This is a genomic window from Mesorhizobium sp. 131-3-5 (genome assembly GCF_016756575.1).
Taxonomy (GTDB): Bacteria; Pseudomonadota; Alphaproteobacteria; order Rhizobiales; family Rhizobiaceae; genus Mesorhizobium; species Mesorhizobium jarvisii.
Genome location: NZ_AP023254.1, coordinates 3,686,255 through 3,741,362 on the forward strand (window position 1 = coordinate 3,686,255; position 55,108 = coordinate 3,741,362).

The 55,108-nt window shown below is 63.6% G+C and carries 56 protein-coding genes, 1 tRNA gene and 1 riboswitch (2 of these 58 cut by a window edge); of the genes, 29 read left to right on the forward strand and 28 right to left on the reverse strand.

Annotated features, from left to right (window positions below; genetic code table 11):
• On the forward strand, positions 1-344 hold the 3' end of the coding sequence (locus JG747_RS18005) for a biotin--[acetyl-CoA-carboxylase] ligase (protein ID WP_202362309.1). Its footprint begins 478 nt before the window's first position; only the last 344 of its 822 coding nucleotides appear in the window; its start codon lies off the left edge, out of view; it ends in the stop codon at positions 342-344.
• Positions 345-437: 93 nt separating this feature from the next.
• A complete protein-coding gene (locus JG747_RS18010) occupies positions 438-2,108 on the forward strand; it encodes a ribonuclease J (protein ID WP_019858925.1) in 1,671 nt (556 codons plus the stop codon).
• 21 nt (positions 2,109-2,129) lie between these two features.
• Here JG747_RS18010 and JG747_RS18015 read toward each other — a convergent pair whose 3' ends face one another.
• Positions 2,130-2,993, reverse strand: coding sequence for an MBL fold metallo-hydrolase (locus JG747_RS18015; protein ID WP_202359735.1), 864 nt, complete (start codon positions 2,991-2,993; stop codon positions 2,130-2,132).
• A 158-nt stretch (positions 2,994-3,151) separates the two neighbouring features.
• On the opposite strand from JG747_RS18015, the gene mce reads away from it, so the two are divergent.
• The 6 genes from mce (at position 3,152) to JG747_RS18045 (ending at position 9,497) form a co-directional block, all read left to right on the forward strand.
• Positions 3,152-3,556: a methylmalonyl-CoA epimerase gene (gene mce, locus JG747_RS18020; RefSeq protein ID WP_064983957.1), complete on the forward strand. Its 405-nt coding sequence runs from the start codon at positions 3,152-3,154 to the stop codon at positions 3,554-3,556.
• On the forward strand, positions 3,553-3,837 hold the full coding sequence (locus tag JG747_RS18025; protein WP_010910093.1) for a DUF1467 family protein: 285 nt from the start codon (positions 3,553-3,555) through the stop codon (positions 3,835-3,837). The genes mce and JG747_RS18025 overlap by 4 nt, the downstream gene beginning before the upstream one ends.
• 654 nt (positions 3,838-4,491) lie before the next feature.
• Positions 4,492-5,820: a proline--tRNA ligase gene (proS, locus tag JG747_RS18030; RefSeq protein WP_064983959.1), complete on the forward strand. Its 1,329-nt coding sequence runs from the start codon at positions 4,492-4,494 to the stop codon at positions 5,818-5,820.
• Positions 5,817-7,103, forward strand: a complete 1,287-nt coding sequence (locus tag JG747_RS18035; RefSeq protein ID WP_019858920.1) for a lipoprotein-releasing ABC transporter permease subunit — start codon at positions 5,817-5,819, stop codon at positions 7,101-7,103. Before proS ends, JG747_RS18035 begins: the two co-directional genes overlap by 4 nt.
• Entirely contained in the window at positions 7,055-7,783 is a 729-nt protein-coding gene (locus JG747_RS18040) for an ABC transporter ATP-binding protein (protein WP_171880380.1), read from the forward strand. The genes JG747_RS18035 and JG747_RS18040 overlap by 49 nt, the downstream gene beginning before the upstream one ends.
• 463 nt (positions 7,784-8,246) lie before the next feature.
• Positions 8,247-9,497, forward strand: a complete 1,251-nt coding sequence (locus JG747_RS18045; RefSeq protein WP_019858917.1) for a peptidase M50 — start codon at positions 8,247-8,249, stop codon at positions 9,495-9,497.
• Between the two features lie 11 nt (positions 9,498-9,508).
• On the opposite strand, the gene lipB is transcribed toward JG747_RS18045, so the two are convergent.
• A complete protein-coding gene (lipB, locus tag JG747_RS18050) occupies positions 9,509-10,252 on the reverse strand; it encodes a lipoyl(octanoyl) transferase LipB (protein ID WP_202359736.1) in 744 nt (247 codons plus the stop codon).
• 235 nt (positions 10,253-10,487) lie between these two features.
• On the opposite strand from lipB, the gene JG747_RS18055 reads away from it, so the two are divergent.
• Positions 10,488-10,572, forward strand: a tRNA-Leu gene (locus JG747_RS18055).
• An 86-nt stretch (positions 10,573-10,658) separates the two neighbouring features.
• Here JG747_RS18055 and JG747_RS18060 read toward each other — a convergent pair.
• The 4 genes from JG747_RS18060 to JG747_RS18075 all read right to left on the reverse strand — a co-directional run bounded on the left by JG747_RS18060 (position 10,659) and on the right by JG747_RS18075 (position 14,752).
• On the reverse strand, positions 10,659-11,984 hold the full coding sequence (locus JG747_RS18060; protein WP_202359737.1) for a sensor histidine kinase: 1,326 nt from the start codon (positions 11,982-11,984) through the stop codon (positions 10,659-10,661).
• Positions 11,981-12,748, reverse strand: a complete 768-nt coding sequence (locus tag JG747_RS18065; protein ID WP_019858780.1) for a response regulator — start codon at positions 12,746-12,748, stop codon at positions 11,981-11,983. The genes JG747_RS18060 and JG747_RS18065 overlap by 4 nt, the downstream gene beginning before the upstream one ends.
• Positions 12,749-12,765: 17 nt before the next feature.
• A complete protein-coding gene (locus JG747_RS18070) occupies positions 12,766-13,635 on the reverse strand; it encodes a MipA/OmpV family protein (RefSeq protein WP_202359738.1) in 870 nt (289 codons plus the stop codon).
• Positions 13,636-13,789: 154 nt separating this feature from the next.
• The gene (locus JG747_RS18075; protein WP_019858778.1) at positions 13,790-14,752 is read right to left on the reverse strand and encodes an AraC family transcriptional regulator; all 963 of its coding nucleotides are present in this window, start codon (positions 14,750-14,752) and stop codon (positions 13,790-13,792) included.
• Positions 14,753-14,964: 212 nt separating this feature from the next.
• On the opposite strand from JG747_RS18075, the gene JG747_RS18080 reads away from it, so the two are divergent.
• From JG747_RS18080 to JG747_RS18090, 3 genes are all read left to right on the forward strand, one after another.
• On the forward strand, positions 14,965-15,735 hold the full coding sequence (locus tag JG747_RS18080) for an alpha/beta fold hydrolase (RefSeq protein ID WP_019858777.1): 771 nt from the start codon (positions 14,965-14,967) through the stop codon (positions 15,733-15,735).
• 148 nt (positions 15,736-15,883) lie between these two features.
• On the forward strand, positions 15,884-16,744 hold the full coding sequence (locus JG747_RS18085) for an alpha/beta fold hydrolase (RefSeq protein WP_202359739.1): 861 nt from the start codon (positions 15,884-15,886) through the stop codon (positions 16,742-16,744).
• 68 nt (positions 16,745-16,812) lie between these two features.
• Positions 16,813-17,307 (forward strand): DUF302 domain-containing protein, encoded by a 495-nt coding sequence (locus tag JG747_RS18090; RefSeq protein WP_038647466.1) that lies wholly within the window; start codon positions 16,813-16,815, stop codon positions 17,305-17,307.
• 210 nt (positions 17,308-17,517) lie between these two features.
• Here the strand turns inward: JG747_RS18090 and sucD are convergent, their stop codons facing one another.
• The 5 genes from sucD to JG747_RS18115 all read right to left on the reverse strand — a co-directional run bounded on the left by sucD (position 17,518) and on the right by JG747_RS18115 (position 22,539).
• Positions 17,518-18,417: a succinate--CoA ligase subunit alpha gene (gene sucD, locus JG747_RS18095; protein ID WP_019858772.1), complete on the reverse strand. Its 900-nt coding sequence runs from the start codon at positions 18,415-18,417 to the stop codon at positions 17,518-17,520.
• 14 nt (positions 18,418-18,431) lie between these two features.
• Positions 18,432-19,616, reverse strand: coding sequence for a malate--CoA ligase subunit beta (locus tag JG747_RS18100; protein WP_064983969.1), 1,185 nt, complete (start codon positions 19,614-19,616; stop codon positions 18,432-18,434).
• A gap of 19 nt (positions 19,617-19,635) precedes the next feature.
• On the reverse strand, positions 19,636-20,592 hold the full coding sequence (locus tag JG747_RS18105) for an HpcH/HpaI aldolase/citrate lyase family protein (protein WP_202359740.1): 957 nt from the start codon (positions 20,590-20,592) through the stop codon (positions 19,636-19,638).
• A 12-nt stretch (positions 20,593-20,604) separates the two neighbouring features.
• Positions 20,605-21,795: an aminotransferase class V-fold PLP-dependent enzyme gene (locus tag JG747_RS18110; RefSeq protein ID WP_202359741.1), complete on the reverse strand. Its 1,191-nt coding sequence runs from the start codon at positions 21,793-21,795 to the stop codon at positions 20,605-20,607.
• Between the two features lie 123 nt (positions 21,796-21,918).
• Entirely contained in the window at positions 21,919-22,539 is a 621-nt protein-coding gene (locus tag JG747_RS18115; protein WP_202359742.1) for a response regulator transcription factor, read from the reverse strand.
• Between the two features lie 424 nt (positions 22,540-22,963).
• On the opposite strand from JG747_RS18115, the gene mgtE reads away from it, so the two are divergent.
• Together mgtE and JG747_RS18125 are read left to right on the forward strand one after the other, a co-directional pair.
• On the forward strand, positions 22,964-24,376 hold the full coding sequence (mgtE, locus tag JG747_RS18120) for a magnesium transporter (protein ID WP_202359743.1): 1,413 nt from the start codon (positions 22,964-22,966) through the stop codon (positions 24,374-24,376).
• Positions 24,377-24,509: 133 nt separating this feature from the next.
• A complete protein-coding gene (locus JG747_RS18125) occupies positions 24,510-24,896 on the forward strand; it encodes a MerR family transcriptional regulator (protein WP_006203215.1) in 387 nt (128 codons plus the stop codon).
• 6 nt (positions 24,897-24,902) lie between these two features.
• Here the strand turns inward: JG747_RS18125 and JG747_RS18130 are convergent, their stop codons facing one another.
• Both JG747_RS18130 and JG747_RS18135 read right to left on the reverse strand, forming a co-directional pair.
• Complete coding sequence (locus tag JG747_RS18130) at positions 24,903-25,379, reverse strand: methyltransferase family protein (protein WP_064983976.1); 477 nt, start codon at positions 25,377-25,379, stop codon at positions 24,903-24,905.
• Positions 25,376-26,374, reverse strand: a complete 999-nt coding sequence (locus tag JG747_RS18135) for a heparan-alpha-glucosaminide N-acetyltransferase (RefSeq protein ID WP_019858765.1) — start codon at positions 26,372-26,374, stop codon at positions 25,376-25,378. Before JG747_RS18135 ends, JG747_RS18130 begins: the two co-directional genes overlap by 4 nt.
• Before the next feature lie 354 nt (positions 26,375-26,728).
• On the opposite strand from JG747_RS18135, the gene JG747_RS18140 reads away from it, so the two are divergent.
• Complete coding sequence (locus tag JG747_RS18140; RefSeq protein WP_019858762.1) at positions 26,729-27,928, forward strand: MFS transporter; 1,200 nt, start codon at positions 26,729-26,731, stop codon at positions 27,926-27,928.
• 3 nt (positions 27,929-27,931) lie between these two features.
• Here JG747_RS18140 and JG747_RS37555 read toward each other — a convergent pair whose 3' ends face one another.
• Positions 27,932-28,423, reverse strand: a complete 492-nt coding sequence (locus JG747_RS37555) for an SRPBCC family protein (RefSeq protein WP_274609642.1) — start codon at positions 28,421-28,423, stop codon at positions 27,932-27,934.
• Entirely contained in the window at positions 28,371-29,093 is a 723-nt protein-coding gene (locus JG747_RS37560; protein ID WP_274609643.1) for an aromatic ring-hydroxylating oxygenase subunit alpha, read from the reverse strand. The genes JG747_RS37555 and JG747_RS37560 overlap by 53 nt, the downstream gene beginning before the upstream one ends.
• 131 nt (positions 29,094-29,224) lie before the next feature.
• Positions 29,225-29,422, forward strand: a riboswitch (cobalamin riboswitch).
• Positions 29,423-29,455: 33 nt separating this feature from the next.
• Here JG747_RS37560 and JG747_RS18150 point away from each other — a divergent pair.
• The 4 genes from JG747_RS18150 to cobO are packed head-to-tail and all read left to right on the forward strand — an operon-like array spanning position 29,456 to position 31,596.
• Positions 29,456-29,635, forward strand: a complete 180-nt coding sequence (locus JG747_RS18150; RefSeq protein ID WP_027046966.1) for a CbtB domain-containing protein — start codon at positions 29,456-29,458, stop codon at positions 29,633-29,635.
• A gap of 15 nt (positions 29,636-29,650) precedes the next feature.
• Positions 29,651-30,457, forward strand: coding sequence for a CbtA family protein (locus JG747_RS18155; RefSeq protein WP_202359744.1), 807 nt, complete (start codon positions 29,651-29,653; stop codon positions 30,455-30,457).
• Positions 30,450-30,965, forward strand: coding sequence for a bifunctional adenosylcobinamide kinase/adenosylcobinamide-phosphate guanylyltransferase (gene cobU, locus JG747_RS18160; RefSeq protein ID WP_202359745.1), 516 nt, complete (start codon positions 30,450-30,452; stop codon positions 30,963-30,965). The genes JG747_RS18155 and cobU overlap by 8 nt, the downstream gene beginning before the upstream one ends.
• Position 30,966: 1 nt before the next feature.
• The gene (gene cobO, locus JG747_RS18165) at positions 30,967-31,596 is read left to right on the forward strand and encodes a cob(I)yrinic acid a,c-diamide adenosyltransferase (protein WP_019858756.1); all 630 of its coding nucleotides are present in this window, start codon (positions 30,967-30,969) and stop codon (positions 31,594-31,596) included.
• Here the strand turns inward: cobO and cbiB are convergent.
• Positions 31,593-32,567 (reverse strand): adenosylcobinamide-phosphate synthase CbiB, encoded by a 975-nt coding sequence (gene cbiB, locus JG747_RS18170; RefSeq protein WP_202359746.1) that lies wholly within the window; start codon positions 32,565-32,567, stop codon positions 31,593-31,595. The two genes, cobO and cbiB, sit on opposite strands and share 4 nt — an antisense overlap.
• Between cbiB and cobD the strand changes: the two genes are divergently transcribed.
• Complete coding sequence (gene cobD, locus JG747_RS18175) at positions 32,566-33,612, forward strand: threonine-phosphate decarboxylase CobD (protein WP_202359747.1); 1,047 nt, start codon at positions 32,566-32,568, stop codon at positions 33,610-33,612. The two genes, cbiB and cobD, sit on opposite strands and share 2 nt — an antisense overlap.
• A complete protein-coding gene (locus JG747_RS18180; protein WP_202359748.1) occupies positions 33,609-34,118 on the forward strand; it encodes a tyrosine phosphatase family protein in 510 nt (169 codons plus the stop codon). Before cobD ends, JG747_RS18180 begins: the two co-directional genes overlap by 4 nt.
• A gap of 24 nt (positions 34,119-34,142) precedes the next feature.
• Here JG747_RS18180 and JG747_RS18185 read toward each other — a convergent pair whose 3' ends face one another.
• From JG747_RS18185 to JG747_RS18200, 4 genes are all read right to left on the reverse strand, one after another.
• Positions 34,143-34,439: a type II toxin-antitoxin system RelE/ParE family toxin gene (locus JG747_RS18185; RefSeq protein ID WP_202359749.1), complete on the reverse strand. Its 297-nt coding sequence runs from the start codon at positions 34,437-34,439 to the stop codon at positions 34,143-34,145.
• Positions 34,439-34,693, reverse strand: coding sequence for a type II toxin-antitoxin system ParD family antitoxin (locus JG747_RS18190; protein WP_027046965.1), 255 nt, complete (start codon positions 34,691-34,693; stop codon positions 34,439-34,441). The genes JG747_RS18185 and JG747_RS18190 overlap by 1 nt, the downstream gene beginning before the upstream one ends.
• A 181-nt stretch (positions 34,694-34,874) precedes the next feature.
• Positions 34,875-35,678, reverse strand: a complete 804-nt coding sequence (locus JG747_RS18195) for a creatininase family protein (protein ID WP_202359750.1) — start codon at positions 35,676-35,678, stop codon at positions 34,875-34,877.
• A gap of 54 nt (positions 35,679-35,732) precedes the next feature.
• A complete protein-coding gene (locus tag JG747_RS18200; protein WP_019858748.1) occupies positions 35,733-36,116 on the reverse strand; it encodes a RidA family protein in 384 nt (127 codons plus the stop codon).
• Between the two features lie 265 nt (positions 36,117-36,381).
• On the opposite strand from JG747_RS18200, the gene JG747_RS18205 reads away from it, so the two are divergent.
• Genes JG747_RS18205 through JG747_RS18235 form a run of 7 tightly spaced genes read left to right on the forward strand, consistent with a single transcriptional unit; the run spans position 36,382 to position 42,984 of the window.
• Positions 36,382-37,386, forward strand: coding sequence for an ABC transporter substrate-binding protein (locus JG747_RS18205; protein ID WP_202359751.1), 1,005 nt, complete (start codon positions 36,382-36,384; stop codon positions 37,384-37,386).
• Positions 37,387-37,398: 12 nt separating this feature from the next.
• A complete protein-coding gene (locus tag JG747_RS18210; RefSeq protein ID WP_202359752.1) occupies positions 37,399-38,223 on the forward strand; it encodes an ABC transporter ATP-binding protein in 825 nt (274 codons plus the stop codon).
• Entirely contained in the window at positions 38,210-39,058 is an 849-nt protein-coding gene (locus tag JG747_RS18215; protein ID WP_038647435.1) for an ABC transporter permease, read from the forward strand. Before JG747_RS18210 ends, JG747_RS18215 begins: the two co-directional genes overlap by 14 nt.
• A gap of 4 nt (positions 39,059-39,062) precedes the next feature.
• Complete coding sequence (locus tag JG747_RS18220; protein ID WP_064983995.1) at positions 39,063-40,364, forward strand: cytosine deaminase; 1,302 nt, start codon at positions 39,063-39,065, stop codon at positions 40,362-40,364.
• Positions 40,364-41,767 carry an FAD-binding oxidoreductase gene (locus JG747_RS18225; RefSeq protein WP_064983996.1) on the forward strand — a complete coding sequence of 468 codons (1,404 nt, stop codon included), beginning with the start codon at positions 40,364-40,366 and terminating at the stop codon, positions 41,765-41,767. Before JG747_RS18220 ends, JG747_RS18225 begins: the two co-directional genes overlap by 1 nt.
• Positions 41,768-41,815: 48 nt before the next feature.
• A complete protein-coding gene (locus JG747_RS18230; RefSeq protein WP_202359753.1) occupies positions 41,816-42,397 on the forward strand; it encodes an NAD(P)H-dependent oxidoreductase in 582 nt (193 codons plus the stop codon).
• Positions 42,397-42,984, forward strand: a complete 588-nt coding sequence (locus JG747_RS18235; RefSeq protein WP_019858741.1) for an NAD(P)H-dependent oxidoreductase — start codon at positions 42,397-42,399, stop codon at positions 42,982-42,984. Before JG747_RS18230 ends, JG747_RS18235 begins: the two co-directional genes overlap by 1 nt.
• A gap of 159 nt (positions 42,985-43,143) precedes the next feature.
• Here JG747_RS18235 and JG747_RS18240 read toward each other — a convergent pair whose 3' ends face one another.
• Genes JG747_RS18240 through JG747_RS18260 form a run of 5 tightly spaced genes read right to left on the reverse strand, consistent with a single transcriptional unit; the run spans position 43,144 to position 50,696 of the window.
• A complete protein-coding gene (locus JG747_RS18240) occupies positions 43,144-45,606 on the reverse strand; it encodes a GcvT family protein (RefSeq protein ID WP_019858740.1) in 2,463 nt (820 codons plus the stop codon).
• A complete protein-coding gene (locus JG747_RS18245; RefSeq protein WP_202359754.1) occupies positions 45,603-46,784 on the reverse strand; it encodes a pyridoxal phosphate-dependent aminotransferase in 1,182 nt (393 codons plus the stop codon). Before JG747_RS18245 ends, JG747_RS18240 begins: the two co-directional genes overlap by 4 nt.
• Positions 46,777-47,682 (reverse strand): homocysteine S-methyltransferase family protein, encoded by a 906-nt coding sequence (locus tag JG747_RS18250; protein ID WP_038647422.1) that lies wholly within the window; start codon positions 47,680-47,682, stop codon positions 46,777-46,779. The genes JG747_RS18245 and JG747_RS18250 overlap by 8 nt, the downstream gene beginning before the upstream one ends.
• Complete coding sequence (locus JG747_RS18255; RefSeq protein WP_202359755.1) at positions 47,679-50,132, reverse strand: GcvT family protein; 2,454 nt, start codon at positions 50,130-50,132, stop codon at positions 47,679-47,681. The genes JG747_RS18250 and JG747_RS18255 overlap by 4 nt, the downstream gene beginning before the upstream one ends.
• Before the next feature lie 21 nt (positions 50,133-50,153).
• A complete protein-coding gene (locus JG747_RS18260; RefSeq protein ID WP_010910045.1) occupies positions 50,154-50,696 on the reverse strand; it encodes a helix-turn-helix domain-containing protein in 543 nt (180 codons plus the stop codon).
• Between the two features lie 225 nt (positions 50,697-50,921).
• Here JG747_RS18260 and JG747_RS18265 point away from each other — a divergent pair, with 225 nt between their 5' ends.
• Positions 50,922-51,626, forward strand: a complete 705-nt coding sequence (locus tag JG747_RS18265; protein ID WP_069093446.1) for a nitroreductase — start codon at positions 50,922-50,924, stop codon at positions 51,624-51,626.
• An 18-nt stretch (positions 51,627-51,644) separates the two neighbouring features.
• On the opposite strand, the gene JG747_RS18270 is transcribed toward JG747_RS18265, so the two are convergent.
• The 3 genes from JG747_RS18270 to JG747_RS18280 form a co-directional block, all read right to left on the reverse strand.
• Positions 51,645-53,087, reverse strand: coding sequence for an MFS transporter (locus JG747_RS18270; RefSeq protein WP_202359756.1), 1,443 nt, complete (start codon positions 53,085-53,087; stop codon positions 51,645-51,647).
• A 173-nt stretch (positions 53,088-53,260) separates the two neighbouring features.
• Positions 53,261-53,848, reverse strand: a complete 588-nt coding sequence (locus tag JG747_RS18275) for a sarcosine oxidase subunit gamma (RefSeq protein ID WP_202359757.1) — start codon at positions 53,846-53,848, stop codon at positions 53,261-53,263.
• Positions 53,841-55,108 carry the 3' portion of a sarcosine oxidase subunit alpha gene (locus tag JG747_RS18280; RefSeq protein WP_202359758.1) on the reverse strand. The gene runs 1,741 nt beyond the window's last position, so only the last 1,268 of its 3,009 coding nucleotides appear in the window; the start codon falls outside the window, past its right edge; its stop codon occupies positions 53,841-53,843. The genes JG747_RS18275 and JG747_RS18280 overlap by 8 nt, the downstream gene beginning before the upstream one ends.

Consider the following 55,108-nt stretch of genomic DNA (forward strand, 5'->3'; position numbering starts at 1 on the left):
TGGCGCACCCCAGGGATTTGCCTTATCCCGCGACATCGCTGCAAGCTCTCGGCGCGACATGCGATGCCGAAACGCTGTTCCTGGCGCTGTCGGATGCATGGAGCGAAAACGCCCGGCTGTGGGATGAAGGCCGCGGCCTTGCCGCCGTCAGGCGGCGCTGGCTGGCGCGCGCGGCGGGGCTCGGCGGCGAGGTAGCCGTCAGAATTGACGGTAATGTGGTGCGTGGGGTGTTCGAGACCATTGACGAGGACTGCCGTTTCGTGATCCGCGACGATGAGGGGTCGGTGCTGACAATCGCGGCCGGCGACGTGCATTTCGGCGCGGTCGCGTCCGCTCAAGTATAGTTTGTTTCTGCGCAATTCCGGACGGAAAACCGTTAGACACTTTTCCTGGAATTGCTTTAACGGCTTGGCCCGAGGGTCAGGAAGGGAAAAATCATGGCGAAAGCGGAAAACGCCGAACTCGTCTTCGTGCCGCTCGGCGGCGTCGGCGAGATCGGCATGAACTTCGCCCTCTACGGCTACGGCCCGCCGAGCGCGCGCGAATGGATCGTCATCGATGTCGGCGTCACCTTTCCCGACGCGGCGCATCCGGGCGTCGACCTGATCCTGCCCGACACGCGCTTCATCGAGGAGAACCTCGCCAATCTGCGCGGCATCATCATCACCCACGCGCATGAGGACCATTATGGCGCGCTGCTCGACATCTGGCCGAGGCTGAAGGCCCCCGTGTGGATGACGCCGTTCAGTGCCGGGCTGCTGGAAGCCAAGCGGCAGGGCGAGCAGGGGGCGCCGAAGATTCCGCTGACGATCTACCGGGCCGGGGAGAAATTCACCGTCGGTCCGTTCGAGATCGAAGCCATTCCGGTGGCGCACTCCATCCCCGAGCCGATGTCGCTGGCCATCACCACGCCAGCCGGCACGGTCATCCACACCGGCGACTGGAAGATCGACCCAGAACCGACGATCGGGCCGAAGACCGACGAGGCGCGCTTCCGTGCCTATGGCGACAAGGGCGTGCTGGCGCTGATCTGCGATTCGACCAATGCGCTGCGCGAAGGGGAATCGCCGTCGGAAGTGGCGGTTGGCGAGGGGCTCAAGGGCGTCATCCAGAGCGCCGTCGGCCGTGTCGCCGTGACGACCTTCTCCTCCAATGTCGGGCGTATCGTCTCCATCGCCAAGGCGGCGCGCGATGCCGGCCGCCAGTGCCTGGTGCTCGGCCGCTCGTTGAAGCGCGTTATCGACGTTGCCGACGAGCTTGGCTATATGGACGGCCTGCCGGAATTCATTGCCGAGGAGGATTTCGGCTTCATCCCGCGCGAAAACCTGGTCATCATCTGCACCGGCAGCCAGGGCGAGCCGCTGGCAGCACTTGCGAAACTGTCGCGCGACGAGATGAAATCGGTGTCGCTGACGGCGGGCGACACGGTGGTGTTCTCCTCACGCACCATCCCCGGCAATGAGAAGGCGATCCTCGAGATCAAGAACCGCCTCATCGATCTCGGCATCAAGATCATCGAGGACGGCGACGCGCTGGTGCACGTCTCCGGCCATCCCCGGCGCAGCGAGTTGCGCAAGATGTATGAGTGGGTGCGCCCAAAGATCGGCGTTCCCGTGCATGGCGAGGCGGCGCATCTTGTGGCGCAGGGCTCGCTGATGTCGACCTCCGGCATCGGCCAGGTGGCGCAGGTGCGCGACGGCGACATGCTGCGGCTCGCTCCCGGCCCCGCCACCATCATCGACCAGGTGCCGTTCGGCCGCATCTACAAGGACGGCAATCTGATCGGCACCGACCAGGCGATGGGCATTCGCGACCGGCGCAAACTGTCCTTTGCCGGCCATGTCGCGGTCAATGTCGTGCTCGACGACAAATACGAGCTCGCCGGCGATCCCGATCTGGTCGCCATCGGGGTCGCCGAGGCCGACGCCAGCGGCGAGACGCTGGAGGATTTGATGATCGATGCGGCCGTCGGTGCGGTCGATTCGATTCCCCGCCAGCGGCGCAAGGACCTCGACCTGGTACAGGAAGCGGTGCGGCGCGCGGTGCGCGGCGCCGCCAACGAAGCCTGGGGCAAGAAGCCGCTGGTGACGGTGTTCGTCACCAGATGAGGGTAGCGCTGGTTCGCGGCTCTAGACGTTCAGCTGATAGCTGACCGGGAGCCAGCGAAAAGAGCCGTTCACCGCTTCGATGTAGCCCAGGCCCGGAAACGGCATGTGATGGCCGGCGACCAGCAGGCGCTGGTCCGCCGCCATCTTCAGCAAACGCTTGCGGGTCTCGATCGCCCGTTCCTTGTCATCATCGAAATCCGCATGCCATTCCGGATGCTGGATGGACACGACATAGTGCAGGAACGCATCCGACCAGATCAGCAATCGCTGGCCGCCGCTTTCGACGAGAAATGCCAGCAGGCCGGGGGAATGGCCTGACGCGTCGATGGCGGTAATGCCCGGCAGCACCTCATCTCCAGGCGCTATGAACGTTGCCCGGTCGGCCAGCCCGGTGCAAATCCGCCGGAACAGATCACGGTTGGCCAACCTGGCCGGGCGCACCGCTGTTGCCTCGGTCCAGAAAGCGAATTCAGCCGCGCCAAAAACATAGCGGGCCTGGCCGAAGACGGGTTTGCCGTTGCTGACAAGCCCACCGATGTGGTCCGGATGGCCGTGGGTGATGACCACCACGTCGATATCGTCAGGATCAAGCCCAAGGTCCTGCAAGCACTCCAAGAGTGAACTGCCCTCATCGCCGCATCCGGTGTCGAACAGGATCCTTTCGGATCCGGTGTCGATCAGCGTCGGGATGAAGCAGTGCTCGAATCGATCCCGGTCGATGAAGTTCGAGACCGCGAGTTGCTGCACCGCGGTTGGCGGCTGTCCGGCCGCGAAGGCTGCTGCAAGATTGTCTCTGATATCGACAGCGTCGAGCAAGGCGGCAATCTTGAATGAGCCGAGATCGAAGGTGAAAACGCGGGCGCGGGCAGGGCGGATGTAAGACATTGCCGTTTGTACTTTGCGGTTGTGGGCCGGAATAGCCTCGATCGTGATTCGGCCGAATGTTCACCAAAGTGCGACAGTGCGCGCCTCGTGAATGGCTGTTGATCTCAGCTGATTTGACGTATGACGCCAGCCAGTGACAGAAGAGAGATAGCTCGTACATGCTCGGACGGCTGAACCATGTCGCGCTTGCGGTGCCGGATCTGGCTGCCGCCGTTGCCGCCTACCGCAACACGCTTGGCGCCGAAGTGACGGAGCCGCAGGCTTTGCCGGAGCATGGCGTCACGGTGGTGTTCGTCAATGTCGGCAACACCAAGATCGAATTGCTGGAACCACTGGGCGAGGGCTCGCCGATCGCCGCGTTCCTGGCGAAGAACCCGTCAGGCGGCATGCATCATCTCTGCTACGAGGTCGACGACATCCTGGCCGCGCGGGACCAGCTCAAGGGCGCCGGCGCGCGCGTGCTGGGCGACGGCAATCCGAAGACCGGCGCGCATGGCAAGCCGGTGCTGTTCCTGCATCCGAAGGATTTCTTCGGCACGCTGATCGAACTGGAGCAATCATGAGCTGGGTTTCGTTCACCGCCCTTTTTTTCGCGACCTGGTGGGTGGTGCTGTTCGCCGTACTGCCGTTTAGCGTCAGGACGCAGGACGACGATCATGACGTGACACTGGGCACGGTTCCAAGCGCGCCGCGCGGGCCGCACATGCTGCGCGCGGTGATCCGCACCACCATCGCCACGGCGATCCTCATGGGCATTTTCTATGGGCTGACGCACGGGCTGGGCTACAGCCTCAACGACATCCCGCATATCGTGCCGGATTTCGGCCAGACCCCGGCGAAATAGATCGCCCGGTGAGAGTGCGACGACGACGTCGATGCGCCGCGGATGAGGGTCGAGACGCTGCCATGCTTCACGGCTGACCGCTTGCTGACGCTAAGTCATGTGTTCTGACAGCACGCCACGCTAACCAGATGATTGCACAAAAAAAATGCAAGGCACGAGGCCTTGCAATTAAACGCGTCCGATCTGTTTCCGGTTTCCGGCGGCAGCGAGTAACCGCGCCTAGATCGCATCCTCCCAAGACTTTGACCGCGTAGGAGAGCAGATTTTTCTCCGCCCTCTCGGTTATCGCGGCACACTAGCCTAAGCCGAATGAAAATGTCACGAAGAATTTTGCCTCGAAACAGGCATTCTCGTGCTGCACTGCACAATAGTATGGCATGCTTTGCTTGGGAAACGACCAGCAAGGCTCGGCGGAGCCTTTGCGGCATGTTCTGGATTGACGCGCGCAAAGAATTGGCGGCCAAAACCGAAGAGGTTCGGCATGCCCGATGCCGGCACGTCCTGGTCCGGAAACCGGAGGATTCCGGGCCGTGGCGCGCTAATGTGCCGCCATGCCCGGGTTTCCATTCCGTCATGAAATGGCTATGAAGCCGGGGCAAGCAAGCCTGCGTCGCGCCGATTCTGGCGTGGCCGTTCTCATTCACGGACCAGTCCATGCGTTTGTCGCGCTATTTCCTGCCTATCCTCAAAGAAAATCCGCGCGAGGCCGAGATCGTCTCGCATCGGCTGATGCTGCGTGCCGGCATGATCCGCCAGCAGGGGCAGGGCAGTTTTTCCTGGTTGCCACTTGGCAAGCGGGTGTTGGACAAGGTCTGCCAGATCATCCGCGAGGAGCAGAACCGCGCCGGCGCGCTGGAAATCCTGATGCCGACCATCCAGTCGGCCGATCTGTGGCGCGAAAGCGGCCGCTACAACGACTATGGCAAGGAGATGCTGCGCATCAAGGACCGCCAGGACCGCGACATGCTCTACGGCCCGACCAACGAGGAAATGGTCACCGAGATCTTCCGCGCCTATGTGAAGTCCTACAAGGATTTGCCGCTCAACCTCTACCACATCCAGTGGAAGTTCCGCGACGAGGTGCGGCCACGCTTCGGCGTCATGCGCTCGCGCGAGTTCCTGATGAAGGACGCCTATTCCTTCGACCTCGACTTCGAGGGCGCGAGGGCTGCCTACAACAGGATGTTCGTCTCCTACCTCAGGACGTTTACGCGCATGGGCCTGCAGGCGATTCCGATGCGCGCCGACACCGGGCCGATCGGCGGCGACCTCAGCCACGAATTCATCATCCTGGCCGATACCGGCGAAAGCCAGGTTTTCTGCCATCGCGACTATCTTTCGCTTGCCGTGCCGGGCGCCGAAACCGACTTCGCCAATGACGGCGAGATATCAGATATCGTCAAGACATGGACGACGCCCTACGCCGCCACCGACGAGATGCATGACGAAGCAGCTTGGGAAAGGGTGCCCGAGAGCGACAAGGTTTCGGCGCGCGGCATCGAGGTTGGTCACATCTTCCATTTCGGCGAGAAGTATTCCAAGCCGATGGGCGCCAAGGTGACCGGACCGGACGGCAAGGACCATTTCGCCTCCGGCGGTTCCTACGGCATCGGCCCGTCGCGCCTGGTCGCGGCGATCATCGAAGCCAGCCATGACGAGAACGGCATCATCTGGCCCGACGCCGTGGCGCCGTTCGACATCGGCCTGATCAACATGAAAGTGGGCGACGCCGATTGCGACCGTGTCAGCGAAGAGCTGAATGCCGCCTTCACCGCCGCCGGCAAGGACGTGCTCTATGACGACACCGACCAGCGGCCGGGCGGCAAGTTCGCCACCGCCGACCTGATCGGTCTACCCTGGCAAGTGATCGTCGGACCGCGCGGCGTGGCCGCCGGCGAGGTCGAGATCAAGAATCGCAGGACCGGCGAGCGCGAAACGCTGCCGATCGCCGATGCGAAAAAACGCTTCGGTGCCGCCGCATGAGCGAGGCGGCGGCGGCAAGATCAGCGGGCGCCGGCCCGTTCTCCTTCTTCGAGCGCACGGTTGCCTGGCGCTATTTGCGCTCGCGGCGCAAGGAGACGGTGATCTCGGTCATCGCCTCGATCTCCTTCCTCGGCATCATGCTGGGGGTGGCGACGCTGATCGTCGTCATGGCTGTGATGAACGGGTTCCGCGCCGAGCTTTTGACGCGCATCCTTGGCGTCAACGGCCATCTGATCGTGCAGCCGCTCGACTCGCCGCTTGAGGACTACGCCCAGGTTGCCGGCCGCATCAACGGCGTGCCCGGCGTCAAATACGCCATTCCGCTGATCGACGGCCAGGTGCTGGCGCAAGGCAATGTCGGCGGCGGCACGGGCGCACTGGTGCGCGGTATCAGGGGCGAAGATCTCGGCAAGATCGCCATCGTCGCCAACAACATCAAGCAGGGTTCGCTCGCCGGTTTCGATTCGGGCGAGGGCGTCGCCATCGGCAAGCGCATGGCCGAGAATCTCGGCCTGACGCTGGGCGACACCATCACGCTCATCTCGCCCGATGGCGACGTAACGCCGATCGGCACGACGCCGCGCATGAAAGGCTACAAGATCGCGGCGATCTTCGAAGTCGGCATGTCGGAATATGACACGTCCATCGTCTACATGCCGTTCTCCGAAGCGCAGCTCTATTTCAACATGGATGGCCGTGCGCAGACGATTGAGATCTATGTCGACAATCCCGACAATGTCGACGCGCTGAAACCGAAGGTGGAAGAGGCGGCGCAGCGGCCGATCGACATGGTCGACTGGCGCCAGCGCAACGAGACCTTCTTTTCCGCCCTGCAGGTCGAGCGCAACGTCATGTTCATGATCCTGACGCTGATCGTGCTGGTGGCGGCGCTCAACATCATTTCGGGACTGATCATGCTGGTGAAGGACAAGGGGCACGACATCGCCATCCTGCGCACCATGGGCGCCTCGCGCGGCGCCATCCTGCGCATCTTCCTGATGACGGGGGCGGCGATCGGCGTCACCGGTACGCTCGCCGGCGTGCTGCTCGGCGTCGTCATCTGCACCAACATCGAATCGATCCGCCAGTTCTTCTCCTGGATGACCGGCAAGGTGCTGTTCAACCCGGAGCTCTATTTCCTCAGCCAGCTGCCGGCGAAGATGGATCCGCGCGAGACGACCTATGTCATCATCATGGCGCTTGGGCTGTCCTTCCTGGCAACGGTGTTTCCGGCATGGCGGGCCGCCCGCCTCGATCCGGTCGAAGCCTTGAGGTACGAGTAGTGGCCGAGATCATTATCGAGCTGAAGAGCGTCGAGCGGCACTATGTCCAGGGGCCGCGCAAGCTCACCATTTTGAACGGCGCCGATTTCTCGCTGAAGCGCGGCGAGATGGTGGCGCTGGTGGCGCCATCCGGCACCGGCAAGTCGACGCTGCTGCATACGGCCGGCCTGCTGGAACGCCCCGACGCAGGCGACGTGATCCTGGCCGGCCGGGCCTGCGGGCGGCTCTCCGACGACGAACGCACGTCAATCCGCCGCAACGATGTCGGCTTCGTCTACCAGTTCCATCATCTGCTGCCGGAGTTTTCCGCGCTGGAAAACATCATGATGCCGCAGCTGATCAAGGGCCTGCCGCGCAAGGAAGCGGCCGAGCGCGCCGCGCAACTGCTCGACTATATGCAGATCGGCAAGCGCGCCTCGCACCGGCCGTCCGAACTCTCCGGCGGCGAGCAGCAGCGCGTCGCCATTGCCCGCGCCGTCGCCAATGCTCCGCTGGTGCTGCTGGCCGACGAGCCGACCGGTAATCTCGACCCGGTCACCGCCTCCTATGTCTTCGAGGCGCTGGGCGCGCTGGTCAAGCAATCGGGCCTGGCGGCGCTGATCGCCACCCACAATCACGAGCTGGCATCGCGCATGGACCGGCGCGTCACGCTCGCCGACGGCAAGGTCGTGCCGCTTTAGGCTGTGCCGATATCAGGCGAATTGAAGGAATATCGACACATCCGCGAAGATGGGTTTGGCCGAATCTTCATATGGCTTTCTAGACCTCGCCGAGGGCCTGTCGCGACTCACTATCGTGACCTGTTGATAGGCGTCTCGCCATCAACCTTTCCTTAACCCTGCCGATCTGATCGCCCGGAGATTCTTGGCGGGACCGGATTCTGCGCGTTGACATTGAAACAAAATTAGAACAAATTGCGAACATATCAACAACAGGAGAGAGTTATGACCGATCTGGTTCAGGATGTCATCTCACTGGTTTGCATGAGCACTTTCCTCATTTCCATGGCGATCTGGATCGGCGCCATGTGATCTGGCGGCTCTCGCCGCCGTCGTTCCTGGCGGATGAAGTCCGCTTCCCCGTTAAGCCTTTCTTGCCGCCGCGGCGCTAGGGTGCGCCTCTCAGGCAGGGAGCAACATTCAGGTGTCGCCCATCGTCACGGCCATTCTGGTGGCCAGCAATCTCGGGCTGATCTTTCTCTTGATGACCGTGCCGCTTGGTTCGCGCACGGTCAGGGTCAGCCGGGTGATTGCGATGGACCGCCAGCGACTCTGGCAGGCGCTATGGCCGCTTGGCAGCGATGCCGGCTGGTCCGGCGAGATCCTGTCGGCCGAGCCGCTGGACGGGGAGGGTGTGTCCCGCATCATGCTGTCGTGGGAAGGCCGCGACGGCAAGCCGATCGAGCGCAGGGCGCGGTTTGACGATGTCGTCGAGGGCAGCCGCTTCTCGATGCGCGTGCTTGAGGATACGGCGCTCGATGCCTCGTTCTGGAAAGACTATCGCGAAACCGCCGAGCTCGTCTCCGAAGGCAGCGGCACGCGGGTAACGCTCGGCCGGACGGATCGTTACCGCGGTGTTGCCTTTCTGGTGTTCCGTTATTTCGCCATGCGCCGCGAACTGTCCAAGCTGCAGCGTTGGGCGATGACCGGGCAGTACCGCAAGGGCGGTTGGTTCGAGCATCCGCTGAGCCAGGTCGGCTTTGCCGTGCTGTCGGCATTGATCTTGTGGCCGTTCTTCGGCCTTCACCTCGGGGGGCTGGCGCTGGCCGCCATCCTGACGTCGGTCGTTGCCCTGCACGAGCTTGGCCACATGGCGGCATTCCGGCTGATGGGCCACCGCAAGGCGCGGATGATCTTCATCCCGCTGCTCGGCGGCATCGCCATTGGCGGCCGGCCCTACAACAGCCGTTTCGAAGTGGCCTTCGTGGCGCTGATGGGGGCGGGTTTTTCCGCCTTCCTGGTGCCGATCGTCATCGCCGCCAGTGCGCTGGCCGGCAGCGAGGGGCATAAGGGCGCGGCCGCGCTGCTGGCGGCGCTGGCAGGCTGTGCGGCCCTGTTCAACATCGCCAATCTGGTGCCGGTGTGGAAGTTCGATGGCGGCCAGGTGCTGCGCCAGATCTGCCCGGGGCCGGTCGCGCTGGCGCTGGCCTCGTTCTTCCTGCTCTCGGCATTTTTGGCGGTGGGCTGGCGGGCCGGCTTTTCCTCCGGCTTTCTGCTGGCGACGGGAGCGGTCTTTTCAATCCTAAGCCTGCTGACGATGGGCAGCGGGGTGAAGCCGCGTTACGAGCTGAAGCCTATCCGTACCGTCGACCGCTTCGCCATCGCCGGCGCACTGCTGGCGGTGTTCGTCATCCATGGCTGCGGCGTTCTGTGGGCGTCGGCGCAATTGCTTTGAGCTGGAAAGGATCAACCCGTCTTGCGGGCAGCCTCGGCCGACAAGGCCGCCGCGGGACCAAAAACATCCTCGAAGGCTGATTTCAGCGCCAGATCCAGATCGGCCATGCCGACGGGCAGGCCGAGGTCGACGAGGCTGGTGACGCCATGGTCCTGGACGCCGCAGGGAACGATGCCGCCGAAATGCTCGAGCTCCGGTTCGACATTGATGGCGATGCCGTGAAAGCTCACCCAGCGCCGCAGCCGGATACCGATCGCGGCGATCTTATCCTCCGCCGGCGAGCCGTCCGGCAGGGCAGGGCGATCAGGCCGCACCACCCACACGCCTACCCGGTCCTCGCGGCGTTCGCCGCGCACGTTGAAGGCGGCGAGCGTGCCGATGATCCATTGTTCGAGCGCGGCGACGAAAGCGCGCACATCCTCGCGCCGCCGTTTCAGGTCGAGCATGACATAGGCGACCCGCTGGCCCGGCCCATGATAGGTGTATTCGCCGCCACGTCCGGCGGCAAAGACGGGAAAGCGATCAGGCTCGATCAGGTCCTCGATGCGGGCGCTGGTGCCGGCAGTGTAGAGCGGGGGATGCTCGACCAGCCAGACCATTTCGCCGGCGGCCCCGCTGCGGATCGCCTCGGCCCGCGCTTCCATGAAGGCCAGTGCCTCGGGGTAGGCGGTAAGGCCGGGCTCGATGCGCCACTCCACCGGTGCCGAACCGGGGAGCGGCAGGAACGACGTGGCGATCTGGCTGCGTTCTGTCATGGTTCTTCGTTTTTGTTCATGCATGCCGCGATCCCAAAACCGCCTCGCGCTTTCGGGCAACATGCATCCGCCTCCCATATGGCGATATCGGACGCAAACGTCCAGTTCCGCATGCTCATTCCGATCCTGTGGACCGATATGCCAATCGGTTGAGATTATTGCGCATCGCGCACTTGTTTCGCCGGAAACGATTTGCTACACGCCGCGAGCCGGTCGGTTCCGGCTCCTACCACGTGCGGTCGTGGCGGAATTGGTAGACGCGCAGCGTTGAGGTCGCTGTGGGGCAACCCGTGGAAGTTCGAGTCTTCTCGACCGCACCAAATTTCCTGAAGCAAGCCTTCGGACGCCTTGCAATAACCTCCGGCAATCTGGCGATCATCAGACCCTGAGCACGGTGCCGGCCGCTCTATAAGGGCCGGACCTCGGGTCCATTCGGCAGATCGACGGTCACGACAAGGCCGCTTGGCTGGTTGTCGTGCAACTCGATCTTGCCGCCGTGACCCTGGATGATATCTGCCACGATCGAGAGGCCGAGACCGAAACCGTGTTTCGACGCAACGCCGCGCGACATATCCTCCTTGAAGAAGGGTTCGAAAACGCGCGAGCGCGCCGTCATCGAAATTCCCGGCCCATCGTCGCCCACCGCGATACGCGCCGCCGAGTCGGTCTGCGTCAAGGCGACGGTGACGTTGCCGGCAAATTTGACCCCGTTGTCGCATAAATTGGTGATGGCGCGCGCCAGCGCATTGGGTTTGCACCAGCCCAGAAGCCTGTCCGGTCCGGAATAGGAAACCGAAAACCCGACATCGGAGAATTCGGCACAGACGGTCTGCAGCACGCTGGCAATGTCGGCCCGCTGCAGCTTTTCGGTCGAGACGTCGTTGCGCAGATAGGTCAGGGTCTCGTCGATCAGATCCTCGATGTGCCGGACGTCGGACAATATGGCGGCTCGAACGGGGCCGTCATCCATGCGCTCGGCGCGAAGGCGCAGCCGCGTCAACGGCGTGCGCAGATCATGACTGACGCTGCGCAGCATGCGGGTGCGGTTCTCGATCATGGTGCGGATACGCGTTCTCATCCTGTTCAGCGCGCGCGCCAGGCCGACCATTTCGATGGAGCCGCGTTCGGCGAAAAGTTCGTTGCCATTCTCGATCTCGGCTTCCCCCACTGCGTTCGAGATGCGCTTCAATGGCTCCGTCACGGCCCAGACCGCAAATAGCCAGATCAACACAGGCAGGGCGACGAAAGCCATGAACCTGTAGAACGAGACACGGACGAAGCCTGATGTCAGCCAGGAATCGGGCATGCCGAAATGCGCCAGGACGCTCTGCTGGTCCAGGTCGATGACAAACGCATATTGGCGGCCGATCCTTATCCAGCGCCCAGGGATCGAGCCGCTCTCGATCTGAAGAAGCCATCCGGTGCTTCGCCATTGCAGATAGGAATCTGGAATAGTGCTGATCTGCTCCCTGGGCAGGATCTTGAAATCAAAGCCGGCGCGTGTCGCCGCAGCCAGAACAGCGCCGCGGGCTTCGGTTGGCGTTTCGCGCAACAAGGCAGCGACAACGCCAGCCCGCCTGGCGCTGTCTTCCACCACGGGAAGGTCGACATTCGCTATCAAACCCTCGACGACCGATCCGACGGACATGATCGCGATCACCGCCATGAAAATAATTGCCGCGAACTGCCCACGCACCGACTGGGGCAGGAAGCGGCGGACCAAGCGCCTCACGCTTCCTCCACCGTGGCGGTGAAGATGTAGCCACCCAGCCGGACAGTCTTGAGGAGAACGGGATCGCGCGCATCCTTTTCGATCTTCTGGCGAATCCGGCTGACATGGACATCGACGCTTCGCTCGATCGGGCCGGCAAGCCCGGCATGGGTGACGCTGAGAAGCTCCTCGCGCGACAGAACCCGGCCTGCATTGCGGCAGAACGCCAGCAAAAGATCGAATTCATGCGTCGTGGTCGCAACCCGCGCATTGCTGGGATCATGCAATTGCCGGCGAACGGGATCGAGGCGCCAGCCGTTGAAGCGAAGCACCCTTGTGCGGTCCCGTTCGTCGGGAGCGTAAGCCGTGCGGCGCAGCAACGCCCTTATCCTTGCGGTCAGTTCGCGCGCGCTGAACGGTTTGGTCACGTAATCGTCGGCGCCGATCTCCAGTCCGAAGATGCGGTCGATTTCCTCGCCAAGCGCCGTCAGCATCAGGATCGGAACGTTCGTTTGCGCGCGAAGCCGGCGGCATATGCTGAGGCCGTTCTCGCCAGGCAGCATGATATCGAGCACGATGAGATCGAATTTCTGGTTGCGAAGCGCGGCGTTCATGCGGACGCCGTTGCCGGCGATTTCGACGATCATGCCGTTTTCCGTCAGCGTCTCGCCCAGCATGCGGGCGATCTCGATGTCGTCTTCGACAATGAGGATCTGCGGGCCTTGCCTCGGCGATTTGAACTCGGCGTTCAGATCGATCCGGCTGGAGCTTACCGCGGCCTGCATTGCATTATGTGTGGGCATCAAAACCGATATCCGACGAGAAGCATCCCCGAGGGCTGGACCTTGTCGACGACAACAGGGCTGTCGGCAGCGTCCCCCATGAGAATGCCCACCCCCGCCTGGCCACGCACCATCCAGTTGTGATTGAGCGTATATGTGGCGGAAATCGAAAAATCGGCGCGCTTCAACCCGGCGCGGGCATCATACTGGGTCAATCCCGAGCGAGCCGATTGCTCCGGCGTGACGCCGAAATAGGCCTGCATGTATTTTTCGTCAGCGAAGACGACCGATGCGCCCGCGCCGACCATCCATGACTGGGACAGAGGCTGGGTCACCTCGATGCCAAGCGTGCCCTGCATGCCGTCGCTGCCGCCGATGGTCTTGTCCAATCGCGCGTAGATTTTCGCCGGGCCGAACTTCACCGCCGCCTTGGCCCCGACGACCGCGCCCATGTCGACATCCCCCAGGCCGCGCAGACGATCGGCATCGTCCTCCTTGCGGCCCATGTCATAGCCAAGCCGCGCGCTGAGTTCGAACGGCCCGTGTTCATAGACGGCGATGTTGGCGCCCGTCGGATCTACCCTCACCGTGTCGAGGAATGTCGCCGATACGAAAGGGACCGGCATGACCTTGAACTCGTTGCTGCCCTCATATTTGGGAACGATGATGGCGCCGCCGCCCAGGACGACATGCCAGTCGGCCAGTTTCTGTTCGAAGCGCCCGAAACGCGAAGGATCGGGCGGCGGGGTCAGATCCCCGGTATCGTCGGCATCGGTGTCGACGGCAATGGCGTCCGCCGCCTGCACGATCTCAGAATGCGTTGAAAACACGATTGCCATCGCCGCGAGAGAGGCCCGGCCGGCGAAGGTCCCAGAAACCAATTTGAACATGCATGCTCCAGAGCAGGGAGGCAGTAAGAGCCCCCGATGCTCCGGACTATTTCAGGTGAAAATGGCTGCATGCGTGAAGTGATGTTAAGTTTTGTTGCGCAATCTTGGCCTGATCTTGGCTCCTGTAGAAGCGCGCTACCACAAGCGCGGGAGGTCAATCGACGACTTCTGCTTCCAGAACGTCCTCTTGCCTCCGGCCACCGTCAGAGCGGCGAGCTGCTCGATAACGGCCAGGCGAAAGGCCGTGATGTCGATGGAATAGCTTCGAAAACGCGGCCGCGGTCTCATAGCCGACACGGGCCGCAATCCGTGCAATCCCCTCGTCGCTCGTTTCGAGCAGAAATGCGGCCTCCGACATCCGGCGTGAGATCAGATAACGGTACATGGACTCGCCGACGAGCTTGGTGAAGCGAGCCGAAAACGCCGAACGACCAAGTCCCACGCTTTGCCCGAGCTCGCCAAGCGTCCAGGGTCGATCCGGTCGTTCGTGGATCAACTGAAGTGCCGGTCCTATGTGCGGGTCCGCCATCGCCCCCAGCCAACCGCCTTCCCCGGGGTCGAGCGACTTGATCCAGCTTCGCAGCACCTCGACGAAGAGCACTTCTGTCAGTCGTGAGAGTGCAACGCCTTGGCCCGGACGCGCGTGCGCTGCCTCGCTCACCATGCGTTGCAGAATCGCATCGAGCCATCCGCCGTCTTCCGTCGGCTTCAGGAGAAGCAGGGGCGGAAGCAATTCCAACACGCTGCCGCGCGAGGGCCGCGCCACGGTGAAATTGCCACAGATCATCGTCGCGAGCGGCTGCTCGCCGCCTCCGTGACGAATGAGGCCAAGACGCCCAGCCAGTCGATCGATGTCGAGAATCGGTAACGGCTCTGTCCGACGATCCGAGTAGATCACATGGGGCTCGCCGCGCGTGACGACAACAAAGTCGCCCTCGGTCATGTGAAGTTCTCGTCCATTTTCGAGCGCGAGGGTAGCCGAGCCACGGCTGAGATAATGGAACAGGGCGTATGGGCGCGCTGGCAGTGCCAGATTCCAGGGATGGCCGAGCTCGAAGTGGAACAGCAAGGTTCCGCCAAGGCGAACGCGGTCGAGCACTTCAGCGAGGATGTCCATCTTCCGATGTTAATACGACGGACGGTCGGACACAATATTCGGACGATTGAGGCCTAACGTCCAAGTGCTCCACGTATTAGTTGATCGCAAGTCGAGCCAACAGGTCGCGCCGCAACCATCACCCGAGCGGCAGATGGGAGAACCGCGACTGTTGCCGGCACGCCTGCCTTTCCTCGGACCCGCGTCGTCCGTTATCTCAACAGGAGCAACCAATGCGAAATCTTCTACTCTCAGTCGCTACCGTCCTCATGGCCGGAGCAACAGTCGCCGCCCCCGCCCAATCAGCTCAACTGCCCAAGGGGGCGGCCCACAATATCGTGCTCGTCCATGGCGCTTTCGTCGACCAGACGAGTTGGAAGCCGGTCGCCGATATCCTCACGAAGAAGGGCTACAATGTAACGCTCGTCGAAAACCCGCTCACCTCCCTCGCGGCGGACGTCGATGCCACCAAACAGGCGCTTGCGAAACAGAACGGCAAGACCGTCCTCGTTGGCCACTCCTGGGGCGGTGTGGTCATCACGCAGGCAGGTGACGATCCCAACGTCTCGGCGCTCGTCTACGTCTCCGCATTCGCGCCCGACGTGGGAGAATCTCTGGCGGGCTTATCCAAGAGCGGTCCGGCAACCGAAGGCGCCGCGGCGATTCATCCCGACGAAAAGGGCAACCTCTACATCGATCCCAAAGTGTTTCCCTCTGCAGTCGCGGCTGACCTTCCCGCGGAGATCGCCGAATCCTTGGCAAACCATCAGCTCCCGTTGAACCACACGGCGTTCGAGGCTCCCGTCGATAAGGCGGCCTGGCACGACAAGCCGACATTCTATGTGATCAGCACGAAGGACAAGGTCATCGCACCCGAGGTCCAGAAGCTGTTCGCCGAAAGGATGAAGGCCCAGACGACGGATGTCGCCGGCAGCCATGCATCCCTGGTCGTCCACGCGAAGGAAGTCGCCGCGGTGATTGAAAAGGCCGCGCTCGTGAAGTGACGATTGTGCTCCCGGCGCCTTCGTGCCGGGAGCACCATGCGTGCTCGGCGGACTACGGAATGCCTTGGTCCGCGAGCGGCTCAAACCTAGCCAAAACCGCACCAGCTACTCCCACTCGATTATCTGTGCCAAGCATCCGGAGGATGACATGACTGAGTTCGACACCTCGAGCCAGGACGCCGCAACGCTAGAAACAGCGCCCACCCGTTACATCGAAGGCGGCGGAATCCGCTTCGCCTATCGCCGCCTCGGCCCATCGACCGGAACTGCGCTGATTCTCCTGCAGCATTTCTCGGGCAACATCGACGCGTGGGACCCCGCCGTCGTGAATGTCCTGGCCACCGATCGACCGGTGATCGCTTTCGATAACGCCGGGGTCGGCCGCTCGACAGGCCAAACGCCCGACAATATCGCGGCGATGGCCCAAGACGCGGTCGCTTTTATCAAACTGCTCGGCCTCTCCGAAGTCGACCTTCTTGGCTTTTCCCTCGGCGGCTGTGTCGCCCAGCAGATCGCTGCCGAGCACGGACGGCTGGTGCGCAAGCTCATCCTCGTCGGCACGGCTCCGAGAGGCGGAGAAGAGCATCTGTTGACGGTTCTCCAGGACGCGTTTTCCCAAACCGACGCGCCGGACGTCCGCCTGCCACTATTCTTCACGAAGTCGTCCGCCAGCCAGTCGGCCGGCCTGGCGTTCCTGAAGCGGGCGAAGGCGCGTAAGGAGGATCGGGACACCGACAACGGCGGCGCGGTGACGGATCCACAGGCCAAGGCGCTTATTACCTGGTGCGCCACACCTGATCCCGAGCACGCCATTCTGCGCGCCATCCGCCAGCCCGCCCTTGTGGTCAGCGGCAGCCACGACACCATGCTGCCGGCGGACAACGCCTATGCAATGTTCAAGGCTCTAAGCAACGCCCAGCTGGTCCTCTATCCCGATTCCGGCCACGGCGCCCTGTTTCAGCACCACGAATTGTTCGTCAGCCACGTCCGGACCTACCTGGAAGCGTAATCGGCCGCTGCATAATCCCGGCGCGATCGGTCGCACCTTTATTCTTGAGAGCTGTTACGGAGAAAGAAATGACAATCGCAAAGGTCGAGGTTGAGCGTTTCAGCCTGACGTGTTCCAAACCATTCGACGCCGTTGTGGCCGCGCTCAAGTCAGCGGTCGGGCAACCTGACATTGTCGAATTTTTCAAGGCGACGGGGGCTGCAAATTCCTTCTCGGATTTGGAGCGCGTTGTGCAAAGCGGCCTGGGCCGCACAGGTCTCATGCTTTTCGCGGAATTCGACTTGGGCGCCATTCTGCGCCGCGAAACTGGAACCGAGACTCCCAAGAGCATGCGGTTCCTGGTGGGCAATCCACTCATCATGAAAGAAATGGTCAAGCACGTTCCCGATGCTGGATCTTACGCTCCAGTCACAATCCTTGTTGATGAACGTCCCGATGGCGTGCACGTCTCCTACGACAAAATGGAGAGTTGTCTGCTCCCTTATGGTAGTTTGGAGGCTCTTGCCGTCGCTCGCGATCTTGATGCGAAAATCACAACCTTGCTACGCGAATGCGCAAACTAACCTCATGGTGACGCTTCCGGCGGCAGATTACTCCCACGCGTTTGGCCATGACATGGCGTTGGCGCTGCTGCCGCTGGGGCTTGGCACGCCCGGCACGGCGCTGGAGGTTTCAATTCTCGGCGGGCGGTGCCTGGCAAGGGTGATCGCCGACTCTCCGGGAGGCTCGCGCGGGCTTATGTGAGAGCCCCCCAGCGTGGAGAGGCGCGGAAATCACGCCGCCTTCTTCATCCGCGCCAGTGTATCCGCAACCACCTCGCCAAACGACGACGGCGTCGGAACGATGATCACGCCTGCCTCCTTCAGGATCTCGACCTTCTCCTGCGCCGACTCGCCGAAGGCCGAGATGATGGCGCCGGCGTGGCCCATGCGGCGGCCTTTCGGGGCGGAGAGGCCGGCAATGTAGGCGATCAGCGGCTTGCGCATGTTGTCACGCGCCCAGATCGCGGCTTCCGCCTCCTGCGGTCCGCCGATCTCGCCGATCATCACCACGGCGTCGGTCTCGTCGTCCTGCTCGAACAGTTTCAGCATGTCCTTGAAGGAGGAGCCGTTGATCGGGTCGCCGCCGATGCCGACGCTGGTCGACACGCCGATGCCGAGCGCCTTCATCTGCGAGGCTGCCTCGTAGCCGAGCGTGCCGGAGCGGCCGACAATGCCGACGCGGCCGGGCAGGTAGATGTTGCCGGGCATGATGCCCATCAGCGCCTGTCCCGGCGTGATCATGCCGGCGCAGTTCGGGCCGATCAGCCGCATGCGGTCCTCGAAGCGGTAGCGGCGCATATAGCGCTTGACCTGCATCATGTCCTGCGAGGGGATGCCGTCGGTGATGCAGACGCAGAGTTTGATGCCGGCGTCCGCGGCTTCCATGATCGAATCGGCGGCGAAGGGCGGCGGCACGAAGACGATGCTTGCCTCCGCGCGGGTCTCGCGCACGGCGCCCTTGACCGTGTTAAAGACGGGCAGGCCGAGATGCGTCTGGCCGCCCTTGCCGGGGGTGACGCCGCCGACCAGCTTGGTGCCGTAGCGTTTCATGTCCTCGGCATGGAAGCTGCCGATCTTGCCGGTGAAACCCTGGACGATGACGCGGGTGCTGCGGTTGAGCAGGATTGCCATTTTCTCGACCTCCCTCAGGCTGCTTTTTTCTTGGCGGCCGCGCGCCAGGCGGCGACGGCTTTTTCGGCGGCTTCTGCCAGCGTGTCGGCGACGATCACCGCCTCACCGGAATCGGCCAGGATGCGGCGGCCTTCCTCGGCTTTGGTGCCGGAGAGCCGCACCACCAGCGGCACGGTGACGCCGACCTCGCGGATCGCCTTGATGACGCCCTCGGCGACCCAGTCGCAGCGGTTGATGCCGGCGAAGATGTTGACCAGGATGGTCTCGACATTCTTGTCGCCGAGCACGGCGCGGAAGGATTTCGCCACCCGCTCGGGCGAGGCGCCGCCGCCAATGTCGAGGAAGTTGGCCGGCTCGCCGCCGGCGATCTTGATCATGTCCATCGTCGCCATGGCCAGGCCCGCGCCATTGATGATGCAGCCGATATTGCCGTCGAGGCCGACATAGGAGAGGCCGCGGTCGCTGGCGAAGGTTTCGCGCGGGTCTTCCTGGCTCTTGTCGCGCAGTTCGGAGATTTCAGGCCGCCGGAACAGCGCGTTCTCGTCGAACGACATCTTGGCGTCGAGCGCGATCAGATTGCCGTCGCGCGTCACCACCAGCGGATTGATCTCCAGCATCGAGGCGTCGTAGTCGCGGAACACCTGGTAGCAGCTGAAGATGGTTTCGGTCGCCTTGCCGATCAGATTGTGATCGAGGCCGAGCCCGAAGGCGATCTCGCGTGCCTGAAAGCGCTGCATGCCGACGCCGGGGTCGACCGATGTGCGCAGGATGGAATTGGGTTCTTTCTCGACAATATCCTCGATCTCCATGCCGCCGGCTGCCGAGGCCACGATCATGACGCGCTCTTCCTTGCGGTCGAGCACGAAGCCGACATAGAGCTCCTGGGCGATGTCGACGGCTTCCTCGAGATACAGCCGGGAGATCAGCTTGCCACGCGGTCCGGTCTGCTGGGTCACCAGCTTGCGCCCGAGCATGGCTTCGGCGGCGCTCGAGATCTCCTCGTCATTGGCGCACAATTTTATGCCGCCGGCCTTGCCGCGCGCGCCGGAATGAACCTGCGCCTTCAAGACCCATTTGCCGCCGCCGATCTCGCGCGCCCTGTAGGTCGCCTGTTCGGGGCTGTAGGCCAGCCCGCCGCGCGGCACATGCACGCCGTGCCGGGCGAGCAGTTCCTTGGCCTGGTATTCGTGGATGTCCATTGTTGTCCTCCCTGAACAGTCAATGCGTGGCGGTTTGGCCGGCGCGTTCGATGGCCTCGTTGACCACCAGAACGTTCCTCGCCATGCGTTCCGACGCGGCGTCGATCATCTTGCCGTCGAGGGCGGCGGCTCCCTTGCCCTGAGCCTCGGCTTCCTTGAGCACCTCAAGGATGCGCCTGGCGCGCGTGACCTCTTTTTCGGGCGGGGAGAAGACGTCGTTGGCGAGCGCGATCTGCGAGGGATGGATCGCCCATTTGCCTTCGATGCCCAGCGCCGCGGCGCGCCTGGCGCCGGCGATGTAACCTTCCGGATCGGAGAAATCGCCGAACGGCCCGTCAATGGCGCGCAGGCCATAGGCGCGGCAGGCAACCGTCATGCGCGACAGCGCGAAATGCCACTGGTCGCCGGGATAGTCGGGGTTGAGGCCGCCAATGTTGACGGTGCGCGCCTTGCAGCTCGCCGCATAGTCGGCGACGCCGAAATGCATCGCTTCCAGCCGGCCTGGCGTCGCGGCGATCGCCTCGACATTGGCCATGCCGAGCGCGGTCTCGATCAGCGCTTCGAGGCCGACCCGGGTCTTGTAACCCTTGGCCATCTCGATCTGGTTGACCATGGCTTCGACCATATAGAGGTCGGCCGGCACGCCGACCTTCGGCACCAGGATCGTGTCGAGCCGGTCGCCGGCCTGTTCCATGACGTCGATCACGTCGCGGTACATGTAGTGGGTGTCCAGCCCGTTGATGCGCACCGAGACGGTCTTGCCCTTGGCGCGCCAGTCGATGTCGTTGAGTGCCTGGATGATGTTCTTGCGGGCGCGTTCCTTGTCGGGCGGGGCGACCGCATCCTCGATGTCGAGGAAGACGAAGTCGGCGGCGCTGTTGGCCGCCTTGTCGATCATTTCCGGGCTGGAGCCGGGAACCGCCAGCTCGCTGCGCTGCAGCCGCAGCTTCTTCAAATGGTTGATGGTGTGGCTCATCGTCGGTTTCCCTCAGGCGGCTTCGGCGACCGGCACGGCGGCCGAGGCGCGGAAATGCTGGATGGCGGCGCCGACGCCGGAGCCCGGCGCCAGCCGCACGCCGCAGTCGAGCAGCGCCATTTCGGCCGCCGACAGCGAGGCGAGCACCATCACCTCGTTCAGCCAGCCGAGATGGCCGATGCGGAAGACCTTGCCCATCACCTTGTTGAGGCCGCCGCCGAGCGACGTCTGGTAGGTGCGGTAGGCGCGCTTGACGATGTCGGCGCTGTCGATGCCTTCCGGCACCAGAATGGCGCTGACCGTATCGGAATACCATTTCGGCGCCTTGGCGCAGAGTTTCAGGCCCCAGGCGTCGACCGCCTTGCGCACGCCTTCGGCGAGGCGATGATGGCGGGCGAAGATGTTGTCCAGCCCTTCCTCGGCGATCAGGTCGAGCGAGGCGCGCAGGCCGCGCAGCAGCTGCGTCGCCGGTGTGTAGGGGAAATAGCCGGCATCGTTGGCGCGGATCATGTCCTCGAATGAGAAGAAGCAGCGCCGGTGGGTGGCGGTCCGCGAAGCGACGAGCGCCTTCTTGCTCACGGAGAGGAAACCGAGGCCGGCGGGCAGCATGAAACCTTTCTGTGAGCCGCTGACGGCGCAGTCGACGCCCCATTCGTCCTGGCGGAAATCGATCGAGCCGATCGACGACACACCGTCGACGAAGAGCAGGGCAGGGTGGTTGGCATCGTCGAGCGCGGCGCGGCAGCCAGCGACATCGCTGGTCACGCCGGTCGCCGTCTCGTTCTGCGTGCAGAAGAGGGCCTTGATGCGGTGCGCCTTGTCCGCTTTCAGCCGCTCGGCATAGAGTTCGAGCGGCACGCCGGTGCCCCATTCGCAGTCGATGGCATCGACCTCGAGGCCGAGGCGCTCGGCCATGTCGACCCACAGATGCGAGAACTGGCCGAAGCGCGACATCAGCACGCGGTCGCCGGGGCTGAGCACATTGGTCATCGCCGCTTCCCAGGCGCCGGTGCCCGAGGACGGGTAGATGAAGACGCGGCCGGTCTCGTTCTTGAAGACTTTTTTGATGTCCTCGAACAGCGGCAGAGTGAGATCGGGGAAGGACGCGGCGCGCATATCCTCCATCGGCAGGTTCATCGCCTGCCGGACCTGTTCGGGGATGTTGGTCGGTCCGGGAATGAAAAGATGGGTGAAACCGGCCATGGTGCGAACTCCTCCTGATCCAGCAAAGCGGTGGGGGGAGTTTCGTTTCGACGGCTAAAGCCAACAACACCTCAGCGGGTAAGATCTCGCCGCGCGCGGGTGGGGAAAGCCTACCCTGTTGGCCTACCCGAGAGGCTGCTTCTGGGTACGTCTCTCGCGCGCATAGAGCGCGACGGCCATCGCCCGGTTGCGGACGTCGAGCTTGTCGTAGAGATTCTTGAGGTGGTACTTCACCGTGTTCTCGGAAATGCCGGTGCGCGTGGCGATTTGCAGATTGGTCCAGCCGTCGGAAAGCACCGCCAGCAGCTCGCGCTCACGCACCGTGAGCTGCGCGAGCGGCGTGTCGTTGACCTTGTTGATGTCGATATAGGGGATGCAGATGCGGCCATGCGCGACCGCCAGGATCGTGTCGAAGATAATCGCCGGATCGTCGAACTGGAAACAGTAGCCCTGCGCTCCCAGCCGCACGCATTGCTTCAGGATGCCGATGTCATGGTCGTTGGAAAAGACGGTGATGCGCACGTCGAGCTTGCGGCTCTGGACCTCGGCCAGCACATCCGCGCCGTCCATGTCGGCGAGCTTCCAGCCGATGATTGCGACGTCGAACCCGCCCGTCGTCGCCAGATCCAGGAATTGCCTGCCGCTCTGAACGCTGCTCAGCAATTCGAAACGGCCGTCGCATTCGAGCATTTCACGCAGCGCCGATATGACGAATGGGTTGCGCTCGGCGACGACAATGCGCATGCGCCGGTCGCCAATTGCCTTGCTCGTTTTCCCGGGCTTGCTGTTCAAGGGCCGTTTTTGTCCTGGGCTGGTCGTGTCGCAACTCAAAGGCCAGGCTTCAGGCCTGGACCCGTATCATGACAATTCTGCCCCAATCGCGCCGGGGTGCTCTTTCCCCAGCGACATCGGCTGTCGCGCCGTCTGAAGCCGGGATTGGCTGGTTCCTGATGGAAATGGCATTGCCAGGTCAGGCATCGGCGATACGCTCACCTGGTTGCGTGGAACCAGCGTTTCGTTTGATATTCCGTGCCTTAGAGCGATAAGTTCTCAAACCGAATCGCGTCTGCGGGCGAGATGCATCGGATTTCCGTGAAACCGGTTTCCGCTTTAAGCTGCGATGCTCTAGACCTGAGACACAATTTTTCCGGGATGGCGGGAGGCGCTGGTGGAGGACAAGCAGACGATCTCCGCCAAGGCGGCTGACGACGCCCACGCCGATATCTATGGCGAGGACGGTGCGGTCCTTTCATCCTTCCTTGCGCAGATCGGCGCCGCGATCGCCGACCGCGATACGCCGACCCTCAAGCATGAAGTCGACCATCTGCACCAGTCGGAACTGGGCGACCTGATCGAGGCGCTGCATCCCGAACAGCGGCGAGCCCTGGTCGAACTGCTAGGCGCCGATTTCGACTTCTCCGCGCTGACCGAGGTCGATGAGGCGATCCGCATGGAGATCGTCGATCACCTGCCCAATGCGCAGATCGCGCAGGCGGTGCAGGAACTCGATTCCGACGACGCCGTCTACATTCTCGAAGACCTTGAAAAGGAAGACCAGGACGAGATCCTGTCGCAGCTGCCGTTCACCGAACGGATCAGGCTGCGCCGCTCGCTCGACTATCCGGAAGAGACCGCCGGGCGGCGCATGCAGACGGAGTTCGTCGCGGTGCCGCCGTTCTGGACCATCGGCCAGACCATCGACTACATGCGCGAGGACAAGAACCTTCCCGACCGCTTCAGCCAGATCTTCGTCATCGACCCGACCTTCAAGCTCGTCGGCGCCATCGATCTCGACCAGATCCTGCGCACCAAGCGCGCTGTCAAGGTCGAGGATGTCATGCATGAGACGCGGCACGCCATTCCGGCGACCATGGATCAGGAAGAGGCGGCGCGGGAATTCGAGCAGTACGATCTTTTGTCGGCCGCCGTCGTCGACGAGAACGAGCGGCTGGTCGGCGTGCTGACCATCGACGATGTCGTCGACGTCATCCAGCAGGAAGCCGAGGAAGATCTGCTGCGCATGGGCGGCGTCGGCGACGAGGAACTCTCCGACGCGGTGTTTGCAACCTCGCGCTCGCGCGTTCCCTGGTTGCTGGTAAACCTTGTCACCGCATTTCTGGCGGCATCGGTCATCGGGCTGTTCGACCACACGATCGAGCGGATCGTGGCGCTCGCCGTGCTGATGCCGATCGTGGCCGGCATGGGCGGCAATGCCGGTTCGCAGACCATGACCGTCACCGTGCGGGCGCTGGCGACGAAGGATCTCGATATCTACAATGCCGCCCGCATCATCCGCCGCGAAATGGGTGTGGGCTTCATCAACGGCATTGTCTTTGCCGTTCTGATCGGCATCGTCGCGGCGCTGTGGTTTCGCGATCCCAATCTGGGCGGGATCATCGGCGCGGCGATGATCATCAACATGTTCGCGGCCGCCCTTGCCGGCATCCTGATCCCGCTCATGCTCGACCGGTTCAAGATCGATCCGGCCGTGGCGTCGGCGGTTTTCGTCACCACCGTCACCGACTGCGTCGGCTTTTTCGCCTTCCTCGGCCTTGCAAGCTGGTGGTTCGGCGTCAGGTAGCCTCAATTGACTTTTACGTAAATGCCGTGCGAGGCTCGCGCGGGGGCCATGTCGATTCCGGCGGGCAAGGGTTTGGTTCGGGACGGGAGGCAGCGCCGCGTGGCGTTGCCCGGGGTTCGGGCATGGAGCGACAATGCGGGAATATTATTCAATCACCGAACTGACCCGCGAATTCGACGTGTCGACGCGGACGCTGCGTTTCTATGAAGACGAGGGGCTGGTGCAACCGGTGCGGCGGGGTCGCACGCGGCTGTTTCGCCCGTCCGACCGCCATCTCATCCGGCAGATCATGCGCGGAAAGCGGCTCGGTTTCTCTATCAACGAGATCCGCGAAATCATCCAGATGTACAAGGAGCCGCCAGGCGAGGTCGGACAGCTGAAGCTGATGATCAAGCGCATCGAGGAAAAGCGTGAGGATCTGCGCCAGAAGCGCCGCGACCTCGAGGAGACGCTGGCCGAGCTCGACCAGGCCGAGGAATCCTGCGTCGAGCGGCTGGTGGAGCTCGGCGTCAATACGTAACGCCGCTCAGATCCAGCGCCGCACCCTTTTGGCGTAATCCCGGTATTTCTTGCCGAACTTCGCCGCCAGCATCTTTTCCTCACGCTCGATGGCGACCTTCTGCGTGGCGAAGGCGGCGATGAACGCCAGCGGCAGGAACCAGACGATCCCCGTGACAAAGGCGACGCCGATCAAAAGCAGCGTGTTGGCCAGATACATCGGGTTGCGGGTAATGCCGAATGGACCTGTGGTGACGAGGTGGTCCGGCACCGCATTGGGGTTGAGCGTCGTCCTGGCCCGGACCATGGTGCGGATGGCGGTGAACCACAGTGCCGCGACGCCGAACAGCGCCACCCAGCCGGCCGCAAACAGCAGGTCGCCCAGGAGGTCGCCGATCCAGGGCAGCGGATAGAGCAGGCCAAGGATCACGCTGATTGCGATTGCCGCGACGTAGATCACCGGCGGCCACGGTATCACACCCGGCTTCGGCTGGGTTTCGGTCATTGCGTTCCTCCCTCGTCCATCTTGTCCTCGGTCTGGCCCGTGCAGCTGGCGGCCAGATCGCCCAGATGCGCTCGGAATTCCGCAGTCTGGTCGTTGTTCTCGAGCCGATCAAGCGCGGCCTCGCCCTCGAGCGTCGTCAGCATGCAACCGCAATAGCTCGAACAGAAGGTCGCGTTGCGCGTCTGCTCGCATGAGCGCTGGCAGGTTTTGAGGAAATTGACCTGCACGGTTTCGACCTGGGCCGGCATGACTTGCGAGAACAGCCAGACGCAGCCGATCAGCAGCGGCTGGTGGATCAGGTAGAAAGCGAGGCTGTGGCGGCCGATGAAGACCAGCGGATTGGCCCGGCGGCCGGGCATGAGGCTCGCCAGGCGAGCTCGCAGGCCGGAGGCTGAAACGAGTTTCGCCACCCCAATGCCGACAAGCACCGCGCCGAACCATGGAAACAGCGGCACATAGTCGTTGGAGCGTGGATTGATCGCCGACAGGCCGATCCACCACAGCCAGGGATGGTCCAGGGCTTCAAAGCGCAGATAGACGGGCGCGGCGATGACCAGCGCCGCAACGACAAGCGTCAGCAGGGCCGGCAGCCGCAGGAAGGCGAGGCCGAGCAGGCTGGCGAGCGCGATCTCGTGCAGGATGCCGAAGAAGATGAATCCGTCCGGCGTCGCGATGCGGGTGACCACCGAAATGGCGATCGCCGCTCCGGCGACCATGGCGAAACGCTTCCAGAAACCGTTCCAGCGGATTTGCTGGCCATGCGCGAGGTAGAGGCTGACGCCGACCAGGAACAGGAAGGTCGAGGCGATGCAGCGCGCGTAGATCTTCCACCAGCCGAAGGCGGTAAGGCCTGGATCGGTATAGCCGAAGAATTCCAGGTCCCAGGTGAAATGGTAGCTCGCCATGGCGAGCAGCGCGACGCCGCGCACGATGTCTATGGCGACGATGCGCTTCGAAGGCTCCGGAACGGGTGCGGTCGGCGTATGGATGGTCATGGTCTCGCGATCTGATTCAGCCCTGCGTGAGAACTATCACGGTTGGACCGGACAGAAGAAGGCCGGGGCACCGGATCAAGCGACGCTTTGAGGTGTGCCGATGTTCAGGTGATGCCGGCCTGCAAACGGCGGCTTTCTGCGCTTCCGGTGCTCACGGACCTGAATGTCCGCTCCGCTCCAGTTCTCGAAAACCGCCATTTTCGGCTCGGCCTGACCTGAATCTCAACACACCTTGGGCCAGCGCCGGGAAGTCGTTGACCGACTTCGCTTTTCACGGCCTATGCGTCGGTTTCCTCTTAATCGTCCGGGAACGGCCAAGGCAGATTTGACCGGTGATTCTGCTTTGGGGAAGCAATGTCCACCCATGTGCGCCATCCGATCTGGCTTCCGGCCCTCAGGGCCGCGGATGCGCGCACCTTCGCCTCGCTCTATGCTGTCGAATCCTTCGCTCGCGCCACGGTGTCGAGCGTCATCCCGATCCAGGCCTACGAGATCCTGCACAACGAGCAGATCGTCTCGATCCTCTACACCATCGTGGCGCTGCTCGGCCTGTCGGTGACCCTGTTCATGCCGATGCTGATCCGCCGTTTTGCCCGGCGCTGGGTCTACACCGCAGGCGCCTGCCTGCTCGCCATCGGCTCGCTGTTCTTCGTCACCCATACGCTGGCCGGGCAATTGGCGGGCATGCTGTGCCGGGTGATGGGCGCCAGTGCACTTTCGATCACGCTCAATCTCTACATCATGGACCACATCCGCAAGACCGACTTCATGCAGGCCGAATCGCTGCGCATGGCGTGGTCGATGCTCGCCTGGACCGGTGGGCCGACGCTCGGCATCTTCCTCTACACGCGATTCGGCATCTACGCCGCGCATGGTGCGGTGGCGGTGTTCGCGCTGGCCCTGCTCGCACTGTTCTGGACCTATCGGCTGGGCGACAACCCGTCGATCCGGCCCGGCAAGACACGGCCGGCCAATCCGCTCGCCAATATCGGCCGCTTCGTCGCGCAGCCCAGATTGAGGCTTGCCTGGCTGATCGCCTTCGGTCGCTCCTGCTTCTGGACGACGTTCTTCGTCTATGGGCCACTGTTCATGGTGATCACCGGCGAGGGCAAGCTGGCCGGCGGTCTGCTGGTTTCGGCCGGCAACGCGCTTTTGTTCATGGCGATCTTCTGGGGCAAGGCCGGAAAACGCTTTGGCGGCCGGCGCACCATGACATTTGCCTATTTCGCCATGTCGGCGATGCTTCTGGCGGCGGGCACGGTCGGCGAAACCGTGCCGCTGCTCACCGGCGCCTTCCTGTTGTGCGGCGCCTTTTTCACCATAGCGCTCGATGCGTTGGGCTCGACCGCCTTCATGCGTTCGGTGCGCTCCTATGAGCGGGCGCAGATGGCGGCGGTCTACCGCACCTATCTCGATTTTTCCGAGCTGACGCCGCCGCTGGTCTATTCGGTGGTGCTGGCCTTCTTCGGACTGGGCTCGGTGTTCGTCACGCTCGGCCTGCTGGCGGCGGTTTGCGGGTTCGTGACCTGGCGTTACCTGCCGAAGTCTCTGTGAGGATCACGGCGAAAGTGCCGCATGCTGCTCGCGCACCCAGTTGTGGAAGCGGTGCAGTTCATACTCCTCGGGCATGAGCACGCCGGCCTGGTGGCGCATCGAGCGCAGGCCCCTCTGGTTGACCTCGCAGATGGCGGCGTCCTCTTCCAGCACCTGTGTGCCGAAGGCGACGATGTTGTCGATATCGGTCGCGGCCAGCGCCTCGGGCGCGAACAGCCACTCGGCGACAAGTTCGGTCTCTTCCGGGCCGAGCGGCACCAGGCGCACGGTCCTGACATAGTCGACATGACCGACGATGAACATCGAGGGCAGGCTGGTGGCGTAGGTCTGGCCGGCGGCGCGTTCGGCTGGCGTCAATCCGGAGAAGACCGGCCCGTGCGCCTGGCCGTCGCGCGACCAGGTCTCGGCGCCGGCGCGCAGGCCGCCGGAAAATTCCGGTGCGTCATTGTCGGCATGGCGCATCCATTCGGGATCGTCGTGCCTGGCCGCGGCCATAGATCGGCACCAGCCGCGAGAGGTCCTTGTGGACGCCCGGGCAGTGCAGGCACTCGTTGAAGTTTTCCCAAAAGATCTTCCAGTTGCAATGCATTACCTTGCGCAGCACATGGCCTGATACCAGCGTTTCCAGCGGCCAGTTGCCGAGATTGCCGGAGGCCGGGTCGAAGGATGCCTGCGCTGAGCCCGCCGCATCCTCCTGCAGATTGATGAACACGAAACCGCGCCACACCGAGAGCGCGACGCGGTAGAGCGGATGGTCGGCCTTGTCGAAGCCATCGGGCAAGGATTTCGACGGCACGCGCACGAGGTCGCCGCGCAGCGAATAGGACCAGGCGTGGTAGGGGCAAGTGATCAGTCGCGCCTTCAGCCGGCCCTCGCTCTCCTGGCAAAGCTGCGAGCCGCGGTGGCGGCAGGTGTTGTGGAAGGCGCGCAGCTCGCCGGTGTCGTCGCGCAGCACGACGATGTCCTGCGTGCCGATGCGGAATCGGCGGAAGGCCAGCGGCTGGGCCAGATCGGCCTCGCGGCAGATGAGCAGCCAGTTCTTGTACCAAATGGCATCGAGGTCGCGCTGGTAGTTCTCACCATCCCAATAGGCCGATGAGGGCAGGGTCGGTTCGGCCTGGGTCAGGCCATTGTAAGGGGCGCGCTCGCTGGCAGTGGGCTGCATGGCTGGCTTCCTGTGAAGCGGCCAGCCGACACCCGGCAGGAAGAATTGTCAATTCTCGTGCCTGGAAACGGCATGGCGCAATCGCGCTGTTTGCCGGCGGAATTTGGTTTGCCGCGTGTCGCGATTTTCCCTATAGTCATGCAGTCGTCGGTTCCGTTTTGGAGCCAAGAGGGAATGCGGTGCGGGCGAAATTCTTGCCCAATGCCGTGGCTGCCCCCGCAACTGTGTGCGGTAGTCCTCTCCATATGCCACTGAAGGTTCGTCTTCGGGAAGGTGGGGAAGGGCGCTGATCCGTGAGCCAGGAGACCTGCCGACGACGGCAAAACTGACAGGCCCTCGGGTGGAGGGTGAAAGGACAAGATATGAATACCGCTTCCGTCTCCCTCGGCGCCTCCGTCTCCTCGCAGTCGCGCTTCATGCAGCTGGCGCTCGCCGCACTGCTCGGCACCTTCATCATCGGCTTTGTCGGCTTCTCGCATATCGAAGCGGTCCACAATGCCGGTCATGACAACCGGCATTCGATGGCGTTTCCCTGCCACTGACGAGGATCTGACATCATGAATCTGTTTCGCAACGTCGTGTTCATCGCGGCGATCGCAGGGCTCGTGGCCGGCGTCGTTCTTGCCTGCATGCAGGCCTATGCCACCGTACCGCTGATCCTCAAGGCGGAAGTCTACGAACAGGCCGAAGGCGGCTATAGCCATGACCATGCCGCGGCGCCGACTGGGGCCGCCAGTGGCAACGCGATGAGTTCGGCCGCACCGGCGGCAAATTCGATGAGCGCCGCGACCCCGGCACCGGCCGCAGCCGCCGCTCCGGCCGAAGACGAAGGCTGGGCACCGGCCGGCGGCTTCGAGCGCTTTGCCTTCAACGTGGTGTCCAATGTCGTCACCGGCATCGGCTTCGCGCTGATCTTGGTCGCGGTTTCGGAATTCGCCGGCGGCATCGGCAATTGGCGCCAGGGGGTGTTCTGGGGTCTGGCCGGCTTTGCCATCTTCACACTGGCGCCTGGTCTCGGCCTGCCTCCGGAACTGCCGGCCATGCCGGCCGCCGACCTGACGCAGCGCCAGATCTGGTGGGTGGCAACCGTGATCGCGACCGCCATCGGGCTCGGCCTGATCGCATTCCGCAAGTCGCTACCGCTGGCCATCCTTGCCGTGGCGCTGATCGTTGCTCCGCACATTGTCGGCGCGCCGCAGCCCGACAGCTTCGAGACGCCGATCCCGGAGGGCCTGCACCACCAGTTCGTGGTGGCGGTGACGCTGACCAATCTGGTGTTCTGGCTGGTCCTCGGCGCCGTCGTCGGCGTGGTGCGCGGACGCTTCACTGGCACGGCGACCAGCCTGCGCGACAGCTTTGCCTGATCGCAACAAGCTGACCTTCATCATCGGCGGTGCGCGCTCCGGCAAGAGCGCGCATGCCGAAATCCTGGCGACGGCGTTGCCGTCACCGTGGACCTATATTGCCACCGCGCAAGGCTATGACGACGAAATGCGCGAGCGCATCGCGCTGCACCGCTCGCGGCGCGGCGAAGGCTGGACGACCATCGACGCGCCGCTCGACCTTGCCGGCGCGCTCGAGGCCTTGCCGGACAACCAGCCGGTGCTCATCGACTGCCTGACGCTGTGGCTGACCAATCACATGCTGGCCGATCACGACGTCGGCGCCGAGTGCCGGCGGCTGGCGGATGTGCTGTCGCGGCCGCGCGGCCCCTGGTTCGTGGTCTCCAACGAAGTCGGGCAAGGCATCGTGCCGGACAATGCCCTGGCGCGCCGTTTTCGCGATGACGCCGGCCGGCTCAACCAGCAGGTCGCGGCGATCGCCGATACGGTGCTGCTGATGGTGGCGGGGCTACCGCTCAAGGTGAAGTGACATGACCGACATCGACAACAAGCCCACCGAGGACCGGGACGAAGAGCGCCATCGCGCCAAGATGGCCAAGCGCAAGGCGGTGCAGGATGCCGAGGTGGCGAGCAAGACGGTCGAAAAGGGACTGCTGATCGTCAACACCGGTCCGGGCAAGGGCAAGACCACGGCCGCCTTCGGCCTGGCGCTGCGGATGCTCGGCTATGGCAAGCGCGTCGGCGTCGTCCAGTTCATCAAGGGCAAGTGGCACACCGGCGAGAAGGATGCGTTTGCCGCTTTCGGCGACCGCGTCGTCTGGCATGCGATGGGCGAGGGCTTTACCTGGGAGACGCAGGATCTGAAGCGCGACATCGCCGCCGCCGAGGCCGCCTGGGCCAAGGCACTGGAGTTGATTGCCGATCCCTCGATCAGCCTTGTCGTGCTTGACGAGCTCAACATCGCCCTGCGCTACGATTATCTCGATCTCGACAAGGTGGTTGCGGCGCTGAAGGCGCGCCGCGAGGGCCTGCATGTCGTCGTCACCGGCCGCAACGCCAAGCCGGCGCTGGTCGAGGCGGCCGATCTGGTCACCGAGATGGGCGTGACCAAACACCACTTCTCGGCAGGCGTGAAGGCGCAGCAGGGGATCGAGTTCTAGAACGCAAGAACGGCGATGACCGAAACCACGGCGAACAACGCGATCAGCAAATAATCGGCGACGCGGTAGAGTTTCAGCGCCCGCCTGATGTCGCCGCTGTCGACGTCGCGGAGGCCGCCTTCGCCCATGAAGACGTCGTCGACCACGATGCCGCCATAGCTGCGCGGGCCTGCAAGCGCCAGGCCAAGCGCGCCGGCCATGGCCGCTTCCGGCCAGCCGGCATTGGGAGAGCGGTGCTTTTTGGCATCGCGCCGCACAGCCTGCCAGGCATTGCGGGGATCGGCGTCCTTGACCAGGAAAGCCGCCAGCACGATCAGCAGCGCCGTCAGCCGCGATGCCGGCAGGTTGATCCAGTCGTCGAAGCGCGCCGCCGCCCAGCCGAAAGCCTCGTGGCGGGGGGTGCGGTGGCCGATCATCGAATCGGCGGTGTTGGCGGCCTTGTAGGCAGCGCCGCCGGCGAGCCCGCCAACACCTGTCCAGAAGGCGGGGGCGACGATGCCGTCGGAAAAGTTCTCGGCCAGGCTCTCGATCGCCGCGCGGCAGACGGCGGCACGGTCGAGCGCTTCGGGATCGCGGCCGACGATGCGCGAGACGGCGACACGGCCCATTGCGAGGCCGCCCGATTCGAGCGAGTCAGCCACGGCCTCGACATGTTCGTAGAGGCTCCTCTGCGACAGCAGCGATGTCGCCAGAAGCGCGGCGATGAAAGACCCCAGGGGTACGAACCAGAGCAGGACAAGCTGGACGCAGAGGCCGATCACCGCCGGTACCAGCACGATGATCACCAGCGCCTGGACGCCACGTTGGCGACGCAACGCGTCGGGATCAGTGGCGCGGTTGAGCCTCAAGTCGAGAAAGGATATCAGCCTGCCGAACCACGTCACCGGATGGCCGATGGCGCGGAAGAGCCAGTCCGGGTAACCCAGGACAAATTCGACGGCCAGTGACAGGAAAGCGATCAGGACAGACATGAAGCTTCTTGATGGAGCGGTGGACCATGGTGGGAGTCTTGGCAGGGCGAGGGCGCTTTTCCCCAACGCTCCTCTGCCTTTCGTCGACCTTTCGACCGGTATCAACCCGCACTCCTACCCGCTTTTCGACCTGCCCGCCACCTCGCTGTGGCGATTGCCGGAAGCTGGCCGGGCGCGTGAACTGATGGAGATCGCGGCCAGCACTTATGGCGCGCCGTCGCCGGCCAATGTCGTCGCGGCGCCCGGCACGCAGATCCTGCTGCCGCGCGTGGCATCGCTGGTCAGGCCCCGCAAGGCTCTGGTGCTGGGGCCGACCTATGCCGAACATGCGCGCGCAGCGGCGATCGCGGGGCATCAGGTGAGCGAAGTCAGCGATTTTGCGGCGCTGGCGCAGGCCGACCTTGCCGTCATCGTCAATCCGAACAACCCGGATGGGCGCGTCATCGCGCGCGACCGCCTGCTGGCACTGGCCGCCGGGCTGCGCGCCAGAGGCGGGCTGCTGGTCGTCGACGAGGCGTTCATGGATGTCGGGCCGCGCCAACACAGCCTCGCCGGAGATGCAGATCAAGGCGGCCTCGTCGTGCTGCGCTCGTTCGGCAAATTCTTTGGGCTAGCCGGCCTGCGGCTTGGCTTCGCGCTTTCCGATAGCGCGACCGTCGAACGGCTGGAAATGCAATTCGGGCCATGGGCCGTCGCTGGCCCAGCGCTGGAATACGGCATTCGCGCGCTTGCCGATATTGGCTGGCAGGACGCAATGCGGGCATCACTAGCCGAGGGTGCGGCGCGGCTCGACGCACTCTTCGGCCGTTTCGGCGTGCCTGTAGCGGGCGGTACCACGCTGTTCCGCTATATCAGCCTTCCGGACGCCGCCTGCCTGTTTTCGGCGCTTGGCGAGAGGGGCATTCTGCTTCGCCACTTCAACGACCGGCCGTTTGTGTTGCGGGCCGGCTTGCCGGGGAGCGAGGTGGAATGGCAGCGGCTCGAATCCGCTCTTGCCGAATGGGCCTCGCGGCGCGAGGATCAATCGAAGGGCTCGAAACAATGATCCATGTCTGCTCGCTGGCAAAGGTCGAGGAAACGGTGGCAAGGACCGGCGCCGACCGCATGCTGTCGCTGCTCGCCGCCGGAACCGAGGTGGTGCGACCGGCCTCGATCGCCCGGGAAAACCATCTGCATCTGGTCATGCACGACATCGCGGTGGCGCAGGACGGCATGACCATGCCGGGCGAGGAGCATGTCCGCGACGTGCTCGATTTCGCCCGCCGCTGGGATCGGGCGAAGCCGATGGTCGTGCATTGTTATGCCGGCATCAGCCGCTCGACCGCTTCGGCCTACATCATCGCCGCCGCACTGGCGCCGAAACGCGACGAAGCCGAACTGGCCCAGACGTTGCGGGCGCTGTCGCCCTCGGCGACGCCCAATCCGCGGCTCATTGCCGTGGCCGATGCGCTGCTGGAGCGCAATGGCCGGATGATCGAGGCGATCCAGTCGATCGGGCGCGGCGCCGACGCGTTCGAAGGCACGCCGTTCGAGCTGAAGATCATGGGCTAGCGGTGCCCATACATCGCTGTAGGACTATCGAGTGCCTTCATTCGCCCAATCTTCGTGCCCGTGGCGTACCCGCACAATGAACACGTCGCCGTCGACTTCTATCCGGTAGACGACAAGATGGGCTTTGAAGGGATGGATACGCATTGGTGGCGACAATTCAAGCCGCTCCCGTGCCATTCGGGGACTGGCAGCGATCAGATCAAAGATCGCGAACAACTCGTCATGATACTGTCTAGCCTGCACACCACCGAACAGGCGCACCCGTTGCTCGGCAATACCGATGATGTCCTCTTCTGCGGCTAAAGAAAGGCGAAATCCCATTACCCGTTGCCGGGTGACTTTCCAGCGCGCTTGACTGCCTCAGTAAAGAGCGCGTCCCTGGATCGATTGCCGATGCCACTCTTCAATCCGTCATCGACAAAGCGTTGCATGGCGGCAATGTTATCGTTGCGCTCCTGATCCCGACGGATCAAATCGCGCACATAGTCGCTCGCGTTGGCGTAGCGACCCGTTTCGGTTTGCGCCTCAACCCAATCCTTCATCGGATCAGGCAATGATACGTTCATTGTTGCCATGTCGGCCTCCATATCCCGCGCAGTATGATCCATTTTGGCAAAGTTTGTCAAAAATCTCAGATGCGGGGTTAGTGTCTCAGTTCAAGGCGGACTGCCGAGTCTCGAAAGCGTCGCTGAAATTCAAACTGAGACACTACTGATGCGGGAGTGTTTTGCGAAGGCGCGATTGTGACTTAGGCGCCTATTTCAGCCAGTCGGCGAGCTTCGCCTTGCGCACATCCCGCAGCAGGCTGATGAAACCGTCGGCCTGATGCTCTGCCGTCAGCCGGCCCTTTTCCGCCGTCGCAATGCTGGCGTCGCCGACCACGCCGTTCGGGTTGAGATCGGTGGCGATCCAGGCGAAGGCGTGGGTGCCGGTGTGGCGCAGCAGCGAAAATTCCTTCTCGGCCCTGGCGACATTGGAAACGAAATTGTCGGCCTTGGCCATGTCGACGAGGTCCGGCCGGAAATGCAGCATCAGCGAGGTCTCGACATCGCCGCCATGGATGCCGTGGCGGTCCTCGAGTTCGGTGTACATGCCGGCCGGGCGGCCAAAGCGCTGCCAGCTCGTCTTCACCGCCAGCATCTTTTCGCGCACCCGCAATTCGCGCGTGATGATGCCCATGATCTCTTCATTGCCGCCATGCGAATTGACGACGATGAGTTTGCGCACCCCGGCGCGCGCGATCGACATGCCAAGCTCGGTCCAGGCCTCGACCAACGTCGTTGCCGGCAGAGTGAGCGTGCCCGCCGCATGCAGGTGCTCGTTCGACTTGCCCACCGCCTGGACCGGCAGGATGCGGATGTCGAGATCGTCGGGCAGGCGGGCGATCACCGTGTCGAGCATGCCGTTCATGATCGAGGTGTCGGTCGAGACAGGCAGATGCGGTCCATGCTGCTCGATCGCGGCCACCGGCAGAACGGCGATCGTCGCCTCCGGATCGATCGAGGCGTATTCGGTTGTCCGGTAGTCTCCCCACCAGACGCGTCTTTTTGCAGCGGTCATGTCATGCCTCTTCGATGAACGGTGAGACCTAGCGCGGCACAGGCCTGCTGTCGATCACCCGGCCGCGATGACCTCGACCTCGACCTTGAATTGCGGGCGGGCAAAGCCGGAAACGATCATCAGCGTCGAGGCCGGCGCCGGGCTCGAAAACAGCCGGTCACGGACATCCATATAGGGGCGCAAATGGGCGCGGTCAGTGACATAGGCGTTGATGCGCACGATGTCCCCGAGCCCCAGCCCGGCCTCGCCGAGGATTGCCTCGATGTTGCGGAAGCAGAGTTCGGCCTGGGCGCCGGCGTCCTCGGGAATCTGGTCGTCCGCCGTGATCGCCACCTGGCCCGAGCACAGCACCAGCCGCTTGCCCGCCGGCACTTCGACGCCGTGGCTGTAGCGGGCAAAGGGTGGCTTGATCGACTTCGGGGTGAGGAATCTGAACATGGCAATCTCCTGGATGCCGTCAGCCTAAGGCCGTATTCACTACAGCTTCAAGATGGCTTGGGATGTCGCTGGTGCGATTGTGGACAGGCGTTCAAAAAATAGGCACGATGCCTTCGGTGCAGCACGACCTTTCCGGCTTTCGCAGATGGCTGTGGTGCAGGCGGGCGGGTTCCGGCGCGAGCCGCCGGTGGCATGTGTCTTGCTTCTTGAATCTTTGGTGTCGAGCCTGGCGCGTGGCGCCGGAGCAAACAGAGGGTGGTTGTCGATGTATGCAAAACGGAAGATCTCGGTAGCGGCGGCGGCCCTGCTGGCGGCCGGCACGCTGGGGGCCGCGGCGAATGAAAAAGTCACCTTCGGCACCAACTGGTTGGCCGAGCCGGAACATGGCGGTTACTATCAGGCTGTGGCGGACGGCACCTATGCCGCCTGCGGCCTCGATGTCACCATCATGCAGGGCGGACCGCAGGTCAGCGGCCGGCCGATGCTGCTTGCCGGCAAGATCGATTTCTACATGGGCGGCAACTTGCTGTCGGCTTTCGACGCCGTCCAGCAAGGCATTCCGATGCGCGTGGTGGCGGCCGATTTCCAGAAGGACCCACAGGTCATCATGTCCCATCCCGGCGAGGGGCTGGACAAATGGGAGGACCTGAAGAACGCCGACCAGTACATACTGGGTGACGAAGGCGTGCAGACCTTCTTCCAGTGGATGGTCACCGCACTCGGCTTCGACGCCGCCAAGCGCGCGCCCTACACCTACAACACCGCTCCCTTCCTCGCCAACAAGAAGTCGATCCAGCAGGGCTACGTCACCTCGGAGCCGTTCGCGGTCAAGAAGGAAGGCGGCTTCGTTCCGAACCAGTTCCTGCTCGCCGACTATGGCTGGGACACGTATTCGACGACGATCGAGGTGATGCAGAACACGATCGACAAGAAGCCGGAGGTGGTCCAGTGCTTCGTCGATGGCTCGGCCAAGGGCTGGTACAAGTACCTCTACGGCGACAACAAGGCCGCCAACGACATGATCAAGAAAGACAATCCTGACATGAGCGACGAGCAGATCGCTTTCTCGATCGAGCAGATGAAGAAGTTCGGCCTTGCCGATTCCGGTGATACCGAGAAACTCGGCATCGGCGCCATGACCGACGCGCGCATCAAGAGTTTCTATGACAAGATGGTCAAAGCCAAGGTTACGCCGGAAGGCATCGACATTACGAAGGCCTACACGCTGGCCTTCGTCAACAAGGGCGTCGGGCTCGACCTGAAGAAATAGGCCAGCCTGAGCATGATAGGGGAAAAGGTGGCGCGAGCGCCGGCATCGGACGTCGCTCCGACCTTGCTGGCGCTGCGCGGCGTCGGCAAGGTGTTTTCCAACGGCGTGACGGCGCTGAGCAATGTCGACCTGACGATCCGGGAAGGCGATTTCCTCAGCCTGCTCGGGCCGTCCGGTTGCGGCAAGTCGACGGCGCTACGGCTGATCGCCGGCCTGTCGACGCCGACCTCCGGCGTGCTTGACTGGCGCGGCGGCGGCTCGCTCGACCGCGCCAATATCGGCTTCGTTTTCCAGGAGCCGACGCTGCTGCCCTGGGCCAGCGTCTTCGACAATGTCTGGCTGCCGCTCAGGCTGAAAGGCGTTTCCCGCGGCAAGGCCGCCCCGGCGATCACGCAAATGCTGGCGCGGGTTCACCTGACCGGCTTCGAAGACGCCGTGCCGCGCGAACTGTCGGGCGGCATGAAGATGCGCGTCTCGATCGCGCGCGCCATGGTGACCAAGCCGCGCGTGCTGCTGATGGACGAACCGTTCGCGGCACTCGACGAGATCACCCGTTTCAAGCTCAACAACGACCTTCTGGAGCTGTGGCAGGACGAACGATTCACCGTCGTCTTCGTCACCCACAGCGTTTTCGAAAGCGTGTTTTTGTCCAACCGGGTCGTCGTCATGGCGGCGCGGCCGGGCCGGGTGTTCGACGAACTCGCCATCGAGGCGGCCTATCCGCGCGACGAGGCGTTTCGCACCTCGCCGGACTATGCAGCCCTTTGCCGTCAGGCCTCCGACGTGCTGGTCAATGCCATCAATTCAACAGCGGGCCCGCATCATGACGGTCATTGACGGCACGTTGAAACTCGACCCCGAGGAAGCGCGCCGTGTGCGCCAGGAGCGGCTCGAGCGGGTCGGCCGCTGGCTGCTGCCGCTGGCGATAATGATCCTGGCGATCTGGCTGTGGGACCGCATCTGCGTGTGGAACGAGATCCCGCAATATATCCTGCCGCGCCCCGGCGTGGTGCTGCAGACGCTCTACAACGATGCCGGCCTGCTGTTCTCCTCGCTGCTGGTCACCTTGCGCATCACCTTTCTCAGCCTGGCCTTGGCGGTCATCGGCGGCGTCGGCCTGTCGGTGCTGTTCGCGCAATCGAAATGGGTGGAGATGTCGTTCTTCCCGTTCGCCATCGTGCTGCAAGTGACGCCGATCGTGGCGATCTTTCCGCTGATCAACATCTATGTGAACAACCAGACGACCAAGCTTCTGCTCTGCGCCTGGATCGTCGCCTTCTTTCCTATCCTGTCCAACACCACGCTCGGCCTGAATTCTGTCGATCGCAATCTGCGCGACCTGTTCAAGCTCAATGGCGCGACGCGCTGGCAGCAGCTGCGCTATCTCAGGCTGCCGGCGGCGATGCCGTATTTCCTCGGCGGGTTGAAGATCGCCGGCGGCCTGTCGCTGATCGGCGCCGTGGTGGCCGAGTTCGTCGCCGGGGCCACCGGCCAGTCGTCAGGGCTCGCCTCGCGCATCATCGAGGCCGGCTACCGGCTGAACGCGCCAAGACTGTTCGCGGCGCTGTTCCTGATCTCGCTGACCGGCATTCTCATCTTCCTCGTGCTGTCACTGATTTCGCATCTTATTCTCAGGCGCTGGCACGAAAGCGCGCTGAAGCAGGAGCGGTAGTGCCTTGATTCCGGACTCAGCTTCATACCGGCTTGCCAATGCCCGGGTTCACCGGTCACTGACGTCGGGTCTTGCCGCGACTTACGACAATGACGGTTTCACGCTGGTCGACATTGCTATTGCCGACGGCAAGATCTCCAGCATTGCGGCGCATGGCAAATCGAAGGCACCGACGGAGGCTATCGATCTTGCCGGTCGTATCGTGCTGCCGTGCTTCGTCGACTGCCACACCCATATCGACAAGGGCCATATCTGGCCGCGAAAGCCCAATCCCGATGGCACTTTCATGGGTGCGCTCAATGCCGCGGGCGCCGACCGCGTCGCGCGTTGGAGTGCCGAGGATTTGGCCAAGCGCATGGATTTCTCGCTGCGCTCGGCCTATGCGCATGGCACCAAAGCGCTGCGAACCCATCTCGACAGCGTCGCGCCGCAGGAGGAAATCTCCTGGCCGGTGTTCGAGACGATGCGCGAGGCCTGGCGCGGCCGCATCGAATTGCAGGGCGCGTGCCTGCTCGGCATCGAGGGCGTGCGCGACAAGAAGTGGTTCGACAGGCTGGCGAAACGGGTGGCCGCCGCCAAGGGCGTGCTCGGCGTCGTCACCTATATGGTGCCGGACCTGGAAGAACTGCTCGATCATGTCTTCGCGCAAGCGATCAAGCATGGACTCGATCTCGATTTCCATGCCGATGAGACCGACGACATTGCGGCGATCTCGCTGAAGAAGATCGCCGAGGCAGCACTATGGAATGGTTTCGAAGGCAAGATCCTCGTCGGCCATTGCTGCTCGCTGGCGCGGCAGCCCGACCTCGAGGTGCTGGACACGCTGGACAAGGTGGCAAAGGCCGGACTGGCGGTGGTGTCGCTGCCGATGTGCAATCTCTATCTGCAGGATCGGCGCGGGGACCAGACCACGCCGCGTTGGCGTGGCGTGACGCTGCTGCACGAGATGAAGGCGAGGGGCATTCCTGTCGCCGTCGCTTCCGACAACACGCGTGATCCCTTCTACGCCTATGGCGATCTCGACATGCTGGAGGTCTACCGCATGGCCACGCGCATCCTGCATTTCGATCATCCGGTCGCCGACTGGCCGCAAGCGGTCACTGCCACGCCGGCCAAGGTGATGCGGCTCGATGGTTTTGGCACGCTTGCGGCCGGCGGCGATGCCGATTTCATCCTGTTCAAAGGTCGAAGCTGGACGGAATTGCTGTCGCGGCCCGAATCGGATCGCATCGTCGTGCGCGGCGGCCGCGCGATCGAGCGGCAATTGCCCGACTATGCCGAACTCGATGAACTGATGGTGGAATGATGGACGTTTCGGCGCTCAAACGCGATCTCGACGGGCTGAAACTCGACGACAATCCGGCCATCGTCCAGCAGAAGAGCCGCGATTTCTACTGGTACAGCCCGGTGCTGAAACAGCAGCTCGACCATGTCACCGGCGACCTGATCGTGACGCCGAAGACCGAGGCCGAGCTGATCCGCGTGCTCGCCGCCTGTCACCGGCATGGCGTGCCGGTGACGCCGCGCGGCAGCGGCACCGGCAATTACGGCCAGGCGATGCCATTGTCGGGCGGCGTGGTGCTCAATCTTGCCGAGATGAACGAGATCAAGTCGATCGCGCCGGGGCGCGTGGTGACGGGGCCTGGTGCTATTCTGGCCGATATCGACAAGGCTACACGCGCGCATTCCGGGCAGGAGCTCAGGCTCTCGCCCTCGACCTACAACACCGCCTCGATCGGCGGCTTCATCGCCGGCGGCTCTGGCGGCGTCGGCTCGATCAATTTCGGCGGGTTGCGCGATTTCGGCAATGTGCTGCGCCTGCGCGTGGTGACGATGGAGGCCGAGCCGAAGGCGCTCGAACTCACCGGCGAGGATCTGCACAAGGTGACCCACGCTTACGGCACCAACGGCATCATCACGGAAGTCGAGATGCCGCTGACGGCGGCCTATGAGTGGATCGATGTCATTGTCGGCTTCGATGCCTTCATGGACGCGGCGCGCTACGGCAATGCGCTGGCCTGCCAGGACGGCATCCTGACCAAGCTGATCACGCCGATCGCGGCGCCCGTGCCGCAGCTTTATTTCAAGCGCCACCAGAAGTTTTTCAGGGAGGGCCAGAGCATTTGCGTCGTCATGGTGGCGCAGCATGGGCTGGATGCGTTCCTCGCCTTCACCCGGCGCGCTGGCGGCGAGGTGGTCTTCAACGCCGCGACCGCGACGCCCGAAGAGAAAAAGGGTCTGCCGCCGGCCTATGAGCTGGCCTGGAACCACACCACGCTGAGGGGACTGCGCGTCGATCCCGACATCACCTATCTGCAGTCGCTCTATCCGTTTCCCAATCAGCTGGCGCTGGTCGAGAAAATGGACGCGATGTTTCCCGGCGAAGTGTTTTCGCATCTCGAGTTCGTGCGGCTGGACGGCAATATCACCTGTTTCGGCCTGCCGCTGGTAAAATTCACCACCGAGGCGCGGCTCGACGAGATCGTTCGCCTGCATGAGAAAAATGGCTGCCCGATCTTCAACCCGCATCGCTACACGCTGGAGGAGGGTGGCATGAAGCAGACGGATGCCGTGCAACTCGCCTTCAAGCGCGAGACCGACCCGCAAGGTCTGCTCAATCCCGGCAAGATGATCGCCTGGGAAAATCCGGACTATGATTATCGCTCGGGCCGCACTTTCTTGTTCAAGGGGCTGCAGAGGGCGGGGTGATGCAATGACGAACGCGTGGCTTGGCGCTGACCTGCGGGATGTCCTCCCGTGAACATCCTTGTCCTCTACGCTCACCCGGTCGAGACCAGCTTCAATGCCGGCCTGCACCGGTTGATCGTCGAGCGGCTGACGGCGGCGGGCCATGATGTCGATGATTGCGACCTCTACGCCGAGGATTTCGACCCGCGGCTGATGCGCCAGGAGAGGCTGGATTATCACAACCAGCGGGGCGCCGCGGACCCGGCGGCGCCTTATGTCGAGCGACTGCTGCGTGCCGAGGCGCTGGTGCTTTCCTATCCGGTCTGGAACTACGGCTTTCCGGCGATCCTCAAGGGTTTTTTCGACCGCGTCTTCCTGCCCGGCGTGTCGTTCAGGCTGGTCGACGGCAACGTGCAGCCGTCGCTGCACAACATCCGTAAGGTCGCGGCCGTCACCACCTATGGCGGTAGCCGGTTCCGTGCCATTGTGATGGGCGATCCGCCACGCAGGCTGATCAAGCGCATGCTGCGCGCCACCGTAAAGCCCGGCGCGCCGGTGACCTACCTCGCGCACTACGCGATGAACCTGTCGACTGACCAAACGCGAAAATCCTTCATGACGAAGGTTGCGGCGAGCATGGATGCATTCTGATGCGGGTCCTCGTGGTCTATTGCCATCCGGTGCCGGAAAGCTTTTGCGCCGCGATCCGCGACACCGCTCTGGATGTGCTCAAGGCCAAGGGTTGGGAGGTGCGGCTGCTCGACCTCTATGCCGAGAAATTCGACCCGGTGATGGGCTGCGACGAGCGGCGCTCTTACAACAATCAGGCGCCGCAGGATCCCGCGCTGAAACCGCATTTCGAACTGCTCGGTTGGGCCGAAGCAATCCTGTTCGTCTATCCGACGTGGTGGTACGGGCTGCCGGCAATGCTGAAGGGCTGGCTCGACCGGGTGTGGGCGACGGACGTCGCCTTCAAACTGCCGGTGGGCAAAGGGCGGATCAAATCGCTGATGACGCATGTCACCAAGGTCGGCGTCATCACCACCTGCGGCGCGCCGACCTGGTGGAGCGTCGTCGTCGGCCAGCCCGGACGCAAGACCTTGTTGCGCGGCATGCGGGCGCTGTGCGCGAGACGCTGCAGGACGTTCTTCCTGGCGCATTATCTGATGGACGCCTCGACGCCAAAGACGCGGGCAGCGTTTCTGGCGAAGGTGCGGATGAAGCTGGAAAGGTTTTGAGGAATTAGGCGTCCTTCTTCCCGTTTAACGGGGAGAAGATGCCGGCAGGCAGATGAGGGGCGGCGCGGACGTTTGCCTTATTCTGGGGCGCTGGCGCGGCCCTCATCCGACCCTATCGGGCCACCTTCTCCCCGTGAAACGGGGAGAAGGAAGAGGGCGCTACATCTTCGTCCGTTCCGCCTTCGGGTCATACATCGGCTTCAGCGAGGCTTCCGCCGCAAAACGCTCGCCGGCGATCTCGATCTCGTAGGATGAGGCCAGCACATCGGCCTCGCTCTCGCCCTGGCACGGCACATAGCCGAGCCCAATGGCGCCGCCGAGGTGATGGCCGTAATTGCCCGAGGTGATCGGGCCGACGATCTTGCCGTCGCGCAGGATGGCTTCATTGTGGAAGAGCAGGGGTTGTGGGTCTTTCAGCCAGAATTGGATCAGCCGGCGGTTCAATCCGGCTTCCTTCTTCTTCATCACGGCATCGCGGCCGATGAAGTCGCCCTTGGCGGTCTTCACAGCGAAGCCGAGGCCGGCTTCCAACACATTGTCCTCGTCAGTGATGTCGTGGCCGAAATGCCGAAAAGCCTTTTCGATGCGGCAGGAATCCAGAGTGTGCAGGCCGCAGAGTTTCAGACCGACATCGGTGCCGGCCTCGTCGATCGCTTCGAAGACATGGGCAGCCTGATCGGTCGAGACATAGAGCTCCCAGCCGAGTTCGCCGACATAGGTGACGCGGTGGGCGCGGGCGAGGCCCATGCCGATCTCGATCTCCTGGAACGTGCCGAACGGGTTGTTCTCGTTGGAGAAGTCGTTGGGGCTGACTTTCTGGATCAGCTTTCGCGCATCCGGACCCATCAGGCAGAGCACGCTTTCCGCCGCCGTGACATCGGTGATGACGACGAACTCCTCGCCGACATGCCGGCGCAGCCAGGCCAGATCGCGCTGCAGCGTGGCGCCTGGGACGACGAGGAAGTAGGCGGTGTCCGACAGGCGCGAGACGGTGAGATCGCTCTCGATGCCGCCGCGCTGGTTGAGCATCTGGGTATAGACGATCTTGCCCGGTGCCACGTCCATGTCGTTGGCGCACAGCCTTTGCAGGAAGGCACAGGCATCGCGGCCCTCGACGCGGATCTTGCCGAACGAAGTCATGTCGAACAGGCCGACCTTGTTGCGGACCGCCAGATGTTCCTCGCGCTGGTTGTCGAACCAGTTCTGCCGCTTCCAGGAATAGCGGTATTCGCGCTCCTGGCCGTCGCGGGCGAACCAGTTGGCGCGCTCCCAGCCGGCGACCTCGCCGAACACGGCGCCGCGCGCCTTCAGGTGCTCATGCAGGGGTGAGCGGCGCACACCGCGCGACGTCGCCATCTGCCGATAGGGGAAATGGTCTGCATAGAGCAGGCCGAGCGTTTCGGAGACGCGCTGCTTGAGGTAGCGGCGGTTCTTCTGGAATGGCTGGGCACGGCGGATGTCGACTTCCCAGAGGTCGAACGGCGCTTCGCCATCGTTGATCCACTGCGCCAGTGCCATGCCGGCGCCGCCGGAGGAGACGATGCCGATCGAATTGTAGCCGGTCGCCATCCAGTAGCCGGACAGTTCCGGCGCCTCACCGAGATAGTAGCGGTCGTCCGGGGTAAAACTCTCGGGGCCGTTGAAGAAGGTGTGGATGCCGGCGGTGGCCAGCATCGGCATGCGGTTGACGCCCATTTCGAGGATCGGTTCGAAATGGTCCATATCCTCCGGCAATTGGTCGAAGCAGAAATCCTCGCGGATGCCGTCCATGCCCCATGGCTTGGCCACCGGCTCGAAGGCGCCGAGCATCATTTTGCCGGCGTCTTCCTTGTAGTAGGCGCATTCGTCGGGAACGCGCAGCACCGGCAAGCGGGAGAGGCCGGGGATAGGCTCGGTGACGAGGTAGAAATGCTCGCAGGCGTGCAGCGGAATGGTGACGCCGTTCTGGGCGCCGAGTTCGCGGGCCCACATGCCGGCGCAGTTGACGACAATGTCGGCCTCGATCATGCCCTTTTCGTTGCCCTGCGCCCAGGACACGCCGGTGACGCGGCCGTTCCTGGTATGGACTTTGGTGACCTTCACATTCTCGACGATGGCAGCACCCCGCTGGCGCGCGCCCTTGGCTAGAGCCATGGCGATGTTGGCGGGGTCGCACTGGCCGTCGAGCGGCAGATGCACGGCGCCGACGACGTCGGAGACGTTGAGATGTGGATACATCTCTTTGACTTCATTCGGCGAAATCTCGCGCACGTCGACATCGAAGGCACGCGCCAGCGATGCCTGCCGGTAGATCTCGTGCTTGCGCTCCTCGGTCAGCGCGACCGTGATCGAGCCGACCTGGCGCATGCCGGTGCCGACCTCGGTCTCGGCTTCCAGCTTGACGTAGAGGTCGGCCGAATATTTCGCCAGCCGCGTCATGTTCTGCGAGCCGCGCAACTGGCCGATCAGGCCGGCGGCATGCCAGGTCGTGCCCGAGGTCAGCTGCTTGCGCTCCAGAAGCACGATGTCGGTCCAGCCGAGCTTGGCCAGGTGATAGGCGACCGAACAGCCGGAAACGCCACCGCCGATGATCACCGCCCTCGCTTTGGTAGGAATGGCCTTGGTGGGGATGCTCTTGGTCATGCGGCCTCGCGGCGATAGCTGGAAGCAAAACGGCGCAGCCGAGCGGCCGCCTCCTGCAGTACGGGCTCGGGCTGGCAGAGGCTGATGCGGATGTGGCCGGCGGCGGCTTCGCCGAAGCTGGAGCCGGGCATCACGCCGACCTTCTCCTGGTCGAGGAGGGCCCAGGCGAATTTTTCGTCATCCGGTTCGACATCGGATATGTCGAGCATGACATACATGCCGCCTTCGGAACCGCGCACGCTGACATTGTTCATGCCGCGCACGGCATCCAGCAGGACGGTGCGGCGCGCCGCGTAGCGCTCGGCGATCTCCTTGACGCCGTAACGGTTCTCGAGTGCCTCGGCGCAGGCGATCGAGATGAAGGCCGGCAGGCCGTATGTCGTCACCAGATTGAGGTTGATGAGCAGCGTAATCATATCCTGCGGACCGGTCAGCCAGCCCATGCGCCAGCCGGTCATGCCATGGCTCTTGGATATGGAATTGATGACCAGCGTGCGCTCGGCCATGCCGGGTAGCGAGCGTGGCGAGGCATGCTCGCCGCCGCCCAGCGTCCAGTAGACCTCGTCCGACAGCAGCCAGAGATCATGCTCGCGGCAGATTTCGGCCAGCTGTTCCAGCCGCTCGCGCGAATAGACCGCACCTGTCGGGTTGTTCGGCGTGTTGATCAGGATGGCGCGCGTGTTGGGCTTGAGTGCCGCGCGGATCATGTCCGCGCGGGGCTGAAAACCGTCCTCGGCCGGCGTCTCGACGACGGTGAAACTCGCGCCGGCGGCGCTGAATGTGTTGGGATAGGTGGCATAGTACGGCGCCACGACGATGGCATGATCGCCCTGGTCGAGAACGGCCTGCACGGCCGCATAAAGGGCCGCCTGGCCACCCGGCGTGGCGATGACTTGATCGGGCGTCGTCTCGACGCCGGTGCAGGCGCTGGAGGCGGCCGCCATTGCCTGGCGCAGGCGCGGCAGGCCGGGAAGCGGCGTGTAATGGTGATTGCTGCCGCGAACCGCGGTTACGCAGGCCTCGATCGTTTGCGAGGGCGTGTCGAAGTCGTGATCGCCGACCGACAGCATGATGATGTCCTCGCCGGCTTCCTTGCGGGTCCAGGCGGCGAAATGAACCTCCCAGCCATCCTTGCCCGAAGGCACGATGCCGGAGATGCGAGACGATGGTCTAGGCATGCAAAACCCCCGAAATTTCGTAACCGTCCTGCTGCAGCCGATCGCGCAGCGCGGCAATGTGCGGCGGTCCGACTTCGCAGCAGCCGCCGACGATGTCAGCACCTGCCTCCACCCAGCCGATCGCTTGCTCGGCATAGGCGTCCGGGCCGAGGTCGTGGCGGGCGTGCAGCACATCGACGGTACCGCCGTGCTTGAGCGCTTCCGTGGAGGTGAAGCCATTGGCATAGGCGCCGACCGGGCCGCCGAGGTCGATCAGTTCAGGCAAGGCGGCGGCGATCGCTTCCGGCCGGCAGCAGTTGAGCAGTCGCGCCGCTATCGGCAGGCCATCGAGCGCGCTTGCCGCGGCGGCTATTGTTTCACCGCTGCGCAGCCGCGGCGCGCCGTGATCGGCGAGCGTCCACGACACCCAGACCGGCTTGCCGCTTTCCGATGCCGCGGTGACGGCCGCGCGCGCCTCATCGGCAGAGGCCATGGTTTCGCAGAGGAAGAGATCGATGCCATCCGCCTGCTCGGCAACGATGCGGCGGTAGATGTCGAGCGTCTCCTGGTAAGAGATGGTCAGCGCAGGGGCGTAGCTGCCGAAAAGCGGCGACAGGCAGCCGGCGATCGCTGCGTCGCCGGCTGCGTCACACGCTTGCCGGGCCAATTCGATGCCGCGCTTCTGCAACGGCTTGAACAGGTCCTCGGCACCCTCGCGCGCCAGGCGCTCAGGTGTCGCCGAATAGGTATTGATGGTGATCACGCGGGCGCCGGCGCGGATGAATTCGGCATGCAGGTCGCGCACCAGATCGGGTTCGTCGATCAGGACCCTGGCCGACCACAACGGCGTCGGCTCGGATTTGCTGCGCCGGACCAGTTCCTGGCCCATGCCACCATCGGTGAGGATGACATTCTTCATGCGCGCAGCCTCTCGTTCCTGGGATCCCAGAGCGGCTCGTCCTTCTGCACGACCGCCTGGAAACGGTCGCCGAAGATTTCGACCTCGACGGAGGTGCCTGGCTCGGTCAAATCCACGCGCAGCATGCCGAGCGCGATCGATTTGTCGATGCGATGGCCCCAGCCGCCTGACGTGGTCTCGCCAACGATTTGGCCGCCATGCCACAGCGTCGACATGTAGGGCGCGTCGCAATCGCCGGGGTTTTCGACGACCAGCGTGACGAAGCGCTTCTTCACGCCTTGCTGCTTTTCGTTCTGAAGCGCTGCCTTGCCGCGGAAATCGGGCTTCTCCCATTTGACGAAGCGCTCGAGCCCGCCCTGCAGGATGGAATAGTCGGTCGACAGATCGCCCTTCCAGGCGCGGTAGCCCTTCTCCAGCCTGAGCGAATCCAGCGCGTACATGCCGAACGGCTTCAGTCCATGCTTTTGCCCGGCCGCCCAGATGGCGTCGAAGATGGCGGCGGTGTCCCCGACCTTGGTGTGGATTTCCCAGCCGAGTTCGCCGGCGAAGGAGACGCGCACCAGCTTGGCCCAGCGGCCGGCTATCCTGGTTTCCTGATGCGTCAGCCACGGTAGGGCGAGGTCGGCGTCGCAGACATCGGCGAGGATTTTCCGTGAGTTGGGGCCGGCCAGGATCTGGGTGGAATAGTCCTCGGTGCGGTCGGTTAGCGTGAAGGCCGCATCCCCGGGCATGCGAGACTTCAGCCATTCGAAATCATGCCATTGCGCGACCGCCGCGGTGATCAGCGTCATCTGGTCCTCGCCGTGGCGCACGACCGACATTTCGGTGACGATGCGGCCCTTGTCGTCGGCGAAATAGACCAGGCCGATGCGGCCGGGCTTCGGCACCAGTCCGGTGACCTGCAGGCTTAGCCATTCGGCGGCGCCGGGGCCTTCGAGGTTGAAGCGCGAGAAACCCGGCAGGTCGAGTATGCCGGCGGCGTCACGCACGGCCAGGCATTCTTCGCGCACGCGATGCTGCCAGGGTCCGTCGCGGCGGAAGGTCAGTGTTGCTTCCTCCGAGATGTCGTCGCCGGGTTGCGCATACCAGGTGGCGCGTTCCCAGCCATTATAGGCGTCGAAGCGGCCGCCGAGCGCCTTTGTGCGGTCGTGGATCGGTGACAGTTTACGGTCGCGACCTTCCGGCCAGGCATGGCGCGGGAACTGGATGGCGTATTCATTGCCGTAGATTTCCATGCCCTTGGCGACGCAATAGTCTGGCGCCGAGGCAAAGGACGTAAAGCGGCGCGGATCGCAGGACCACATGTCCCTTTCCGTCTGGCCCTGCGTGACCCATTCAGCCAGCACTTTGCCGGCGCCGCCGCCTTGCGCAATGCCGAAGGTGAAGACGCAGGCCTCGAAGGCGTTGGGCACGCCGGGCATCGGGCCGATCAGCGGGTTGCCGTCCGGCGCATAGGGGATGGGGCCGTTGATGACCTTGGAAAGGCCGGCCGTGCCCAGGATCGGCACGCGGGCGACGGCGTCTGCCAAATAATGTTCCAGCCGGTCGAGATCGTCGGGGAAGAGCTGGAAGGAAAAATCGTCCGGCATCGGATCGCCAGGGGTGGCCCAATGCGCGCGGCAGTTGCGCTCATAGGGGCCGAGATTCATGCCGGCCTTTTCCTGACGAAGGTAATAGGACGTATCGACATCGCGCAGCAGCGGCAGTTTCTTGCCTTGTTCCTTCGACCATGCGGCGAGTTCGGGGATTTCCTCGAAGAGGATGTATTGGTGGCTCATCACCATCATCGGCACCTCGCGGCCGAACATCCGGCCGACCTCGGCGGCACGGTAACCGGCGGCATTGACGACGATTTCGCAGCGGATCTCGCCTTGCGGCGTGGTGACCACCCATTCGTCCTTCTCGCAGCGCACGCCGGTGACGGGGCAGAAGCGGATGATTTTCGCACCCAGGTCACGCGCGCCCTTGGCCAGCGCCTGGGTCAATTGCGCCGGGTCGATGTCGCCGTCGCTCGGGTCATAGAGCGCGCCCTTCAAATCATGCGTCTCGATGAAGGGATAACGGCGCTTGATCTCGTCGACGCCGACCACGTCGATGTCCATGCCCTGATAGCGGCCCATGCCCTTGGCGCGCTGGAATTCCTGCATGCGCTCTTTTGTATGGGCAAGGCGCAGCGAGCCGGTGACGTGGTAATTCATGGGATAGTCGACCGCGTCGGCGAGGCCGCGGTAAAGCTCGGTGGAATAGCGCTGCATGTTCATCAGCGACCAGGACGAGGAGAAGGTCGGCACATTGCCGGCGGCATGCCAGGTCGAGCCCGATGTCAGCTCGTTCTTCTCCAGGAGCACGCAATCGGTCCAGCCTGCCTTGGCGAGATGATACAGCGAGGAGGTGCCGACGACGCCACCTCCGATGATCACCACGCGCGCCGTGCTCGGCAAACCCGCCATGTTCTTCTCCCAAATCTTATTTCAATAAACCGGCGGCGAAACCACCCAGATGACAACCGCCGGCTCGGTGCCTGGATTGCGCCAGCGATAGGGCTTGCCTTCGAAGCGGAAGGAATCGCCTTCGCCGAGCCGGTGCCAGACGCCCGCAATCTCGATCTCGAAAACACCCGAGGCGAGATAGCCGGCTTCCTCGGTCGGCCGCAGCTGCTCGGTCTTCATCTGCGCGCCCGGCGCGAAGATCGAGCGCACCATCTCGAAACTACCACCGAGATCGGGTGACAGGAGTTCTTCCACCAGACCGGATTCGCTGGTGCCAAGGGTGCGGCGCCTGCCGGCCCGCACCACCACGCCGCGCTCGCTTTCGACCGGCACGTCATGGCTGAAGAACAGGCTGATCGGCACGCCGAACAATTCGGCAAACGCCCTGAGATCGCTGAGCGACGGCGTCGACAGGCCGCGTTCGACCTGGCTGACCCAGCCGACCGAACGGTCGAGTTTCAGCGCTATTTCAGCGAGCGTCAGCCCGCGCGCCCGGCGTAGCGCGCGGATATCGCTGGCCAGCACGCGTTCGTCAGGTCCCTGCAATGTTCGCGCGGTAGGAGACGCCAAAACGCTCACTTCATGAAAATTCCAATCCGAATTTCATGAGAAATCAAGCTCATGAAAAAATCAAGTAGATTTTCACCAATGCTCAAGATTTGCTTGCAGGATTTTGACGGTTCATGCAAAGGCTCCGCCGCGAGCGGCGAGTGGGGACGTCCGATCGACGCAATGGCTAAGGGACGGCCCATGTTGGAAAAGAAGGCTCGAATCGCGGATGAGGCCGAGATCGTCGACGAGGCGATCGTGTCGCGCCGTTCGGTGCGCGCGTTTTTGCCCGACATGATAGACGACAACACCGTTCGCGACATTCTGGCGGTTGCGGCACGCGCGCCGTCCGGCACCAACATGCAGCCATGGCGGGTCTACGTCACCAAGGGCGAGACCAAGCAGCAGATCTCGGATGCCATTCTGAATTCCGGTATCCGCGCCGAAAAGGCCGACTGGGACGAATATCGCTACTATCCCACCCAGTTCTTCGAACCTTATCTGACGCGGCGACGCGCCAACGGTTTCGGCCTCTACGGCGCGCTCGGCATCGGCCGCCGCGAGGTCGACAAGATGCGTGCCCAGCACGACCGCAACTTCGTCTTCTTCGATGCGCCCGTCGGCATGATCTTTACCATCGATCGCCGCCTCAACCAGGGCTCGTGGATCGACTACGGCATGTTCCTGCAGAACATCATGGTCGCGGCGCGGGGCAGGGGCCTGCACACATGTCCGCAGGCGGCCTTCGCGCCCTACCACCGGCAGATCCGGCCGGTGCTCAACATTCCCGACGAGGAGATCGTCGTCTGCGGCATGGCGCTCGGCTATGAGGACACCTCCAAGCCGGAAAACGCCTTCCGCACCGACCGCGTGCCGCTGGAAGAGTGGGTGACGTTCAGCGAATAGAGCGGCTGCTGACTTCAGCTATTCGGTATTCATCTGCATGCCATGGCCGCTGACATGGGCGCCGTCCTGGGGCGTCAGCTTGAGGTAGGCAAGCAGCGCGCAGAGCGTGATGAGGCCCTCGATCGCGAACAGGATCCGGAAATCATTGGTCACGGCAGGCCCGCCGCCGGCCAGGAACGACAGCATGGCCGCCGCCAGGCCGACGCTGACCGCCACCGCCAGCTGCCAGAGGATGTAGTAGAGCGCGCTGAAGCGAGCGAGCTGGTCTGGGGCGATGTCGGAATAGGCGAGGTTGCCGGTCGAGGCCCATTGAACAGACCGAAAGACGCCGAAAGCAAAGATATAGCCAAGCACGATCCACACCGGCGTGGTCGCCTGCATCAAGGCGAAGCCGGCGACCATGGCGGCAACAACAGGCGTGTTGAAGACCAGGACGCGGCGGAAGCCGAACCGGTTGAGGACGCGCGGCATGAAGAAACGCATGATCACCGAGCCGAGCGCGGCAACGAAGGTCAGCGATCCCGCCTGCACCGCGCTCATGCCGAAACCGAGCTGGAACAGCAGCGGCAGCAGGAAGGCGACGGAGCTCAGCCCGATCGTGTCCAGCCCGCCGCCGGTGAGGAACGAGATGCGGAAGGTGCGGATGCGCAGGAGCTTGAGATCGAGCAGGGGATTGGGTACGCGCAGGCAGTAGAGCGAGGCAATCGACAGGATGATGACCGCCAGCGCCAGTTCGCCGGCAATCATCCCGCCGCCGGCGTCTTTGGCGGCAAGCGAATCCATGCCGAACACCAGCAGGATCATGCCGCTGCCGACCAGCAGGAAGCCTGGAAAATCGAACCGCGTGCGAACGGGCTTGGTCATGGTCGGGAACAGCGAGGCGGCAAGGACTGCCGCCGCCAGCGCGAACGGCACGTTAATGAAGAAAATCCAGCGCCAGGAAATGTAGGTGGTCAGAGCGCCGCCGACGAGCGGCCCGACGAGCGGCCCGGTCTGGCTTGCCACCGAGATATACATGTTGATTTTCAGCGTCCGGTTGCGCGGGAAGCTCGACAGGATGACGACCTGGCCGAGCGTGCCCATCAGTGCCCCGCCAAATCCCTGCAGCGCGCGGGCGCCGACCAGTGTCCAGATGTTATCAGACAGGCCGCAGAGCGCCGACGAGGTGGCGAACACCAGCAAGGCAAAGCAGTAGACGTTGCGCAGGCCAAAGCGGTCGGCGGCCCAGCCGCCGAGCGGCATCGAGATGATCAGGCTGGCGACATAGACGGTGATCAACAGGCCGAGCTGGCTCGGCGGGCGGGCGAGGCTTTCGCCGATGCCGGGCAGCGCCGTCACCACGACATTCTGGTCGAGGCTGGTCATGAACACGCCGCAGGCGACCGTTAGCGGCAGCAGGAGCAAGGCTCTGGCCGACACATCGGCGCGATCCGTGGCGCCGGCGGATAGTTCTGCGGTCATGGGGATGTTCGAACCAAACGAATGTGCCGAGCCTGAAACGGGATTTCTATCCCTTGGGCCGATCTGGCGGCCAGTTTTTCCACCATGGCCGCCCGCGGCGCGATTCTCTAGCGGCAGAACCGGCGGGCATTGAGGCCAGAAGCAGGGGCGAAGCGGCCATATGCCGCCACCGCCTACTGCACCTCGTAGCCGACTTCCTCGCTGGCATGGCAGAGCGCCTTCCAGAACGAACGTGCAAAGGAGCGGAAGACGTAGATGTCGAACTGGTCGGCGCCGGTGCGCTGAATCTGGGCGAAGACGTCGTGGTGAGCGGTCGACCGCCCGGCGCCGACCGGGAAGGCCGGCAGCGCGAAGTCGATGGCGAAGAATTTCGCCAGCACCCATTCGGCCTTCGGCCCCGCGATGCGGATGGCGGTGCGACCATGGGACAGGTCCGTCACCGTGCCGATGGCAGGCGTCACCGCCTTGGCAAAAGCCGCGGCCAGCCCTTCCGCCTCGTCGGCCACGGTGAATTTTCCCGGCGCGAAGCCGAACACCGATTTCACGCCGTCGCTCGAGCCCCCGCCGGCGCCGTCCGGCAGCGCCAGCCCGGTGACGCTGCGGATGGCAGCGATCAGTTTCTTCTCCTCGCCCGGCCAGGCGGCGAGCTGAACGATCGAGCCCGGCCTCGTCTCGGTCAGCAGGATCTCGACGCCATGCTCGAAATTGCCATGCGAGCCGACATGAAACTCCGGCTCGAGGGGGGATTGGCGCTCAACCATGCATGCGGGTCCCTTCCGGATCGTAGAAATGGTTGGAGACGATCTCGACCGGTCCGAACCTATTGCGCAAGGGATCGGAGACATGGGCACGCGTGCCGTGTCGTGCCTTGCCGCCCTGGACCAGCGCCAGCGCGATATGTTTGCCGAGTGCCGGGGAATAGCAGCAGGCGGTGATGTGTCCGATCGATCCGTGCGGATTGGCCTCGTCCAACGCCTCAACAATGTGCGCGCCGCCACTGAGCGGCCGGTTGTCGAGCGCGATCAGGCCGACCAGTTCCAACCGATCGGACGCGATCAGGCCTTCGCGGTCCATCATCGCCGAGCCGATGAAGGGCTTCTTCTTCGACAGCATCCAGTCGAGATGCAGGTCGCGCGCAGTGGTGCGGCCGTCGATCTCCGCGCCAGTGACATGGCCCTTCTCGATGCGCATCGTGCCCAGCGCCTCGAGCCCGTAGGTGACCAGGCCGAACGGCTTGCCGGCTTCGATCAGCGCTTCCCAGACGTGGGTGCCATGGCCGGCGCCGGAATAGACCTCGAAGGCCATTTCGCCGGAGAAGGAAAGCCGGCAAATCATCACCGGCACGCCTGCGATCTGGCCATGGACGATGCCCATGAAGGGCAGTGTCGCATTGTCGACCGCGGTGCCGGTGACGCAGGCGGCGAGGATCTGCCTGGCTTTCGGGCCGCCGATCGCCGCACCCGCCCATTCGTCGGTCACCGAAGTGACGTGAACCTTGAGGTCCGGCCAGATCACGTCGAGGAAGTATTCCAGATGCTGCATCACCTTGCCGGCATTGGCCGTCGTGGTGGTCATAAGGAAATCCTGTTCGCCGAGCCGCCAGGTGGTGCCGTCGTCGAAAGCGAAGCCGTCCTCGCGCAGCATCAGCCCGTAGCGCGCCTTGCCGACGGCGAGCGTCGAAAACATGTTGGTGTAGACGCGGTCGAGGAACGCGGCGGCATCGGGGCCCTGCACGGCGATCTTGCCCAGCGTCGAGACATCGACGATGCCAGCACTTTCACGCGTCGCCTTGGCTTCGCGCACATAGGCCTGCTCGATCGTTTCGCCTGAAAGCCCGTAGATCATCGGCCGGTACCAGAGGCCGGCGGAATACATGATCGCGCCATTGGCGAGGTGCCAATCATGCATCGGCGTCAGCCGCTCCGGCTTCAGGTCGCCAAAGCGCTCCGCCGCCAGCGAGCCGATCGAAACGGGCGCGAAGGGCGGCCGGAAGCGCGTCGTGCCGACTTCGGGGATCGGCT

Excerpts from the sequence above, each read along its gene's own strand:
- cbiB (WP_202359746.1), bottom strand. The coding sequence starts at position 32,567 with ATGTCTGTCCTGATCGCTTTCCTGTCACTGGCCGTCGAATTTGTCCTG.
- JG747_RS18140 (WP_019858762.1), top strand. The coding sequence starts at position 26,729 with ATGTCCACCCATGTGCGCCATCCGATCTGGCTTCCGGCCCTCAGGGCC.
- JG747_RS18240 (WP_019858740.1), bottom strand. The coding sequence starts at position 45,606 with ATGACCAAGAGCATCCCCACCAAGGCCATTCCTACCAAAGCGAGGGCG.
- JG747_RS18215 (WP_038647435.1), top strand. The coding sequence starts at position 38,210 with ATGACGGTCATTGACGGCACGTTGAAACTCGACCCCGAGGAAGCGCGC.
- JG747_RS18105 (WP_202359740.1), bottom strand. The coding sequence starts at position 20,592 with ATGAGCCACACCATCAACCATTTGAAGAAGCTGCGGCTGCAGCGCAGC.
- JG747_RS18255 (WP_202359755.1), bottom strand. The coding sequence starts at position 50,132 with ATGGCGGGTTTGCCGAGCACGGCGCGCGTGGTGATCATCGGAGGTGGC.
- JG747_RS18265 (WP_069093446.1), top strand. The coding sequence starts at position 50,922 with ATGTTGGAAAAGAAGGCTCGAATCGCGGATGAGGCCGAGATCGTCGAC.
- lipB (WP_202359736.1), bottom strand. The coding sequence starts at position 10,252 with ATGACAGAACGCAGCCAGATCGCCACGTCGTTCCTGCCGCTCCCCGGT.
- JG747_RS18205 (WP_202359751.1), top strand. The coding sequence starts at position 36,382 with ATGTATGCAAAACGGAAGATCTCGGTAGCGGCGGCGGCCCTGCTGGCG.
- JG747_RS18210 (WP_202359752.1), top strand. The coding sequence starts at position 37,399 with ATGATAGGGGAAAAGGTGGCGCGAGCGCCGGCATCGGACGTCGCTCCG.
- JG747_RS18150 (WP_027046966.1), top strand. The coding sequence starts at position 29,456 with ATGAATACCGCTTCCGTCTCCCTCGGCGCCTCCGTCTCCTCGCAGTCG.
- JG747_RS18180 (WP_202359748.1), top strand. The coding sequence starts at position 33,609 with ATGATCCATGTCTGCTCGCTGGCAAAGGTCGAGGAAACGGTGGCAAGG.
- mce (WP_064983957.1), top strand. The coding sequence starts at position 3,152 with ATGCTCGGACGGCTGAACCATGTCGCGCTTGCGGTGCCGGATCTGGCT.
- JG747_RS18250 (WP_038647422.1), bottom strand. The coding sequence starts at position 47,682 with ATGAAGAATGTCATCCTCACCGATGGTGGCATGGGCCAGGAACTGGTC.
- JG747_RS18125 (WP_006203215.1), top strand. The coding sequence starts at position 24,510 with ATGCGGGAATATTATTCAATCACCGAACTGACCCGCGAATTCGACGTG.
- JG747_RS18155 (WP_202359744.1), top strand. The coding sequence starts at position 29,651 with ATGAATCTGTTTCGCAACGTCGTGTTCATCGCGGCGATCGCAGGGCTC.
- JG747_RS37555 (WP_274609642.1), bottom strand. The coding sequence starts at position 28,423 with ATGGCCGCGGCCAGGCACGACGATCCCGAATGGATGCGCCATGCCGAC.
- JG747_RS18025 (WP_010910093.1), top strand. The coding sequence starts at position 3,553 with ATGAGCTGGGTTTCGTTCACCGCCCTTTTTTTCGCGACCTGGTGGGTG.
- cobO (WP_019858756.1), top strand. The coding sequence starts at position 30,967 with ATGACCGACATCGACAACAAGCCCACCGAGGACCGGGACGAAGAGCGC.
- JG747_RS18235 (WP_019858741.1), top strand. The coding sequence starts at position 42,397 with ATGCGGGTCCTCGTGGTCTATTGCCATCCGGTGCCGGAAAGCTTTTGC.
- JG747_RS18200 (WP_019858748.1), bottom strand. The coding sequence starts at position 36,116 with ATGTTCAGATTCCTCACCCCGAAGTCGATCAAGCCACCCTTTGCCCGC.
- JG747_RS18035 (WP_019858920.1), top strand. The coding sequence starts at position 5,817 with ATGAGCGAGGCGGCGGCGGCAAGATCAGCGGGCGCCGGCCCGTTCTCC.
- JG747_RS18135 (WP_019858765.1), bottom strand. The coding sequence starts at position 26,374 with ATGACCATCCATACGCCGACCGCACCCGTTCCGGAGCCTTCGAAGCGC.
- JG747_RS18080 (WP_019858777.1), top strand. The coding sequence starts at position 14,965 with ATGCGAAATCTTCTACTCTCAGTCGCTACCGTCCTCATGGCCGGAGCA.
- JG747_RS18115 (WP_202359742.1), bottom strand. The coding sequence starts at position 22,539 with ATGCGCATTGTCGTCGCCGAGCGCAACCCATTCGTCATATCGGCGCTG.
- proS (WP_064983959.1), top strand. The coding sequence starts at position 4,492 with ATGCGTTTGTCGCGCTATTTCCTGCCTATCCTCAAAGAAAATCCGCGC.
- JG747_RS18190 (WP_027046965.1), bottom strand. The coding sequence starts at position 34,693 with ATGGCAACAATGAACGTATCATTGCCTGATCCGATGAAGGATTGGGTT.
- JG747_RS18185 (WP_202359749.1), bottom strand. The coding sequence starts at position 34,439 with ATGGGATTTCGCCTTTCTTTAGCCGCAGAAGAGGACATCATCGGTATT.
- JG747_RS18040 (WP_171880380.1), top strand. The coding sequence starts at position 7,055 with ATGGCGGGCCGCCCGCCTCGATCCGGTCGAAGCCTTGAGGTACGAGTA.
- JG747_RS18130 (WP_064983976.1), bottom strand. The coding sequence starts at position 25,379 with ATGACCGAAACCCAGCCGAAGCCGGGTGTGATACCGTGGCCGCCGGTG.
- JG747_RS18015 (WP_202359735.1), bottom strand. The coding sequence starts at position 2,993 with ATGTCTTACATCCGCCCTGCCCGCGCCCGCGTTTTCACCTTCGATCTC.
- cobD (WP_202359747.1), top strand. The coding sequence starts at position 32,566 with ATGAAGCTTCTTGATGGAGCGGTGGACCATGGTGGGAGTCTTGGCAGG.
- JG747_RS18090 (WP_038647466.1), top strand. The coding sequence starts at position 16,813 with ATGACAATCGCAAAGGTCGAGGTTGAGCGTTTCAGCCTGACGTGTTCC.
- JG747_RS18100 (WP_064983969.1), bottom strand. The coding sequence starts at position 19,616 with ATGGACATCCACGAATACCAGGCCAAGGAACTGCTCGCCCGGCACGGC.
- JG747_RS18075 (WP_019858778.1), bottom strand. The coding sequence starts at position 14,752 with ATGGACATCCTCGCTGAAGTGCTCGACCGCGTTCGCCTTGGCGGAACC.
- JG747_RS37560 (WP_274609643.1), bottom strand. The coding sequence starts at position 29,093 with ATGCAGCCCACTGCCAGCGAGCGCGCCCCTTACAATGGCCTGACCCAG.
- JG747_RS18195 (WP_202359750.1), bottom strand. The coding sequence starts at position 35,678 with ATGACCGCTGCAAAAAGACGCGTCTGGTGGGGAGACTACCGGACAACC.
- JG747_RS18010 (WP_019858925.1), top strand. The coding sequence starts at position 438 with ATGGCGAAAGCGGAAAACGCCGAACTCGTCTTCGTGCCGCTCGGCGGC.
- JG747_RS18270 (WP_202359756.1), bottom strand. The coding sequence starts at position 53,087 with ATGACCGCAGAACTATCCGCCGGCGCCACGGATCGCGCCGATGTGTCG.
- JG747_RS18085 (WP_202359739.1), top strand. The coding sequence starts at position 15,884 with ATGACTGAGTTCGACACCTCGAGCCAGGACGCCGCAACGCTAGAAACA.
- JG747_RS18275 (WP_202359757.1), bottom strand. The coding sequence starts at position 53,848 with ATGGTTGAGCGCCAATCCCCCCTCGAGCCGGAGTTTCATGTCGGCTCG.
- JG747_RS18245 (WP_202359754.1), bottom strand. The coding sequence starts at position 46,784 with ATGCCTAGACCATCGTCTCGCATCTCCGGCATCGTGCCTTCGGGCAAG.
- JG747_RS18070 (WP_202359738.1), bottom strand. The coding sequence starts at position 13,635 with ATGTTCAAATTGGTTTCTGGGACCTTCGCCGGCCGGGCCTCTCTCGCG.
- JG747_RS18225 (WP_064983996.1), top strand. The coding sequence starts at position 40,364 with ATGGACGTTTCGGCGCTCAAACGCGATCTCGACGGGCTGAAACTCGAC.
- sucD (WP_019858772.1), bottom strand. The coding sequence starts at position 18,417 with ATGGCAATCCTGCTCAACCGCAGCACCCGCGTCATCGTCCAGGGTTTC.
- JG747_RS18065 (WP_019858780.1), bottom strand. The coding sequence starts at position 12,748 with ATGCAGGCCGCGGTAAGCTCCAGCCGGATCGATCTGAACGCCGAGTTC.
- JG747_RS18110 (WP_202359741.1), bottom strand. The coding sequence starts at position 21,795 with ATGGCCGGTTTCACCCATCTTTTCATTCCCGGACCGACCAACATCCCC.